Source organism: Pseudoalteromonas sp. MER144-MNA-CIBAN-0113, from assembly GCF_040308965.1.
Taxonomy (GTDB): domain Bacteria; phylum Pseudomonadota; class Gammaproteobacteria; order Enterobacterales; family Alteromonadaceae; genus Pseudoalteromonas; species Pseudoalteromonas tetraodonis.
This window is the reverse complement of sequence record NZ_JBEOOG010000003.1, coordinates 57,672-100,418: the sequence shown is the minus strand read 5'-3', so window position 1 is coordinate 100,418 and position 42,747 is coordinate 57,672. Positions and strand designations below refer to the sequence as shown.

The following is a 42,747-nucleotide window of genomic DNA, read 5'->3' as shown; positions in this document are numbered from 1 at the left end:
CTTACATGTTGATGGTTATCAAGCTTATGAAAAGACACAGGCCAGTCTTGTGGGGTGCTGGGCGCACGCACGTCGGAAATTCATTGAAGCGAAAAAGCTGCAAGGGAAAAATAAGACAGGCAAAGCCGATGTGGTGCTCAGCTTAATACAAAAGCTGTATGGGATAGAGTCACGGTTGAAAGATAAATCAGCGGATGAGAGTTACCAGACTCGACAAGCACAGAGTAAACCGATACTCGATAAACTCAGACAGTGGCTTGAAAAACATCAGCCAAACCTTGTTGGTAATAGTAAACTCATTGATGCCGCCAATTACATGGCAAACCAGTGGCCGAAACTCATTGAGTACATTAATGATGGGCGACTGAGTATCGACAACAACCGTGCAGAAAGAGCCATCAAACCGTTTGTGATAGGCCGGAAGAACTGGCTGTTTAGCCAAACAGCAACAGGTGCTAACGCAAGCGCGATACTTTACAGCATCATCGAAACAGCCAAAGCCAACGGCTTAGCGCCATACGATTACATCACCGCGTGTTTAGATGAGCTGTGCCAATCAACACCTGATATCGATAGTCTATTACCGTGGAATTTTAAAGGCTAGGCGGTGATCACCGGACGGATACGCCGAACTCAGTGGTTGCCGTTCTCGTACATCCTTTGCTCCACGGCATTCGTATTCCTAAACAGCTCGAAGGCGAGCCCCGCACAAGGCCGCCCCGACACAATGATAGTGTCGCATTTGCTATGTGACTTTCTACTGCTGTGGGCACCATGACATTACCAGGATCCAAATAAGAGAAACCCGTTACAGCGATGTGACGGGTTTTTTGCTGTCTGGGATTTAATAAATAGCCAAGAGCCCATGCCGAACTCAGTGGTGGTCTTTCTCTTACATCCTGTGCTCCACGGCATTCGTATTCCTATACATCAAACAAAACAGCTTGGATCTAAACAAAAAAGTGGGATGTTCTATTGTATTGTCGCTATAAATTAGCGCACTGGCTCCAAATAACAGAACCACGTTACAGCAAAATGCTGGTTTTTTATTGTTTTAAATTTGAAGATGAATTACGCAATATCTTAAAAAAAGAGACTGCCCGCTAATCTCATCATGTATATGCTTCCTATCAGATTACTAATAACTTATAGACTTAACATTCTCATGCAGTTATAGATCCTACGTGTTAAAATTTGATTTTAACTTTGCATATTATTGAGGTGTCTATTGCCAACCAGTGATTATCAACGAGTGCTAAATGAGATAACTCAAGAGGTTAAACCTTTATTGAGCCAAGGTAAGGTTGCTGATTATATCCCTGCTCTTGCTGAAGTTGATCTTGAGCAGTTTTCTATTGCCATTTACACCACTGAGGGGGAGATATTTTGCGCGGGTAATTGTGAACAGCGTTTTACTATTCAATCTGTTTCTAAAGTAATGACTCTGACATTAGCGCTGCAACGTTATGGCGATGAACTATGGAGTAGAGTGGGTAAAGAGCCCTCAGGAACAGCATTTAATTCACTGACCCAGCTTGAGTTTGAAAAAGGCATACCCCGTAACCCATTTATTAATGCGGGTGCCATAGTTACCTGTGATGCTTTATATAGTCGTTTATCAGCACCCATGCACTCTATGCTGGAAACATTTCGCGATTTATCTGCTAATCGAAGTATCGTAATAGATAAACAAGTGGCTAATTCAGAGTATGAGTTTAGGCATCGAAATGCGGCAATGGCACACTTAATGAAATCATTCGGTAACTTTGAAAATGAAGTGGATGATGTGCTGTGGTCATACTTTAATTTTTGTGCCATAGAACTTAATTGTATTGAACTTGCTAAGGCTTACAACTTTTTAGCTAATAAAGGGATAGACTACAGCTCTTCTAAACGAGTGCTTTCTAGCCGTCAAAATAAGCAACTAAACTCGTTGTTATTTACCAGTGGTTTATATGATGCGGCGGGTGATTTTGGTTATCGAGTGGGGATGCCTGGAAAATCAGGGGTTTCTGGGACTATATTGGCGGTATTACCGAATAGGTTTACTGTGGCAGTGTATTCCCCAGGATTAAACTCTTTTGGTAACTCGGTGGCAGGAATAGCAGCATTAGAGCTGCTATCTAAAAAGCTTGATATATCGATATTTTAAATACGCTGAGTGCATTGGGATTTTATTGATCCCAATACACTTGCTCTAAACAATCTTCGCGCTCTGGTAAGCCACGTGATAAGCGTGGAGAATGCTGAACCAGCACTTCGTAACTTGCACGGTTGGCGTATTTACTAATTTGAGCGAGCGAAGAGTAGGTAATCGCTTGTTGCTGATGTTTTGCTGAATTAGCAACGTTCAACTTATGATAAACATTCGCTGATAAGTCATGCAATACAGCGGCTAAAGCACAATCACCAGCGCCGTTGGTATTTTTAATCGAGTCAGGCCCGCCCATAAACGGAGCAGTATGACTATATGCCTTTATTGGGTTTTCACAGTCAACTTTACGCATTGCACGTGAAAACTCATAACGATTAAAGTCAGGGATAGCACCAGGCAAAAGTGGATACTCTGTTTCGCGTTTGAAACTGTCATCAACAAAACCGGCCATAAATAAGCCTTTTTCACCGGCAGTACAAATTACTAAATCAACCCAGTCTAATGCTTTGTCGGCAGCTAGTAATGGATCTTCAAATCCAGTAATTGCTTGGCCTTCTTCTTCGTTCATAGCAAGGATATCAACATGCTTTTCTACAAAGTTAGCCCACCATGTCGGATCCTGCTCGATAAGAAACTTAGTACCGAGTGTTAATACAACCGGTACATCTGCATCGTTAGCATACTTGATTGCTTGCATGGTCGCTTCGGTCATGGTTTCATCGCCTTGAGTACGCATTAAATAAGCGCTAATCACTAATGCCGATGAGCCTTCGATTAGCTCTTTATCAATTGACTCAGGCTTTAGATAATTCATCAGGCCAGCACTAATGGCAAAGGTGCGTTCACCCGTTTCATCAATCAATGTGAAACAGCGGCCTATAGGACCATCTACAGGCTGTAAGTAGTCTAAGTCGACGCGACTTGAGTTATTACATAAAAAGCGATAAGCATAACTGCCTATTTTTATGTTTTCACTCATTACACCTAATAGCACCGAACGGTCATCAGCAAGTACGGAATAGTTGTGCATCGTGTTGCCAACGGTTCCGCCTGCGAATTCGTAATCGACCATGTCGTTTAGTTTTAAGCGATCGTATAAAGCATTGGTGATGTCATTATCTATAACTTGCGACATCCCTCGGCGCAATTGAAATTCATCGAGAAAAGCTTGGTCAACCTTAGCTTCTATATCAACAACGATTTGATCGATCCCCGTAATATAGCTGCGGTGTAATCGCTCAGTGGCGTTAAGTTGATTGGTCAGTGGATCTTTGGCTTCCACTGGAAAATAATGTTTATGCCTGCGGCGTCCAGGAAATTTCATTTGCTACCCGTGTTGTGAGCTAAATAAAAAAAGCGTGAGATTATAGCGTAAATCCTGCCTTATGAGCCATGACAAACCACTTAAATTTGTTTTATTTTTGCAATAAAGTGATCAATGACGCATTTTATTGCGCTAAGTTGGTATAATTACGGCATAAAAAATAGTTAAGTAATAATAATGACAGAGCCATTTGACGACCAATATTGGATGGAACAAGCGCTTGTGTATGCAAAACAAGCGGAGCAGCTAGATGAGATCCCGGTAGGGGCTATAATTGTTAAAGATAATCAGCTTATTAGCGCAGGCTATAATCGTTCAATTACTGATAACGACCCGTCGGCTCATGCTGAGATGATAGCGGTACGTGAAGCAGGAAAAGTACTTAATAATTACCGCTTAATTGACTGTACTCTTTACGTCACGCTAGAGCCATGCTCTATGTGCGCAGGTTTATTAGTACATAGCCGAATTAAACGCTTAGTATTTGGTGCAGCCGATGCTAAAACGGGTTCTGCTGGTTCAATTATGAACCTTTTACAAGAACCTCGTTTAAACCATCAGGTAGAAATAACGGGTGGGGTATTAGAAACACAATGTGCAGAGACTATTTCTAGTTTTTTTAAGCGTCGCCGAGCACAAATAAAGGCGGCAAAGCAAGCCGCTCGTAATAGTAACAGCGATTAGTCAGCTGCTGCTATTAAGGCGTCTAATTCAGCCATTTGCTGCATAGCAAACATGCGGCGGCGCCAAATTATTTTTTTATGTAAATTTCTTAACATCACTCGACGACGAGTGGCGGTTGAGTGCTTTATACAACGTTTAAGTTGATGTGTACGTCTACGTTTAAGCATGACTTATCCTTATGTGCTTGGTAATGACACAAAATTTTATACAATTAAGCCAGATTATTGAATAATTGATTACAAGTAAACAACTATTTGATTTTCTGATGTTCAGTTAAATACTAAGCAGCGTATTTATTTTTTTTCCTCAGCGAAATTACTCGTACGTTGCTCTGAATCATCAGGTTTAACGATTTTCTCTTCTGTTTCATTTGTTGAGGTAATCGGCGCCATTGCATTATTTTCATCAAGCCAAACAAGCGCATCGTAATAGCGACGTATATTATCAACATAGGTCACTGCTACATCACCGCGAGCATAGCCATAACGGGTATTACGATAGTGACGTTTTTTTACTAACAATGGTAAGCGCTTTTTAACGTCAGCCCATTTATCAGGGCTAGCTCCCTGTTGCTCGGTAATAATACGGGCATCGTTAACGTGTCCCCAACCTACATTATAGGCGGCAAGTGCAAGCCAAGTACGATCCGGTTGAGGGATTCGATCCGGGACGCGTTTAATTAATTTTGCTAAGTATTGGGCACCACCGCGTATATTTTGCTCTGGTTCTAAGCGGTTTGTTACACCGACTTGTTTTGCTGTACGTCTTGTTAGCATCATAATACCACGCACACCGGTTGGTGACTTAGCTCGCGGGTTCCACATCGACTCTTGATAACTTAATGCTGCCAGTAAGCGCCAATCTAGGCTACCTGCATATTGCATAAACCAAGGTTGATATTTAGGCAGTGTTTCTTTAATTGCGTCTATATAGGCCAAGGTATTAACGTAATTAAATTGGCGGACATGACCGAAGTATTTTTCTTCGAGCACATAAAGTTGATTATTTTGTTTTGCTTCACCAAAAAAGGGAACTAATAATGCGTATAGGGAATCATCATTCGACTTTCTTAGTATCCATGCAATTGAATCATTTCGGGTAACTGAAAAGCCAATACTTAAATTAGGGTGATAGCGACGAAATAGCGCTAAAGTATGTGAATCCGCTAAGGTGTAATCTATTTCGCCGTCAATAACTGCTTGCAGTAATTCTTCTTCATCAAACTCTTCGGTTTCATTCCAGCTTAAGTTTGAGTTGGTTTGTTGAATTTCTTCTAATGTTAATGAATGGCTACTTTTAGCGATAACGGTGAAGTTTCCGGTTAAATCATCAAAATCACGAGGGCGTTCACGGCCTTGTTTAAAGACTAATTTTTGGCTAATTGTTCTGTATGTAGGGCCATAGCGATAGCGCTCAGCACGTACTTTATTGTAGGTAAGCCCTGAGGCAATTAAATCGAGGTCACCACTGTCCAAGCGCGCAAACATTTCGGATAAATTAAAAAAGGGTACAATTTCAAGCTCTACCCCTAAGTAGTCTGCAAACGCTTGAGAGAGCTCAAATTCAAATCCTTGCTCCCCTTGAACGGCTTGATAGTAATTACTTGCACTGGCAAGTGTACCAATACGAATTTTGTTTTCAGATTTGATTTGGGCAAGCTGTGTTGATTGCTCTTGTGTATTACATGCACACAAAAGTATGACTAACGTAATGATTGTTATTAGCTTTATCTTCAACATATTCGCCTCTTTAGCATCGTATCTCCTGTTATAACAAAACTTACTGATTACGTCACTTATCGTTTAATCGCAGTGAGTAAAAAATAGGTGTAAACAAAAAGAAAAAGTTAATTTAATGAAAAGCGCATTTTTGAGTTAAATCTGAGAGTAATTTGGACTATAATACGCGCCTAAAATATCGTTCAATCCCTAACCCCGGGTGAAATTACTTATGTTGATCCTTCGTGGTGCACCAGCACTTTCAGAGTTCAGAGTTAATAAAATTTTAGCGCGTTGCCAACAATCGCAACTTCCTGTCACCAATGTATATGCCGAATACGCTCACTTTGCCGATTTAACATCGCCATTAAACGCTGATGAGCACACCAAACTTGAAAAGTTATTAACCTACGGCCCAACAATTGCTGAGCATGCGCCAGCAGGTCAGTTGGTATTAGTAACGCCTCGTCCTGGTACAATTTCGCCATGGGCTTCAAAAGCGACTGATATCGCTCATAACTGTGGGCTTAAACAAGTTCATCGCGTAGAGCGCGGTATTGCTTACTATGTTGAAGGTGATTTAAGTGCAGAACAGTTAGCACAAGTTGCAGCACTTCTTCATGACCGCATGACTGAAGCTACTCACAGTAAATTAGAAGATGCCGCGCAGTTATTTCGCAGCGATGCTCCTCGTCCAATGTCATCAGTTGATATTTTAGGTGGCGGCCGTGAAGCATTAGCCACAGCAAATATAGAGCAAGGGTTTGCGCTTGCTGATGATGAAATTGATTATTTAGTTGAAAACTTTATTAAGTTAGGGCGTAACCCTAACGATATTGAACTGTTTATGTTTGCTCAAGCGAACTCAGAGCATTGTCGTCATAAAATATTTAATGCTGATTGGACTATTGATGGCATTGAACAACCAAAGTCGTTGTTCAAAATGATTAAAAACACCTTTGAGCATAATCCTGAAAATGTATTATCTGCTTATAAAGATAATGCAGCCGTAATGAAAGGCTCAAAGGCGGGTCGTTTCTTCCCGAATGCACAAGGTGAATATGCGTATCACCAAGAAGACATTGAAATATTAATGAAGGTTGAAACCCATAACCACCCAACGGCTATTGCTCCTTTCTCTGGTGCGGCAACAGGGTCGGGTGGTGAGATTCGCGATGAGGGCGCAACTGGTCGTGGTTCAAAACCAAAAGCGGGTTTAGTGGGCTTTACTGTATCTAATTTACGTATTCCTGGTTTTGAACAGCCTTGGGAAAGTGATTTTGGTAAGCCTGGCCGTATTGTTAATGCTCTAGATATTATGACTGAAGGCCCATTAGGTGGTGCTGCGTTTAATAACGAGTTTGGCCGTCCTAATTTATTAGGTTATTTCCGTACTTACGAAGAAAAAGTGACCAGTCACAATGGTGAAGAGGTGCGTGGTTACCACAAGCCAATTATGCTTGCCGGTGGTTTAGGTAATATCCGTGCTGATCATGTTCAAAAAGGCGATATTCCAGTTGGTGCAAAACTCATTGCACTAGGCGGCCCTGCAATGAACATTGGCTTAGGCGGTGGCGCTGCATCAAGTATGGCATCGGGTCAATCAAATGAAGATTTAGATTTTGCCTCTGTACAGCGTGAAAACCCAGAAATGGAACGTCGTTGCCAAGAAGTGATCGACAAATGTTGGCAGCTAGGTGATGCAAATCCAATTGCGTTTATTCATGATGTGGGTGCAGGTGGTTTATCTAACGCATTCCCTGAACTTGTTAGTGACGGTGGACGTGGCGGTAAATTTCAGCTTCGCAATATCCCAAATGATGAACCGGGCATGGCACCACACGAAATTTGGTGTAATGAATCGCAAGAGCGCTATGTACTCGCTGTCGCTGTTGAAGATTTTGATCGTTTTGAAGCTATTTGTAAGCGTGAAAGAGCGCAATATGCTGTTATTGGTGAAGCAACTGCAGAGCCTCATTTAACGGTTGCGGATAGTCACTTTGAAAATAACCCTGTTGATTTACCGCTCGATGTTTTATTAGGGAAAGCACCTAAAATGCATCGTGATGTAACATCACAACAAGTGTTAGGTAAAGCACTCGACGTTGAAAATATCAGTGCTGCTGATGCTGCAGAACGTTTATTACGTTTACCAACCATTGCTGAAAAAACCTTCCTCATTACTATTGGCGATCGCTCGGTAACAGGTTTAGTATCACGCGATCAAATGGTAGGCCCATGGCAAGTACCAGTAGCTAACTGTGCAGTAACCGCAGCAACGTATGACACTTACCATGGTGAAGCAATGTCACTGGGTGAACGTACGCCTGCAGCACTACTTAACTATGGCGCTTCAGCGCGTTTAGCAGTGGCAGAATCGTTAACGAATATTGCCTGTGCAAACATTGGCTCTCTTGAAAATATTAAGTTATCCGCAAACTGGATGGCCGCAGCGGGACACCCAGGAGAAGATGCCGGTTTATACGAAGCGGTAAAAGCGGTGGGTGAAGAGTTATGTCCGGCACTTGGGTTAACAATTCCTGTAGGTAAAGATTCTATGTCGATGAAAACGACATGGAAGAACGAAGATGATGCTACAGAGCAATCAGTGACATCACCGTTATCGCTTATTATTACTGCGTTTGGTCGTGTTGAAGACGTACGTAAAACAGTGACCCCACAGTTACGAACAGATAAAGGCGATACATCGCTTATTTTAGTTGACTTAGGCGCGGGCAAAAACCGACTGGGCGCATCAAGCCTTGCTCAGGTTTATAAGCAATTAGGTGATACAACACCTGATGTAGATAGCCCAGAGCTACTAAAAGGTTTTTACAACGCAATGCAAGCGCTAGTCGCTGATAGCAAGTTGCTTGCGTACCATGACCGTTCAGACGGTGGTTTATTTACCACTATCGCTGAAATGGCGTTTACCGGTCACACCGGTGTTACCGTTGATTTAGCGACTTTGATCGGCTCTGATATTGAAGCGCTTTATAACGAAGAGCTAGGTGCTGTAATTCAAGTAGCGAATAGCGATTTAGAGGCTGTAAATGCGGTATTTGAGCAGCATGGAGTTGCCGCAATTAGTCATGTGATTGGCTCGCTAAATAACGACGATAACATCGTGTTTAATCGTGGTGAGCAAACAGTACTTAATCATACTCGTACTGAACTTCGTACAATTTGGGCCGAAACAACGTATCAAATGCAAGCGCGTCGTGATAACCCAGAGTGTGCTAAGCAAGAGTTTGACGCTAAGTTTGACGCAAAAGATCCTGGCTTAAATGTAAAACTTAACTTTGATTTAAATGAAGATGTTGCAGCTCCATATATTGCAACCGGTGCTAAACCGCAAATGGCTATTTTACGTGAGCAAGGTGTAAACTCTCATTTAGAAATGGCAGCTGCATTTAACCGTGCGGGCTTTGCAGCGGTTGATGTGCACATGAGCGACATTTTAGAAGGGCGCTTAACACTTGAGCAATTTAAAGGCTTAGTGGCGTGTGGCGGTTTCTCTTACGGTGATGTGCTTGGTGCGGGTGAAGGTTGGGCTAAGTCAATACTGTTTAATGACATGGCACGCGATCAATTCCAAAGTTTCTTCCACCGTGAAGATACCTTTAGCTTAGGGGTATGTAACGGTTGTCAGATGCTATCAACATTAAAAGAGTTGATCCCAGGTACTGAGCATTGGCCACGCTTTGTAACGAACAAGTCAGAGCGTTTTGAAGCACGCTTTAGCTTAGTTGAAATACAAGAGAATCCATCGGTATTCTTTAATGGTATGGCGGGCTCGCGGATGCCAATTGCGGTATCTCATGGTGAAGGCCATGCAGAGTTTGCAAACGACGCAGCAACAAAAGCAGCGCTTGCAAGTGGTACTGTAGCGGTTAAATTTGTTGATAACTACGGCAACCCTACAACGCAATACCCAGCGAACCCGAACGGCTCGCCAGAAGGTATCACAGGTATTACATCAACAGATGGCCGTGCAACTGTAATGATGCCACATCCAGAGCGTGTATTTCGTACTGTTGCTAACTCTTGGCACCCAGATGAGTGGAAAGAGGATAGCCCATGGATGCGTATGTTCCGTAATGCGCGTAAAAATGTAGGTTAATATACACACTAGATTCATGATCTGGATGTAAAATAAAAAAGGCTGCCTTGTGCAGCCTTTTTTGATTATAGTGATTAAAAAACATGTAAGGATAATATGTTTAAGCGCATTGGTTTAATTGTTGGCACTCTTTTACTGAGTCTATTATTACTCGGGTATGTATTTCGCTTGCCTTTACTACAATGGGCCATTGCCCCTGAACTTAAAAAAGCAGGTGTCACATTAAGCTGCCTCGATTTTTCAATTACCTCAAAGTTAAATATACATGCCGATACTGTGTGTTTAAATTACCAAAACCAACAATTACAACTTTCTGATATTACAGCGAGTACAAAGCATGTCAGTGTTCAAAGTGCAATATTAACGCTCAATCCATTACCTAAAAGTGATAACGCTAATCAACCGGCTAAACAGCTTGAGATAGCGCTACCTTCAAATCGCCCACTCATTAATATTAAACAGCTTGTAGTAAACAGTAATCAGCTCAATAAACCATTAAAATTTAGTGTATTAGAACCTGCGCTAAATCAATTTAATGTAACGGGCGATATAAATGCGAGTGCGATTTTAACCACCAATAAAATAAGTGGTCAGCTAGCAGTTGATGACATTTTGTTAAAACAGGTAATAAACACTAAAAACACCTTACTCGATGCTGTTAACTTTAATACTCAACAAGTGTTTAGTTTTGACGGGATTGAGCTTAAGTTGAACGGGGGGATTAGCGCTCAATTTGCTCATACGTTTGATCAATGCCAATTTAATTTATTAACCACTGGCCAGATGGCTACTCGCTTTAATTTAAATAACCAAGCGTTAATCCTAGATACCGGTTCACTTAATAACAAAATTAATTTAAGCCCTCGCTGTACTGAGTTAATTCCACCAAGTAAGTACGCAGATTTTGTAAGCAAACAAGTTGCTTTAAATTGGCAGGTTAAGCTTTCTCAAGCTCTTCGCATAGAACAAGGGGAGCTGAGTATTCCAGTAATCAATTTGATGAGTGAAGGTAATAAACACTTTGATATTTTAATAACAGATACCGCCCTCACTATTAACGCTTTGCTTGATAATATTCAGGCAAAGGTGTCTGCTCAAATAAACACGCCAGATATAAACAGCATTAATATAAGCGCTCAGTTAAATGGTACTAAAGTTAAAGGTGATTACAACGTTGAGCTTGAAAGGCTACCCGCATTTATCCCTGTTACTGCTAATGCGCTTAATTTCAGTGGTTACTTTGAATTAAGTGAATTTATTGACTCAAAACCCATCGGGTACGCACAGAGTAAATTTTCCGTTGCTAGCTTTGAAGCTTTTGATGTAAAAGCAGTGCACTATCAAGGTAGTTTAACCGCGAAAATGGATAAACAATTAAATGCAGAAATTACATTAACTAATCAGTTAAAAAATGCGGCATATAAAGAATTTAAACTTACCAATATAAATAATAGTCTCACGGCAAAAGCAAACCTAGGTGTAGGTGAGTTATTTGCTCATTTAACTGCGAAAACGCAAATTAAGGCTCTTAATAGCGCTGATATAAGACTGCATAATATAAAAATAGACTCGAGTGGATTACAAAGCCGTGCACTTAAAGCGTCGCACCATGCGTTTATAGATGATATTGAGTTGGTGGTAAATCATCATATATCGTCACAGGCACATCCGTTTGAGGTGATTGTGCCAGCGCAAAGTGTGTTGCCATTAAACACCTTTATTAATCAGTTTTATCCACTTGCTAAGCTGACAAAAGGTACTTTTAACGGCAATATTAGTGGCGATGTCAATTTACAAAGGGCATCCATTGATATAGATACTCGCCAATTAAGTGGACTTTATAATGACTACCTTGCAAGTGATTTTAGTAGTGTATTTAGCGGGGAATTTAATTCAGGTAGGCTTAATGTAAAACCCACTACCTTTCATTTAAATGAGTTTAGAGCGGGCGCAGTTATTAAAGGCCTCAAAGGGCAATGGCTCGTCAATAACAATAATGTGCTTGTTAGTAATGTTGAAGGTAATGTGCTTGGCGGTACATTTTTATTAGATAACTATACGCTTGGACAAGAAACCCAAGTTAGCACTGTAACGTTTAATAATATTGATGCAAGTAAGCTGATCACCCTTGATGATAAGTCGGGTATTACTTTAACAGGGCGTTTGGCAGGTACACTGCCGGTGAGCGTTAATAAAAATGGTGTGCACATTAGCCAAGGCAGTCTGTTTAGTCAAGGCGAGGGCAATTTAAAAATTAGCAATAATGCTGCATTTGATTCTGTGATGCAGCAACAGCAAGAGTTGCAATCTGTACTGGCGTTATTGACTGATTTAGATATTCAAAAACTCAATAGCAGCGTTGTACTTAAAAATGATGGTTGGTTAAAGCTTGGAGTTAATTTACAAGGTTATAATCAGCAAGCGCAGCAGCAAGTTAACTTTAATTACAACCATGAAGAAAACATATTTACGCTTCTACGGGCACTGCGTTTAAGTGATGAAATTACACAAAAAGTTGAGCAACAATTTTCACAAAAAGGAAATGGGCAATGAGACAGTCGTTATCGATAAAAGTGCTGCTCGCGTTAGCAGCAATATCAGCGCTAAGTGCGTGTACGCATCGTGTTGAGGTGTCGGCTAAAGAGCCAATCACTATTAATTTAAATGTTAAGGTTGATCATGAAATTCGTGTCAAAGTAGATAAAGAGCTCGATAATTTATTTAGCGATGACAGTGAGTTATTTTAAGGAGCTAGAATATGAATATTAAAAATAAATTAAATATAGTAACCCTAATCAGTGCCGTTTGTATGTCATTTTCAGTTTGGGCTATGAGTTTAGATGAAGCTAAAAGCCAAGGCTTAGTTGGTGAAAACAGCTCAGGCTACCTTGGATTAGTTGTACAAAATACAGAAGCAAAAGCGGTTGTTGATGACGTTAACGAAAAACGTAAGGCACAGTACTTAAAATTAGCTAAAAAGAATAACTTGTCACTTGCACAAGTTGAGGCATTGGCAGCAGCAAAAACAATCGAAAAAACGCAAAGCGGCCATTATATTGAAGTAAATGGTAGCTGGGTCAAAAAATAAAGTTAATGGGTCAACTAAAGGTATTAAAAGCCGAGCTTATACGCTCGGTTTTTTACAGTTCTCTAATAATTGTTGCCAAAAATCAATGCCTTTTCGGCGTGCTAAGTTTATATTATGCTCAGGAATAGACTCAGGTTCGTCATAATTTTCAAGTGCTTCACTCATACTTGCTTCACGAATTAGGTGCAAGGTAGGAAACGGTGCTCTATTTGTGTAGTTGGCCGGATCGGTTTCATTGCTATCGGCAAATACATAATCAGGATGAAAGTTAGCAATTTGATATTTACCTTCAAAGCCTTGTGCAACCAATAGCGCATTTGCTAAATCGACTAAATCTAAAAAGTCTTCAAAGTCACTAAAACCGTTATCGAACATGATTAGCGTGGTTTCTCGTTCGCTCTCGCGGTCAAGCTCGATACATTGCTCAAGCATATCCATTACAGCATCATCGATAGTCTTAGCGTTACTTACAATGTAATTAATACAGTTGTTTTCGACTTCTTTACGGGCAAACGGGCAAAAGTTATATTTTACAATAACGGATGAAACCCATTCTCGGGTTTGGCTAATAGCTATGTTAGTCACTGTTTTGGCTCTAAGTATTGATTAATAATAGTGAGTGTTTTTTTTATGGCGCCTTGGTTTTTAGCAACACATTGCGCCGCTTTTGTGCCGAGCGTTTGGCATGCCTTTTTATTTTGGCTAAAGGTAATGAGTTGTTGTGCCAGTTCATCTGCATTTTCTACCACGCATGCCCCTTTAAACTTTGTTAACTCAGGATAGACATGATCAAAGTTATAGGTATGAGGGCCTGTTATTACACCGACCGAAAATGCGGCTGACTCAAGCGGGTTATGACCACCACGACGAATCAAACTACCGCCAATATAACTAACACTAGCCGCGCCGTATAAACACTGTAATTCACCTAGCGTATCGGCAAGTAAAACGTGTTCGTTTTGGTAATTATTTTGGCTACGACAACTAAAGCTTAAAGTACTTTGTGTGAGTAGTTCAGCCACTTTATCAAATTGCTCGGGGTGTCGCGGGGCAATAATCAATAAAGCATCAGGCTGCTTTTTTAACAACTGCTGGTGGGCATCGAGTATTAATTCATGCTCTATAGGGTGAGTAGAACCTGCCACCCATATAAAACGTTCTTGGCTATTATAGTACTGTTTGAGCACGCTCACCTTTGTAAGTTGCTCTTGATTGGGGCTTATATCAAACTTGATTGAACCTGTAACATGGCTTTTTGAAGGCTCAAGCCCAAGTGTAATAAAACGCTCTGCATCTGTTTTATTATGACTGGCTAACGCAGTAATAGATTGCATAATACGGTGAGTTAACTGCGCAACCTTTTGATAACCCTGCTGCGACTTTTCAGAAAGTCTCGCATTAACAACCAATACCGGGATTTTTTTGTTATGCGCATTAGCCATAATATTTGGCCACAATTCAGTTTCTAAAATACATAGTAACTGCGGTTTTACGCGTTTTAAAAATCGAGCAGTGGCAAAAGGAAAATCGATAGGTAAATAACTAATAGCGACGGTATCTTTAAATTGTGCTGTTATTTGTGCGCGGCCAGTCGGGGTATTACAAGTGATCAAAATATTGAGCTGCGGGTGCTCATTTTGCAACGCTTTAATTAATGGCGTAGCTGCTAATACCTCACCTACAGAAGCACAATGAATAACAACAGGTTTAGTTTTATTAGAAAATAAACAGCGACGTACAAATCCAAAACGTTCTTTAAAATGCGCGCGATAACCCGAATTTTTTTTACCACGTAATACATATAAATAAAATATGATCAAAGGGCTAATAATGATTAGTGCAAGTGAATAAAAAGTGCGTGCCATACTGAGCTTTGTTTAAGGTAATTGTAGCTAGTTTATCGTGAAACGGCTTATTTCTAAACATACAAAGTATAAAAGTTGGTTTGAGTTCATTTACTAGGGTATAAACTAAATCAATGTCATTCAAATCACGCTATTGCATCAGTTTCATGATTTTAGGAAATGCTTATGGTTACTTTTATAACAAAAACGATTTCCATGCAGTAAGCCTTTGATTTTAGTTTCTGTGAAACATCTAATTTAGTTATATAGAGGTGATTTGGCTATAAAATTATGGAATAATGAAATTAATTTTTCCTGCCATTTCAGTTCCAAGAGGAATATCTCATGTCAATTATAGATTCAGTGGCAACCAGCTACCTAGAAAGTTTAAACCGTCATCAAGTATTGTTTGAAACAATGGAGGCGTATCATCAAGAGGTAATGCAGTTGCTAGAAGCATGTCATAGTGCTTTACAAGCTGGTGGTAAGGTTGTTTGGTTTGGTAATGGCGGCAGTGCTGCCGATGCTCAGCATTTAGCTGCAGAGTTTGTGGTGCGTTATAAATTAGAGCGAGGCCCATTAGCGTCTATTGCTTTGACCACAGACACGTCTATTTTAACAGCGCACAGCAACGATTATCATTTTGATACTGTGTTTGAGCGCCAAGTACAGGCGCTATGTAAGCCTGAGGATATTGTGATTGGTTTAACTACATCAGGTACCAGTAAAAATATTAATTTAGCATTAGAAGCTGCTAACAAAATAGGGGCATTCACGGTTGCACTTACTGGCCGTGACGGCGGGCAAGTAAAAGATATTGCAAAGTTACCTATTATTATCAAAAACGACGAGACCGCGCGTATTCAAGAAGCACACATGTTTATTGGCCATTGGTTATGTGAAGCCATGGATATGGTTGTTGTGGAGCAGCAGTAATGGATTTATCTTTACTAAAGAACTTATCAGCAGCACGTATTTTAGTGGTGGGCGACGTGATGCTCGATCGTTATTGGTATGGTGATTCAGGGCGTATCTCACCAGAAGCGCCAGTACCCGTTGTTAAAGTCAGTAAATTTGAAGACAAGGCTGGCGGTGCGGCTAACGTGGCTAAAAATATAGCCCGTTTAGATGGTAAAGTGGGGTTGTTAGGCCTTATTGGCGAGGATGAAAGTGGGCAAATTTTAGAAAATATTTTAGAAGGTGAAAAAATAAATTCACAGCTAGTGAGTGTATGCGATTTACCGACTATTTCTAAAATGCGTGTAATTAGCCGTCATCAGCAAGTGGTACGTTTAGATTTAGAAGAAACTTTTAACGAATCACATAGCCAGCTTTTATTAAATCGATTAGAGCTTGTGCTAAATGATTACGACTTTATAGTGTTTTCTGATTACAACAAAGGCTCGCTATCGCTGATCAAAGAGATGATAAGTGTGGCCAAAAAAGCAGGTAAAACGGTACTTGTTGATCCTAAATCATCAGATTTACAGTTATATCGCGGTGCTGATTATATAACCCCTAATTTAAATGAATTTAAATTAGCAGGCGGGCAAGTGGGCTCAGAAGAGACACTTGCAAGTAGTGCACGAAACCTCATTAGTGATGCGGGTATAACGGCGATGTTACTTACCCGTTCAGAGCAAGGTATGTCGCTTATAAATGCCACTGAAAAATATGATTTTGCAGCTCAAGAGCTTGAGGTCAGTGACGTAACTGGCGCTGGGGATACTGTTATTGCAACCCTTGCCGTTATGTTAGGTGCGGGCATGATGCCTAAAGATGCGGTAGAAATTGCTAATTTAGCTGCAGGTATTGCGGTGAGTAAATTGGGCGCGGCTACGGTTTCTCCAGAAGAGTTAAGTCGAAAACTGGGGCAATACTTACAAGCAACTGGCGAGCATTATCAAACCCCGTTTGATGACGTATTGCAGCATATTGAATTTGCTAAGCAAAATGGTGAAACGATTGTATTTACTAATGGTTGCTTTGATATTTTGCATGCAGGGCATGTGCGGTATTTAGCGCAAGCTAAAGCCCGTGGGGACAGATTAGTGGTTGGTTTAAACAATGATGAATCTATTGCTCGTTTGAAAGGCCCAGAACGCCCAATAAACCCATTAGATGAGCGCGCCATGGTCCTCAGTGCACTTGCCTCCGTTGATTGGGTTATCCCGTTTGGAAGTGCTGATGAAAATGACACGCCGGCAAAACTTATCGAGCAAATAAGCCCTGATATTCTTGTCAAAGGCGGCGACTATACGGTAGAACAAATAGCCGGTGCGGAGCATGTGCTGCGCCATGGCGGAAAAGTCGAAGTGCTTGAGTTTTTAGATGGCTGTTCAACATCAAAAGTGATTAGCAAAATAAAAAGCTAGTTAGTGAAATCAAAAAAAGGGGATAAACTGCAGTTTATCCCCTTTTTTAATGTTATTAATGAAACTAAAAGTTGTATTCGAACTTAGCAAATGCAGACGTATCGTTTTCTGCTCCATCGTTATTAGAGGCAAGTCCGCCAAGGGTTAAGCGCCCTCCCATTGCAAGCATTCTATAACGTACTTCAAGCTGCTTAGAACTAAATGCGGTTTTTGTGATTGAGTTACCTAAATCTGGATTATTAGGGTAACGATCGCGGTTGTCGCTATTGAAGTCAATATCACGCAGTTTTACTTGCCAATCAGTTCCGTTAGAAAGTTGCCCAAGTACAGTAAGTACTAGTGACTGCGTATCATTATCATAAGTAGAGCCGATAGGACGGCCATGATAGCGATAGCCTGATTGATAATCTGTGTGCTCATAATAGCAGTTTTCGGTCGTTGACCCCGCAGAGCAAGAGACACCTGTATCAATATATTCTAAGTTGACTAGTAAATTCTGCTCGTAAACGCGATGTGTTGTTTGTAAGCCAAATAAATACGCTCTATCTGCTGGTTTAAATTGTGAGCTCGCATCTTCACCAATGGTACTTGCATAAATAGCATAAGGTTGATTGAACAACGTATCAGACCAGCGAATATCAATACCGGCTAATTGATTACCAATTTTTGACTGTAACTGGCTATCACAATTACTGGTGCCATCAACGCATTCTGTATCACCGGCAATCATATCGATAAAGTCACTAGCCGAGCTTGGTTGTCCTTTCCCTGCCCATTGTGCTGTCCAGCTTAATGCTATTTCTAATTGTTGAACGGGGCGAAAGTTAACACGAGTGCTCCATAATAACGCATCTGGTACAACTCGTGTTGACTCTAGCTTTGCCATTTGTGCAGTAAAGCTCCACTGACCAATCCAACTCAGCCAAGGTGTTTCAAATGCACTGCTTTGTTCTCTGCTGATACTTATTGCAGGAAGTGGTTTGGCGTTACCAGACATAATTAGACTGTTATCAACGCCTGGTCCCCAAAACTGTTCAACCGCACCGGCTCTAAATATCCAATTACCCAAACGATACGCTAAATAGCTATCATCAAGTGAGGTATCATTGCAGTCAGTCAGTGCTTGCTCATTGTTAACTATATTGTCTGTTGTTTTACCGTTGATTAAACACTTTTTACCATCACTGCGGTGATTAAGCGCAATTTTGGCTGCAAAGTTATGTCCTAGGTAAGCATAGGCTGCTGTTAATTCTGACTCTTGGGTATTCGTTGCACCAAAGCTGGTGGTCGCTAATGGATCTGAGCTAGCAAATGCAGAAAGTTGAACACTATGTGAACCACTGTTTTCTGACTTATAACGATGTTTTACACGCAATAACGCATCTTGTAAGCGAGGTGATAATTGCTCTAGTCCGGCATTATCGATATCAGCAATAAAGCTTTTCCACATTAACGGGTAAGTCGTTACCGGGGCTAAAATAACACCTGCATCGGCGAGTTGCTGGATATCCGCTCTTAACCCAAAATCATCAGGTTTAACCCAGGGTTCAGCATAAACAGGGGTACTCATTGCACAAAAAAGCGAAGAAAGTATAAAAATTTTGTTTCGCAAAGCTCAGATCCTTGTGATTGAAATTGCCGGTAAGTTTAGCAATCTAAGCATCTTATTGCAGTAATTAAATCTAAATTGGTATGTTAAATCATATAGAAAAATGCTTACCATCTATCGCTAAAAAGTTGCCATTGGTATACTGCAGGTCAAATAAGCCAGTGAGATTGTAATGAGCAAAAAACGACTTTTATTTATTCCTGTGTCATCACCAGAAGGTATTGGTGAATATATGCGCTCATTACAGCTGGCTCAAACTTTAAAGGCTGAGTATGGCAAGCAGTTAGATATTCATTTTATCTTAAATAAGCATACGGCTTATGCTAAAAGCTGCCCGTTTTCTAGCTTACTCTTAAACCAATCGGCAACAAAAGAAAATACGCACGTATGTCAGTTTATTGATCAATACAAACCAGATGCGGTGCTTTTTGATTGCGCAGGACGCGCTGAGCAAATGAAAGCGGCAAAAAAAGTGGGTGCTAAAGTTGTTTTTATTTCGCAGCATGCAAAAAAGCGGGCAAAAGGTTTAAAGCTTAATAGGACTGGTCTTATTGATACTCATTGGGTGGTACAACCGGATTACTGTATTGAACCTCTTTCGTGGTATGAAAAGCTAAAATTGAGCATGTTGCCTTTGGCCTATCCTGCTAATGTTGGGCCATTTACAGTATTTGCATCAGCGCAACAAAAATGCGATGCACTAAACCGTTATCACTTGAAAGAAAAAGAATTCTTTATTGTTAACGCGGGCTCTGGTGGTCATACAGTTAATGGCGTAAGTTGCGCAGATATATATTTTCAAGCAGGGCTTGTTATTGCTAAACAAACAGGCTTGAAAGGCGTGGTGGTATTTGGCCCTAATTACACTAAGTCGCTACCTAAAACCAATGAGTTAATTTGTTTGCCAAGCCAAGAGGGAACTGAATTTTTAGCCTTACTCAGTCAGGCTAAAATTGCATTACTGAGCGCGGGTGATACTTTACTACAAGCTATTGCTTTGCAAACCCCAACCATTGCTTGTGCTATTTCAAAAGATCAGAGTGATCGAGTCGCACGTTGTGCAGCCACTGGCGTTGTTAAACAAGCTGAGCTTGATATTTTAGACATCACTCAAAAAGTGCAAGAGCTACTTACTGAGCCAAATTATAACAATACACTCAGCCAATATATGTTGTTAGAAAATGTACATAGCTTTGATGTTATAACGAATGGTGTAAAAGTACTGTTGCAGGGGAATAAGCTATGAATATTGTCATTGTAATTGACTCTCTTGTTGGTGGTGGCGCTGAAAAGGTAATGCTTACATTAGCGCAAGAGATGGTATTAAAAGACCACAATGTGACTATCTTGTCATTGGCGCAAAATATTGAATATGACATTCCAACCACTTTGAACGTTGAAAGTTTATTTTCAGGTCGAGCAACAAAAGTAGATCGATTTTGGCAGATAAAAAAGAATATCAGAGTGTTAGAGGCATGGTTTGAGCAAAAGTTACGGCAACTTGGGTCTATTGATATAGTACTTTCTAATTTAGATCGTAGTAATAACTTATTAGCGCAGAGTAAAATAAAAAATACCCATTTTGTTGTTCATAACTCAGTTAATGCAGAGCTCGCTAGGCAAAAAAAACTAGGCCCGCTTTCATACTTATATCTTAAAAAGAGTAAACAAAATCTTAATGGTAAATCACTGATCTGCGTGTCCAAAGGGGTTGAAGAAGAAATACAACAAGGCAGCTTAATAACCCCAAGTGCTATTACCACTATTTATAATCCATTCAATTTTAAAACAATCAATGATAAAGCTAATGAGGTGAATACAAATATACCCGATTCTCCATATCTTATTCATGTGGGACGTTTAGCTAAACAAAAACGCCATGATATTTTATTTTCTGCATTTGCCAAGTTAGATAAAAAATACAAATTAGTGCTGTTATGTAACAAAAAAGAAAAGGCATTAAAGTTAGCCAAAGAATATGGTATTGAAAATCAGCTTATTGTTCCGGGATTTGTACAAAACCCATATAACTGGATAAAGCAGGCAAAAGCTTTATTGTTAAGTTCAGACTTTGAAGGGTTTGGTAATGTGCTAGTCGAGGCTTTAGCAGTAGGTACGCCTGCTGTCAGTACTGAGTGCCCTCATGGTCCAAGTGAAATACTTACGGGTGAACTAAGTAAATACCTAGTACCTATTGGCCAAGGTGAGCTCCTAGCGCTCGCAGTTAAGCAAGTGCTCGCAGATAACCCAAATGTAACCAACGCAGCTATTTTAGAAAAGGTGTGTGCCGATAGAGTAACAGAGCAATACTTAGCGTTAGCAAACTAGTTTTTATTAGGTTAACCCATTATGGTAGTGTTTATTTAAACTTTGCCAATCGTTTTCTTGCCAATGAAAGCTGCTATTGCGGCTTTGCTCTTTTAAAAATGAGCGCTGTAGTCGAGACATGTTGCTTTGTTGCCATTTTTTATCGGGTGTTTTTATTTCGCCGCGGTCAAAATCGATAATAAAAACGTTGCCACTGTCATCAAATAAAATATTATTAATATTTAAATCAGCGTGATACACCCCTTCATTATGAAATAACGCAATTGTGCTGGCTATTTTTTTTATTTCAATATCATTCAATGCGCGTTCAATCAGTATATCTAATACGCTTTTAGCGCCGCTAACCGCTTCAGTAATAATATCACCTCGGTAAATAAAACCATGGCGGCTCACTTTAGCGGCAATAGGTTTTGGTACATTTAAACCTAGCTCTATTAATTGTGCCATCAAGCTAAACTCTTTATAAACACGGGTATGCTCAAGCCCCCAGTACAAATACTGATCACTGAGTAGCTTTCCTATCAGGCCGCCACGCCAATAATGGCGCAACACAGCCGTTAAATCTGCGTGTTTAAAAAACCATGCGGTTGCACGTCCCTTTTTAGCGCCAACAATTTTTTGCTGTTGCTGCCAAAAGTCGGGGCTAAACCAATCTAACTCTATCTGGCTGCTATATTGAGGATGGCTCAAAATGACATGGTTATTTTTGACGTGTTGATTAAACATAGCTCATAGGGTTCGCGTTAATATGTGCACATATTAACGTGTTTTAACGCTAAGGATAAGTACTTGCAATGACGCGATTATAATTTAAGATCAGGTTTTATTATTTTACCTCCAAGGAAACGTGTGACTTCAGCGCCTACTTACACTTCAATTTGTATTTTACGTCTTTCTGCTATTGGTGATGTATGCCATGCAGTAAGTGCGGTACAAGCTATTCAAAAAGCACACCCAAATGCCAAAATTACATGGGTTATAGGTAAGGTCGAGGCGATGCTGTTAGCTGACTTACCAGGCGTTGAGCTTGTTGTATTTGATAAAAAACAAGGTAAACCGGCACTGAAACAGTTAAAGCAAACCTTTAAAGGGCAGTGTTTTGACGTACTGCTTAATATGCAAGTGGCTTTAAGAGCAGGTTTTGTTGCTCGCTGTATTCCTGCCAAAGTTAAAATTGGTTTTGACTGGGCTCGTTCAAAAGAGCTACATAGTTTATTTATTAATAAACGCATTAAAGCCCAATCTCAGGCGCATGTTTTAGAGGGATTTAAAGGCTTTGCCCAAGCGATTGGTGTTGATGATTATGTCCCTGTATGGAATATGCCCTTTACCAACAAAGATCAAGCTAAAGCTGATGAGCTTCTAGGTGACGATTATTTATCAAATAAGCTATTTGTTATTTCGCCAGCAGCAAGTAAAGCACAGCGTAACTGGTTAGCCGAACGCTATGCTGCGCTTGCGGATTATGCACATACACAGGGGTTTAAAATAGTATTAACTGGTGGACCGACTGAACTGGAAATTAATTTAGCAAATAACATCATTAAACACTCTGATTCACCCATTCTGAACTTGGTGGGTAAAACAAAACTCAAAGAATTATTGTGCGTACTTAAGCGTGCAGACTTAGTACTGGCACCTGACACAGGCCCAGCTCATATGGCGGTGACTGTGGGCACACCGGTTATTGGCTTATATGCGCATTCAAACCCAGCGCGAACGGGGCCTTATTTATACCAAGACTACGTGGTTGAGGTTTACCATCAAAACTTAGTAAAGCAAACAGGTAAAATCGCCGAGCAATTGCCTTGGGGTACTCGTGTTAAAGGCGATGATTTAATGAGTCAAATAACCACCGATGCAGTAAAACAAATGTTTGATCATGTTGTTAAAAAAGAGTCACTGTTATGAATCAAGAAAACACTAACAAGGCGCTTTTTTTAGATCGAGATGGCGTAGTAAATGTTGACCATGGTTATGTGTTTAAAAGTGAAGAGTTTGAATTTATAGACGGTGTGTTTTCAACATGCAAAGCGTTTTATGATGCGGGCTATAAAATAATTATAGTGACTAATCAGTCAGGCATTGGCCGTGGTTATTATTCTGAGAGCGAATTTTTAGCGCTTAGCGAGTGGATGAAAGCGCAGTTTAGCGCTCATCAAATTGAAATTACGGACGTTTATTTTTGTCCTCATCATCCTAAAAACGCATTACCAGATTATTTAAAAGAGTGCGATTGCAGAAAACCAGCGCCTGGCATGTTACTTCAAGGAATAGAAGATCATCATATCAACCCTGCACTTAGTGTGATGGTGGGTGACAAATTAGGTGACATGCACGCTGCCATTAGCGCTAATGTACGTACCAAAGTACTGGTACGTTCAGGGCAAAAATTTGATGACAAAGCTGTAAATTTTGCTGACTATGTTTGTGACTCAATCAACGACCTTCCGGCTTTATTTGCTGATCTAACGTAGTACACACCTCAAGCCTGTAAACTGGCAGCTTTTCCTGCCAGTTAGGCAATTTGCGACGAATGACAAACAGTGCAATTTGGCGCTTAAACTTTTACAATACCCTCATTATAAATAGCAGCAACACGTCTGCTGTTTAACCCGTTCAACCAAATGGAGATCACAGATGAGAGCATCTGCTTTTTTTAGCCAATTACAACAGCAAATCGAAGACGTTAAAGCGGAAGGTTTGTACAAGAATGAACGTGTTATCACTTCGCAGCAGCAAGCTCAAATTGAAGTGGCATCAGGCGAAAAAGTTATTAATTTTTGTGCTAACAACTACTTAGGTTTAGCTAACAGCCCAGAGCTTATTAAAGCAGCGCAACAAGGCTTAGATGACCATGGGTTTGGTGTGGCGTCTGTGCGTTTCATTTGTGGTACACAAGATATTCATAAAACGCTCGAGAAAAAAATCAGTCAATTTTTAGAAACTGAAGACACCATTTTGTACTCATCATGTTTTGATGCCAATACGGGGTTGTTTGAAACCATATTAGGTGCAGACGATGCGATTATTTCTGATTCATTAAACCATGCTTCTATTATTGATGGCGTACGTTTATGTAAAGCAAAACGTTTCCGTTATGCAAATAACGATATGGCTGATTTAGAAAAGCAATTAATCGCAGCCGATGAAGCCGGTGCTAAAACTAAATTAATTGCAACCGATGGCGTATTCTCAATGGATGGCGTTATTTGTAACTTAGAAGCCGTATGCGACTTAGCTGATAAATACGATGCACTTGTTATGGTTGATGACTCACATGCAGTTGGTTTTGTTGGCGAAAACGGTAAAGGTACACCTGAATACTGCAACGTGCTTGATCGTGTTGATATTATTACTGGTACCTTAGGTAAAGCGCTTGGTGGAGCCTCTGGTGGTTATACCTCAGGTAAAAAAGAAATTGTTGAGTGGCTTCGTCAACGTTCACGTCCATACTTATTCTCAAATTCATTAGCGCCTTCAATTGTAACGGCGTCAATTAAAGTGTTAGAAATGCTTGAAAATGGCGGTGAGCTTCGCGCTAAGCTATGGTCAAATGCTAAATACTTCCGTGAGCAAATGGAAGCGGCTGGTTTTACCTGTGCAGGTAAAGATCATGCGATTATACCTGTGATGCTAGGAGACGCCAAAGTAGCGTCACTTATGGCTGATAAGTTATTGGCTGAAGGGATTTATGTAACCGGCTTTTCATTCCCTGTTGTACCAAAAGGGCAGGCGCGTATTCGTACCCAAATCTCTGCAGCGCACAGCAAAGAACAGCTTGATACAGCCATTGCAGCATTTACCCGTATTGGTAAAGAGATTGGTGTTATTTAATTTTCTTGTTAAATCGCGGCTGAAGTCGCGATTTTTTAATTGAGTGTGAATTATGAAAGCATTATCAAAGTTAAAAGCAGAGCCAGGCATTTGGATGACAGATGCACCAAAGCCTGAAGTGGGTCATAACGATCTGTTAATTAAGATTCGTAAAACGGCTATTTGTGGCACCGATGTGCATATTTATAAGTGGGATGAATGGGCACAAAACACCATACCGACGCCTATGGTGGTTGGCCACGAATACGTGGGTGAAGTAATTGACATGGGACAAGAAGTTCGCGGTTTCGAAGTTGGCGACCGCGTATCAGGTGAAGGTCATATAACCTGTGGCCATTGTCGTAACTGTCGTGCTGGGCGCGTTCACTTATGTCGTAATACAACAGGGGTCGGTGTAAACCGCGAAGGCGCATTTGCAGAGTATTTAGTGATACCTGCATTTAATGCGTTTAAAATCCCAGATAATATTAGCGATGAACTTGCCTCTATTTTTGACCCATTTGGCAATGCAGTACACACGGCTTTATCGTTCGATTTAGTCGGTGAAGATGTCTTGATCACCGGTGCTGGCCCAATTGGTATTATGGCTGCAGCTGTGGCTAAGCATGTGGGTGCACGCCATGTGGTTATTACTGATGTAAATGAATACCGCCTAGACTTAGCACGTAAAATGGGCGCAACGCGTGCTGTAAACGTCGCGAATGAAAAGCTTGAAGATGTTGCTAAAGAGCTGGGCATGACTGAAGGCTTTGATATTGGCCTAGAGATGTCAGGTGTACCAAGTGCATTTAATGCCATGCTAAATAACATGAATCATGGCGGCAAAATTGCCATGTTGGGAATTCCACCTTCAGATATGGCGGTCGATTGGAATCAAGTTATTTTTAAAGGCTTAGTGATCAAAGGTATTTACGGTCGTGAGATGTTTGAAACTTGGTACAAAATGGCCAGTTTGATTCAATCAGGGCTTGATTTAAAACCAATTATTACTCATCAGTATTCAATAGATGACTTCCAAGCTGGCTTTGATATGATGATTTCAGGCCAATCGGGTAAAGTAATTCTTAACTGGGATTAATTACCCCTTGTTAAGAGAATTAAAGGCGGCATTTGTCGCCTTTTTTGTAATTATAAGAGAGTACTATGGCATTTAAACATATATCAATCGCACAAACCCTTGAACTACTCGATAAAGAAGATGTAGTGATTGCTGATATTCGCGATCCTAATTCGTATCAAGCGGGTCATATTCCGGGTTCAGAGGCATTATCTAATGCGAATATTGCCCAATTTATGATGGAAAAGGAGTTTGACCAGCCGATTATTATTGTCTGTTATCACGGCATGAGTTCACAAGGTGCTGCCAGCTACTTAGTAGAGCAAGGCTTTGAAGATGTTTACAGCATGGATGGCGGTTTTACTGCGTGGGAAGCCGCTTACAAGGATAAAGTAGCACGATGATAGAGCTTGGTAGCCTAACTAATCCCCGCGCTGCACAGGGCTTTATAGATTACCTAAAAAGCCAAGGGCTTACAGGGCAAATTCGTACTGAGGATGGCCATACGCTTGTTATTAGTGTGGCACCTGAAGACTTTCATGCAGTGCAGCCTTTATGGAACGAATTTGCTAAAAACCCTAATCATGAGCGTTACCAACAAGCATCATGGCAAGTAGGTACTACGCAGTCACCGTTAAAGTATCAAGGGCAGTCACTTAATTTAGTCGCTCGTTTTAAAGCCTTAAGCTGGCTTAATCAAGGTGTTAGTATTCTCAGCATTATTGTTTATGTTGCCTTTTTATTTGGTGCGTTTGAGCCTATTTATATGGCGTTGCAGTTCAATCCTGCGTCACCACTTACCTGGTTAACACCTGCTATTGTGCATTTTAGCGCTATGCATATTGTGTTTAACTTAATCTGGTGGGTATCGCTGGGTGATAACATTGAAAAGCAATGCGGTAAGTCGAGTTTAATCGGGCTGTTTTTAGTTACCGCTTTAATAAGTAATTGGGCACAGTACTTAATGGTCGGTCCTAACTTTGGTGGGCTTAGCGGTGTTGTATATGGGTTGTTAGGCTTTTGTTGGATTTACAGCGCGCTTAACCCTAAACAGCCTGCACTGGTTACAACCGCAATTGTTGGTTTTATGCTGGTATGGTTAGTACTTGGTTTTGCAGATGTATTATTTGTTGGAATGGCTAATTGGGCACACTTAGGTGGGCTTGTTAGCGGTATGGCTTTTGCCTATACCGCTCAGCTTTTTAAAACAAAAAGCGCCTAATGATATAAATATTTAGTAAATAACAGGTCTCGGATTATTTCTTGGCCTGTCTCTTCCTTAAGTAAGCTTTTTAGTTTTTCTGCGCTTTTAAGGCGAATTTGCTCACGCCCTGTTAAAGACTTTATTTTATTTTCAGGCTCTTTTGATAATATCTCTACTAGCGCATCACGTAACAGAGGGGTGTGGTGTTCTACAATGGCAATATCGGATGTTTTGTTTAGCATTAAATCTACCGTGACGCGAACGTAACCCATTTTTTTACTTGATGGACCAATGTAATTGGTAATAATGTCTGGCTCAAACCCAAAATAACCCACAGTAGACTCAGCACGTGCTGATAAGCTAGTTAGGCTGACTAAAAGAATAAAAAGGCCTGTAAATACTGTTTTTTTCATTTCAAAAGCGTTTCCGTAAACTGGTTACAAATAGTTTATACTTATTAGTAAATAAGATACAGCAAGATGCTGTTATTTGTTGAGTTATGTAAAGGCACTCTGTACTCAAGTTTGGGATAGGCAATAGCGAGAGTCAAATGTTGATTAGCTTTTTATAATAACAGGGTGTGCTTGGTAGTGAGTAAATCGCGCTTTTTCAAATCTCTTAGCAATGTTATGATCTTGCTGATTTTTATCAAGTAGAGCTATTGTGATTACGTTTCCTCTTTCTTTATCTGCTGATTGGCAGAGTACTTCTCAAGTCTGTGGCTTATCTAGCGCTGAGCAAGAGTGGCTATTTGAACCGCGTTCTTTAACGGCTAAATTAAAAAGCCAGTCGCAGCGTTTTGCAGTAAAGGTGCTGAGCGAGCAAAAAGTTAACCTCTCGCAACCTCAGCAAGCTTTATTAAGTAATGAGGTGAACACCGTACTTAACCGTGAGGTTTTATTGTTGTGTGATGACAAACCGGTTGTATATGCTCAAAGCTGGTTGCCAATATCAAACAACAATACAAATAATCAGCTGCATAATATGGGTGAACGTCCGTTGGGTGATGTCATATTTCAAGACCCTGCGTTAAAGCGCGCTGATATTGAAATTGCTCGCTTTGATGATAACCACTCATTGCAATCACTGGTGAGCGAACTTAATTTACCCATACACATATTATTAGGGCGACGAAGCGTGTTCTCTTTGCATGACTACAAATTTTTAGTTTGTGAAGTTTTTTTACCAGGAGCCTATTTATACTCATGAAACTAGCCCCTTTATCGGTAAACCATGTACCGTATTACGTTCAGTTAATGCGAATAGATAAGCCCATAGGCACCTTATTATTACTTTGGCCAACTTATTGGGCGCTTTGGATAGCAAATGAAGGGATACCAAGCCTAACAAACTTCATTGTGTTTACCCTTGGGGTAATAGTTATGCGAAGCGCAGGATGCGTTATCAATGATTTTGCTGACAGAAAAATAGATGGCTCAGTAAAACGAACCTGTCAGCGCCCTTTAGCAACTGGGGCTGTGAGTAGTGGGGAAGCAGTTAGTTTGTTTTTGCTGCTGGTTAGTATCGCTTTTATTTTAGTAATAATGCTAAATACCAATACTATCTTGTTATCGTTTGGGGCGCTTGGGCTCGCGTTTTGTTATCCCTTTATGAAACGTTACACACAACTTCCACAGGTTGTATTAGGGGCTGCTTTTGGTTGGGCAATTCCTATGGCATTTATGGCATCAATAAACTCATTGCCTGTGCAAGCTTGGCTATTATTTGTCGCTAATATTTGCTGGACGGTGGCTTATGACACTATGTATGCCATGGTTGATAGAGATGATGATTTAAAAATAGGAGTAAAATCAACCGCTATTTTATTCGCCAGTTATGATCGCCACATTATAGCGCTACTTAACTTTAGCTTTTTTGCGCTGATGGTTTTAATTGGATTGATGAATCAAATAGGATTTAGTTTTTGGTTGGGATTATTTGTTGCAGCAATTTTACTGGTGTATCAACAGCGTTTGATTCATTTACGCCAGCGAGATAATTGTTTTAAAGCATTTTTAAATAATCATTACGTAGGACTGGCTATTTTTATTGGCTTATTATTTTCTTACCCCGTTTTTTCTTAACGGGGTGGGTCGATAATACCACTAATTGACGCATTTTTTCTGAACCAACCAGCAATCGAATAGCGGTTATCAAAAGCCGGAAGTACTTCATGCACAAAGCGTTCGCTTTCAAATAATACCAAAGTGCCTGCAGTGGGTTTTATAACCACTTCTATGTCTTTACTTTTTGGCTTGTAAATAACCAGCTCCCCGCCTTTCTTAGGAGAGTTTAAATACAATACGGTGGTAAAAACTCGATTTGAACGACCTTTGAACGCATCTACATGTTTTTTGTAAAAATCACCCTGCGTATACTTTGCATAGTGACATTCATAATCAAACAAGCCCATGAAAAAGTTACGATTAAGGGTAGTGCGAACAGCTTCCATTATTTGTTGATAGCTAAGCTGTGCATTTGAGCTGCCATCAAACCAGTAGGTTTTATCTTTACGAACGGAATCATCAATTTGTAAATTGTTTAATCGTCCAATACCGGCAAGGCTAAAGTGAGGATTTATTCTATAGCAATCAGCCATCAACTCGGATATTAAGTCACTATCAATGGCGTTTTCAATAATGGCATAGCCATGCGTTTCAATGTGCTCTAGGTAAATTTCAGCAGCTGTAAAGTTGTTCATTAACGCTAGTCATAATATAAGGGAGCGTTAGTGTAGTGAAAAAAAACTTTAATGCCACTAATTTATAGTTGTTATAAAACGCATGGAGTCATTTTTTATGCTCTTGAAACTTTCTTAATTAGCGAGAGTAGGTGGTCAACATGCTCACCTGCCTCTATCTGCTGGCTTGTTTGCACCACAAGTTGTTCATGGCTAATATCGTTATTCGTTTTAAGCTGGATTAAGTTATGGTTTTCTGCCACAGAGCTGGTGTGTTCAATACCTGCAATAGCAAAATGATCTGACTTTTCAAGTCCAGCCATTACCTGCTCAATACTACCTACTTTAATAGTTGAAACTTTATTTAACGAGTCTATTACTTCATTAAGCATTGATTGCACTTGTTTTGACTGCGAAAAACAACTGAACATTGGATAGCTTTCGAGCTCTTTTTTACTAATATCGCTTTTATTTGCTAAAGGGTGTTGTTTTGAACAAAATAAAATAAGTTGATCAGGTAATTGTATATCGCTACCAATGCTATTGACTATTTGCGAGCATACACTAATGTCAATTTCCCCTTGAAGCAGTTTTCTATGAAGCTCAGTTTTATTTTGCAGCTGCATTTCAATTTTAATATGCGGGTACTGACTCAAAAATTCGCCGCAGGTGATTGGTACTATGCTGCTGGTTGTTGTGGTGTAGCCAATCACTAATTTTTTTTCTTCTGTGCCATTAATTGATTGAAAAGCGCGATGCTTTATTTGTTCTAGCTCATTGAGCGTATTTTTAGCAAAGTCGAGGAAAAGTTCGCCTGCTTGAGTTAACTTAACCGAGCGAGTAGAGCGGGTAACTAGTTCGTAGCCAAGCTCCGTTTCAAGAGTTTGAATGCTACGGGTTAATGCAGATGTGCTAATTTGGGTTTGTTCAGCAGCTTGCCTAAAATGACGAAGTAGGCCAAGTGCTACAAACTGTTCTAATTGTTCAAATCTCACTATATAGTCCTTTTTTATAGGTAAGCTAGGGGAATTACAGATTTAATACTGACTTTATATCCCTACAGATCAGTTGAAATAAGGTTTTTAACCACTTATTAAGATTAACTTTCTTTTAATCGTATTTAAAGAGAATAGTTGCAAAATGTTGTTATACCTTTGGGTAATGTTAAGTAACTGTTGGGTTTTATCATTAGCCTAATTTGTGCAATTTTATAACAACATTACTAAAGTCTCGTTTGGTTAATTGCTGTTTTTACTTTTGGGATTAGGCTCAATAAAGTTTTTACTAACTCGGTTACTTAAAGGCTTATTTTCAATGTTTTGTAATTCAATTTCTATGGCATCACAAGAAATATGAATTTCAAATAATGAAGTAAGCAAAGATAAGCTCAAGCAGCTTAAACTAACACCAAATAAAATAATGCCCGTGGTATTAAATTCTATAAATAATGCAAACATAGATAACGTACATAATAAAAAAGAGGCCACTCCGTATACTTGCATGGTCCTTATTAGTTTTATTCGCTTTCTAAGATTAGTTATTTGCGCCACTACAACAGGACGAATAGACTCACCTTCACGGGCATTCAATTCTCGTATTAGTTGCGCAAGCACTAAAAATCGGTTTGTATAGGCAAGTAATAACAATGAGATGGCTGGAAAAAGTAAACCTGGGGTAGTTAGCGTCATAATGTGTCCTTAAATCATATTATTTGCTTTAGGTTACGCGGGCTTATCGTACACATAAAGTAAATGAGGTGGATATTGCAAAATACTAATAATAGCCAATCAAATGTAACATCATTTGATTGGGTGACGCTTTATAATGCAGAAAATAGTTTAGAGGCCAATATAATAAAAGGACTGATTCTTAATGCGGGAATTGAGTGCCAAATAAAAGGTGAAATACTGCAAGGCGCAATGGGCGAGATCCCATTTGAACAAACACAAGTAAGTGTGCAGGTTTATGCGATAAAAGAGCGCCATGCACGTGAAATATTGGTAAACTATCAGCAAGTAAAACAATCCGCTCCAGATTGGGTGTGCCCTAATTGTAATGAGCATAATGGATCAACATTTGATTTTTGTTGGTCATGTGGGACCTTAAAGAATGACAAAAGCGAATAATTTTCAGCGTATTAGAGAGTTAAATTATTTACAAAAAGCGGTATTGGCCAGTGCGTTAATAGAGCGTATGTTGCCTAATTATGGACTATTTAGTGAGGCTACCGGCTTTGGCGATGAGGTTATTTTACGCAATGCTTTAAATGTATGTTGGGAAAAAATACTCCTTCCTAAAAGTAAAATTGATTTAGAAAAGCAAGTTGAAAAAATAGAACCTAATGTTCCTGAACTTGCCGATTTTGATATGTTTGGTACCTATCCTGCAATCGATGCTGCCACCTCATTACTGAGTTTAATGCATGGCCTTTTAGCACAAGATGAGCAAGAGTTTGTTAATGTGAGTAAAATATCACAGGCCACCGTAGCTCGCTTTATTGAGTACCAAATGACGGTTGAAGGTGATGTTGCCGATAACAAAGCGGTGCGTGAACACCCACTGATGCAATACGAAATAGAGGTATTAGGTGAACTAATTGATTTTGTAGAAGCAATGGGGCGTATCACTGCTGAAAATGTGAAAGCATTGAAAAAGCATGTCCTTGCTGATGGCCAAACTAACATTGGTTTAGCACTTTAAGTTATTTGTTTTAAACACCTTGTTAGGTGGCAGGAGAATTAACAATGCGAATTTTAGGCATTGAATCATCATGCGATGAAACTGGTATTGCTATTTATGATGATGAAAAAGGGCTACTGGCTCATCAATTATATAGCCAAGTAAAAGTACATGCTGATTACGGTGGTGTGGTACCTGAGCTTGCATCTCGCGATCATGTACGTAAAACATTGCCGCTTATCGATGCGGCATTTGCACAAGCTGGCTGTGGACCTGAAGATTTAGACGGTATTGCTTATACGGCAGGGCCAGGTTTAGTAGGGGCTTTGTTAGTAGGTACCTCAATTGGTCGCTCTTTAGCGTATGGTTGGGATATTCCTGCGGTGGCAGTGCATCACATGGAAGGGCATTTATTAGCGCCAATGCTTGAGGAAAACGTTCCCGAATTTCCATTTATTGCTTTACTCGTATCTGGCGGTCATACCATGATGGTAAAGGTTGCGGGCATTGGCCAATACGAAGTATTGGGTGAGTCGGTAGATGACGCTGCAGGTGAAGCATTTGATAAAACGGCTAAATTACTTGGGCTTGATTACCCTGGCGGTCCTCGTTTAGCTAAAATGGCTGAGCAAGGCGTTGCCAAACGATTTGTTTTTCCGCGCCCGATGACAGATAAGCCTGGTCTTGATTTTAGCTTTAGTGGCCTAAAAACCGCCGCTTCGATTGCTATTCGTGAAAATGATAGTGACGAGCAAACTAAAGCAGATATTGCCCATGCATTTCAAACAGCCGTTATAGATACTTTAGTGATTAAGTGTAAGCGAGCACTAAAACAAACGGGTATTAAACGTTTAGTAATAGCCGGTGGTGTAAGTGCTAATACGCAACTACGTTTGCAACTAGAGCGTGTGATGCAAGGTATGAAGGGCGAAGTGTATTACCCACGCACTGAGTTTTGTACCGACAATGGCGCAATGATAGCGTATGCCGGTATGCAGCGTTTAAAAGCGGGGCAGTTTGCTACGCTTGATATGAAAACTAAACCGCGCTGGCCAATCGATAGCCTAGAAGCAATATAGTTAACCAGAACCTAGGTTAGTTATTACTTCTTATCATTTGTAGGGGCTTGTTTAGTCCCTACTTTTGGTTCTTCACCCTTAAATAAACGCACAATATTAGTGCGATGCCTAATAATGATCAGTAGCGTAATAAAGGTCACGGGTAAGGTATATAACGGCTTTATCCACCATGTATATAAAGGTGCTAGCGTTACAGCTACTAACGCTGCAAGGGATGAGTAGCGGGTAATCGCGACAATAATCAGCCAAGTACCAATCAATAACCCACCTAAAGAGAGTCCTATCGGCAGTAACGAGCCAAATGCTGTTGCGACCGCTTTACCCCCTTTAAAACTAAAAAATAATGGGTACATGTGCCCTAAACATGCTGCAACCGCAATTAAACCAAGCTCTAGCGGCTCAAGTTTTAAAAAGTAAGCGCCCCAAACAGGGATAGTGCCCTTTAAAATATCAAATATTAAAACTAAGCATGCGGGGAGAGCGCCGCCTAAACGGTAGACATTGGTTGCTCCTGGGTTATTGGAGCCATTTGTGCGTGGATCGGGAAGTTTGAATAGCCGCGACACTAAAATGGCCGATGAAATCGAGCCGAGCAAATAGGCTAATACAAACATTAAAATGACTAACACGCGCTTCCTTATTTTTTAATCATTACTTTTAAGCTATTATTGGCGTCAAAATTTACGGGCTTCTTAAATTACTCGCAATTTTGTAACTATTCTATTGTAGAAGTAATTTTAGTATATTTAAACACTGATTAAAGTATATACAGTATTAATTTGATTGATACAATATGTAATTAACTCAGTGACTTGTTACAGTCATTTGGAGTATCAATGGACAAGGTATTTATATCACAATTGCATGTCGAAACGATTATCGGGGTGTATGATTTTGAAAAGAAAAGTAAACAAAGCCTGTACTTTGATATTGAGATGCTAAGCGACATTGAGCCCGCAGCACAAAACGACGATATTAACTTGGCACTGGATTACGCTAAGGTGAGTGAGCGTGTTATCGAGCACAGCACTGCTAAACCAGTCGAGCTTTTAGAAACGCTGGTAGAGCAATTAGCGCAAATTATCTTAACCGAATTTAATACTCCTCAAGTAACAATAAAAGTTAGCAAGCCTGCTGCAGTTCCACAAGCGCAAACAGTGGGTGTAGAGATTACGCGCATTAAGGCTACGGCTTAAATGGCGCAGATATTTATTAGCCTAGGGTCAAACATTAATAAAGCTGAGCATATTCGGCGTGCTCTAGTGGCGTTAAATCAGCACTTTGAAAACACACATCACTCATCAGTATTTGAAAGTGAAGCTGTGGGTTTTGCCGGTAATAACTTTTATAACTCAGTGCTTGCCGCCACCACTAACATGGCGCTGGTTGATGTGTGCGCGTTATTAAAACAAATTGAACGCGACAATGGCCGCCAAGCAAATGATAAAAAATTTAGCCCACGTACTTTGGATCTCGACTTACTCTTTTATGATGATGTGATTTGCGAGAGCCCAGCACAATTACCGCGTGACGAAATTACTAAAAACGCCTTTGTTTTACAGCCTTTAGCTGAGGTGGCCCCTGATTTTTATCATCCGGTAGCAAAACAAACGATTGCCCAAATATGGAATGCATATAACAACCCTCAACAAAAACTATGGAAGGTGGAGTTTTCTAACCCATGAGTATTATAGAAATAATTGTTTTAGCCCTAATTCAGGGATTTACTGAGTTTTTACCTATATCGAGTTCTGCACACTTAATTTTACCGTCGCAAATTTTAGGCTGGGAAGATCAAGGCTTGGCATTTGATGTTGCCGTTCATGTAGGAACGTTAATAGCTGTTGTTATTTATTTTCGTAAAGAAGTGGCCGATATACTCGGTGCTTGGTTTAAATCGTTTGGTGCACAAGGTACAACAGATGACAGCAAACTAGGCTGGTGGATAATTTTAGGTACTGTGCCTGCCGCTATTTTAGGGCTATTGCTAAAAGATTTTGTTGAACTGTATTTGCGCAGTGCATGGGTGATTGCAACCACAACAATCGTATTTGGCTTGTTGTTGTGGTTCGCCGATGCTAAAGGTAAGCAAATAAAAACAATTTATCAGCTAAACTGGAAAACGGCCCTCATTATTGGCTTTGCACAGGCCGTTGCAATGATCCCTGGCACTTCACGTTCAGGTATTACCATGACAGCGGGTTTAATGTTAGGTATGAACAAGCAAAGTGCAGCGCGCTTTTCGTTTTTATTAGCTATTCCAATCATTTCAATGATGGGTCTTTATTATACTGCAGAGCTTGCCCTTGGCGATCATATCGTAGATTGGACGGCATTATTGTTAGGTGTAGTGCTGTCGTTTTTATCAGCTTATGCTTGTATTTTTATGTTTTTAAAAGTGATTGAGCGAATGGGAATGCTACCATTTGTTATTTATCGTTTATTATTAGGTGTCGGTTTAATATTCTTTTTAATGCTATAAGCCATTAATCTTCAGGAAAGCCTCCCACTTTGGGAGGCTTTTTTATTTGCGCCAAGGGTTAATGGTAACTTAAGCTAAATTTTGGCATTATAGCGCCATTAAATTTTGCCCTAGAGCAAACTCCGCGCAGGATGAAAGGATAGTAAATGCATATACATATTTTGGGTATTTGTGGCACATTTATGGGTGGTATTGCCGCTATAGCAAAATCATTGGGTCACCACGTTACTGGGTCAGATCAAAACGTTTACCCACCAATGAGTACTCAGCTACAAGAACTGGGTATTGAACTAACACAGGGCTATGACGTATCTCAACTAGAGCCAGCTCCAGATATCGTTGTTATTGGTAATGCTATGAGCCGTGGTAACCCGTGTGTTGAATATGTACTCGATAAGAGCCTGCCTTATACTTCAGGACCTGAGTGGCTAAAACATAACTTACTACAAGATTCGTGGGTGCTGGCTGTGGCAGGAACTCATGGTAAAACAACCACCGCCAGTATGTTGGCGTGGATACTTGAATATGCGGGTTTAAAGCCTGGCTTTTTAATTGGCGGAATTGTACAAAATTTTGGTCTTTCTGCGCGAGTTGGGCAAACGCCATTTTTTGTTATAGAAGCCGATGAGTACGACACGGCCTTTTTTGATAAACGCAGTAAATTTGTTCATTATTTACCTCGAACACTTATTTTAAATAATCTTGAATTTGATCATGCTGATATTTTTGAAGATTTAAACGCAATTAAAAAACAATTTCACCATTTGATTCGTACACTACCGCAAAGCGGCAAAGTATTGTGGCCAAAAGATGATGAGGCTCTGAGCGATGTTATAGCAAAAGGGCTGTGGAGCGAGAGCGAAACATTAGGCAATGATTGGGATTATCAGCTACTTAAAGCGGATGGTTCTCAATTTAATGTGTTATTAAACACGCAGCTGCAAGGTGTAGTTAACTGGCAGGCAATTGGTGAGCATAACGTTAAAAATGCCATGATGGCCATTGCAGCAGCGCGCCATGTAGGAATTGCTATTGAGCACAGTATTGCGGCTTTAGGCGAATTTATCAGCCCAAAAAGGCGTATGGAGCTTAAAGCGGATATAAATAACATTAAAGTGTATGATGATTTTGCCCATCATCCTACCGCGATACAAACAACGCTTGCGGGGCTGCGCGCCAAAGTGGGCAATGACAAAATTATTGCGGTTTTAGAGCCGCGTTCTAACACCATGAAAATGGGAGTTCATCAATTTACATTGCTAGATTCATTACGCGATGCGGATGAGGTGCTACTGTTTGAACCAGAAAACTTAAGCTGGTCGCTCAAGGAGCAAGCAGAAAAAGCCGGTATGCAGTGTTTTGATTCTACAATAGCCATTATCGAAACAGTGCTTGAAAGTATTGAGCCAAATCAACATGTTTTAATTATGAGTAATGGTGGTTTTAATGGCCTTCATCAACAACTTGTTGATGGCTTGGCCAATAAATACAGCGGAGAATAATGTGCAATTTAAAGATAAAATCACCTTAGCATTTAGTGGTGCATCAGGCGCGCCTTACGGACTAAGGTTATTAGAGGTGTTGCTTGAGCAGCAGTTTCAAGTGTATGTGCTTATTTCAAGTGCCGCGCGGGTAGTCTTTGATACCGAGTCCAATATAAAGTTATCAGCAAATGAAGACAAGGCCACAGAGCAATTAAGCCTGTTATATAACGCAAAACCTGGGCAGTTAAAGGTATTTGGTAAAGATAATTGGTTTAGTCCGGTAGCTTCGGGCTCTGCAGCGCCGAAAAAAATGGTAGTATGTCCATGTAGCGCAGGCTCTGTGTCTGCCATTGCAGTCGGCGCATCAGATAATTTATTAGAGCGCGCCGCCGATGTGGTAATAAAGGAGCGAGGCCAGCTTATTTTAGTGCCACGCGAAACGCCATTTAGCGAAATTCATTTAGAAAACATGCTTAAATTATCGCGTTTAGGTGTAACAATTATGCCTGCAGCACCTGGGTTTTATCATCAACCGCAAAGCATAGAAGACTTGGTTGACTTTATGGTGGCGCGAATTTTAGATCATTTAAATATTGAACATAATCTCACAAAGCGTTGGGGTTATGGTGAGGGTAAGAAATGAATAAGCAAAATATTGCTTTAAATATTGAAGGCCTTACCAAGGTTTACAAAAATGGGGTAGAGGCAGTAAAAGGGGTTGATTTACAAGTTCACGAAGGTGACTTTTTTGCATTACTGGGCCCGAATGGGGCGGGTAAATCAACCACTATTGGGGTAATTTCTTCACTGGTTAATAAGACCAAAGGCAAAGTTGAAGTATTTGGTCACGATATTGATACCGACCTTGAAGCGGCTAAAGCGAATTTAGGCCTAGTACCACAAGAGTTTAACTTTAGTCAGTTTGAAACGCTGAGCCAAATACTCGTTAATCAAGCAGGTTACTACGGTGTACCGCGCGGCGAAGCACATAAACGTGCAGATAAATACTTAGCGCAGCTTGGATTAATCGAGAAAAAAGATAAGCAAGCGCGTACCTTATCTGGTGGTATGAAACGCCGTTTAATGATTGCACGTGCCTTAATGCATGAGCCCAAATTACTTATTTTAGATGAGCCGACAGCGGGGGTTGATATAGAGCTTCGCCGTTCAATGTGGGACTTTTTAAGGCAAATTAACGAACAAGGTGTGACCATTATTTTAACAACCCACTACCTTGAAGAAGCTGAACTGCTTTGTAAAAACATCGCCATTATTGATACCGGGCGAATTGTTGAAAACACCACGATTAAAGCCCTGCTTGCTAAATTAGACAAAGAAACCTTTGTATTGGATTTAAAACAACCGTCTAAACCCGTAACGCTAGATGGATACAAATTTACTATGGGGGATGACCACACCATTGAAGTTGAAGTGGCTAAATCTCAAGGATTAAACGCGGTGTTTACAGCATTGACTGAACAAGGTAATACCGTGCTGAGTATGCGAAACAAAGCGAATCGATTAGAAGAATTATTTGTAGGTTTATTAGAGCAAGGGCGGGGCGAATAAATGTTTAAATATGGCGTAGCCTTAAAAAGTATTTGGATTAAAGAGTGCATTCGCTTTTTGCGTATTTGGGTGCAAACCTTAGTACCGCCAGCGATCACGATGAGTTTATATTTTGTTATTTTTGGTAACCTAATTGGCTCGCGTATTGGTGACATGGGCGGTTTTAGCTATATGGAGTTTATTGTCCCTGGCCTTATTATGATGTCAGTTATAACTAACTCTTATTCAAATGTTGCTTCTAGCTTTTACTCAACTAAGTTTCAAAAAAGTATTGAAGAGTTATTAGTTGCACCTGTGCCTAATTACATCATTGTACTGGGTTATATGGGCGGAGGTATGACCCGTGGCATTATGGTTGGTTTTATCGTAACGTGCGTTTCTTTATTTTTTGTAGATATACAAATACATAATATTTTTGTGATTATAGCCACTGTTATTCTCACCTCGGCGGTGTTTGCCTTGGGTGGATTAATTAACGCTATTTATGCAAACAGCTTTGATGACATAAGTATTATTCCGACCTTTATTTTAACGCCGTTGACCTATTTAGGCGGGGTGTTTTATTCAATCACTTTACTGCCTGATTTTTGGCAAATGGTGTCGCAAATAAACCCAATTATTTATATGGTTAACGCATTTAGATATGGGTTTTTAGGTGTTTCGGATGTAGATTTATCGGTCGCAATGGGTGTGTTGTTGGTGTTTATCAGCGTCCTATTTACTTTAGCACTGACGCTAATTAAAAAAGGTGTGGGGCTAAGACACTAATGAGCGATGCAAATTCACGTAGTATTGTATCTAATCAAGCGGGACTTCATGAAAAGCTTGATGAAATAGTTAATAAACACTTACAGGCTGAGTTTAAAAAGCCAATTGCAACGCATACGCAAACCGCATTTGATGAAGTTAATGCTAAAGTGCAAGCCTTTAATGGGCCGCTTATTTTAGACTCCTGTTGTGGGGTCGGAGAGAGCACCGCTAATTTAGCAAAACGTCATCCTGAAGCGTTAGTCATAGGTATTGATAAGTCATCTCATCGACTTGATAAGCATGATGTTGAGTATAAACAAACTGAGAGTGGTCAATACATTTTGGTGCAAGCTGACTTAAATGATTTTTGGCGTTTAGCTGTCGCTGCTAATTGGCGGCCTACTCATCATTATTTGCTATATCCAAACCCGTGGCCTAAGTCTAAGCACATTCAGCGGCGCTGGCATGGGGCTGCTATCTTCCCCTTTATTGTTAAATTAGGTGGTTTGCTTGAAGTGCGCAGTAACTGGGATATCTATGTTAAAGAGTTTGCCAGAGCGCTCGAGTTAGCTGGGTATCCTTGTCAAACCGCGTTGTTTGAATCAGACGAAGCAATTACTCCTTTTGAGCGTAAGTACTGGGCCAGTGGTCAGCAAAGCCACCGACTAGCCATTAATATTAATAACTAATTCATTGCTTTTTTAAACTCAGTAACATGTGGCGTTGGTTTGCCAAGGAAACTACCTTGCATCAGCGTCACATTTAGTTGGCTGAGTAACTCTGCAACCGTATTACTTTCTACCGCTTCAACAACCAATTCAAGTTCAAGCTGCTGGGCTATATCAGTGATGTAGGATATAAATAGCGACGTATTTGCATCATTTAATAGCTGCTTTGTGATTGCTCCATCGAGTTTTATACCATCAACCTCCACTTTTAAAGTATTAAGAGTATTGATAAACTCATTACCCCAGCAGTGCATCACCACCTTTGCCCCCTTACTTTTTACCATTGCGATAAATGACTTTATTTCATAGTAATGTGAAATAACCTGCGACTCTAAAATTGAAATAGTAATGTTTTCAGGATTAGGGTAGCGATGAAGCTCATACGCAATATGATCATAAATAGTGGGATCTGCAATGTTTTCAGCGCACAGAGTTAACTCCCAACAAATTGCTGATTTACGAAAACGTGAAACACATTGAGTAAACAGGGCATGGGTTAACATGCCATTCATACGCAGTCTATTTAGTGCATTTGCAAAGGTATCAGGGGTTAAAATCTCCCCTTGTGAAGTGACTATTCTCGGTGAACAATCATACCTAATAACTTCATCGGTATGAGTATTTATAACCGGCTGAAAGTAAGGAACAACACGATGAGCATCAAATGCTTCACGAATTTCTTTTGCTATTTCAACATTATATAAATATAGAGATTTAGCGTCGTTAATTGCCTCACAGTAGTTAACTATACTCTGATCGCCCTGCTTAGATTGCAGTAACGCAATATGAGCATTCTTAAGCAGTAATGACTTATTGCCTCTAGCTACACCAGCGTTAAGTGTAATATAAATAAAAGGCTGATTTAAAAACGGTATATTTTTATTATGCGATTGTATGATGCTATATAGCTCATCAAAGGGAGTTTCTTTATCAGTCAAAATAGCGAGTTTATTAGTTGCAATACGATAAATACGTGCGTGCAAACGGGCTTGCTGCTTAAAGTGAGTGAGCAGCTTTTTCATCACTTCATCGGCTGTTTTTGTGCCAAAAAAACGGCTGATATTATCAATTTCGTTCACTAAAATAATCGCAATTTGTAAATGATGTTCATTGCTTTTTTTTAGCCGTTTTTCTAAGGCAATATGATTTTCGAATCCGCTTGCATGGTCGCTCATTAATGAACGACGTACTCCATAGTAATAAAGAGTATAAACTATTAATAAAATAATAATTACGCAGCAAAAATGAAACATAGATTGATATAAGTCTGTTTTTAACGCATTGCTAATTTTATCAACGCTAATATCTGCAGCTGTAATATAGGTTCTGCCATTTTTTGCCAGATGAGGAATATATACTGTTTTAGAATGGCCGCGATGCGCTGTTGAGGTTTCAAAAATAGGGGCCGTTGATAAAAATGCAGCCATAGTTATTGGCGTGGCTTCGGGATAAAGATCTAAAAACTGAGTAACTTTACCGTTATTTTGATCATCTTGAGTGTAGCTAGAGGCAGTAAAATAAACATTTTCATCAATCAGTACCATTGAATATAAATAATCTATATTTAAATCATTGGCCAATGCCGAAAGCTGGTCGGCTTTATTTTGATAGCTTGAAAAGCTAATTTCTTGCGCTACTTTATCGTGATAATCACTACCTAAAATGTACTTTACGCTGGTGGCTGCATTTAATAAACGATTATCAATGCTGCGTATCACATCATTATTGATGGCAGTGTAGGTGTAGTAACTGTAGATTATTAAGCTGACTAAAAAAAAGACGGTACCGAGCGCCAACCGAGTTAATTTTAGATTTCCTTTTAGCATGTAACATCCTTATTTTTTGTTAGATTTATTATACTTAAAAATTATAAATGCCCAATATTTTAATTACCCTTTGTACTAAATATAAAAAATAGTGAAATGTTATCTATTTTGTATTGTCTTTTAT

Annotated in this window: 43 protein-coding genes; 30 read left to right on the top strand and 13 right to left on the bottom strand. The window is 40.0% G+C overall.

Annotated elements, in window-relative coordinates; translation table 11 throughout:
- Together tnpC and glsB are read left to right on the top strand one after the other, a co-directional pair.
- The coding region (tnpC, locus tag AAEY57_RS01785) for an IS66 family transposase (RefSeq protein ID WP_350605923.1) at nt 1-604 on the top strand (604 nt) is incomplete at its 5' end.
- 624 nt (nt 605-1,228) lie between these two features.
- The gene (gene glsB, locus AAEY57_RS01780; RefSeq protein ID WP_350605921.1) at nt 1,229-2,152 is read left to right on the top strand and encodes a glutaminase B; all 924 of its coding nucleotides are present in this window, start codon (nt 1,229-1,231) and stop codon (nt 2,150-2,152) included.
- A 22-nt stretch (nt 2,153-2,174) separates the two neighbouring features.
- Here glsB and AAEY57_RS01775 read toward each other — a convergent pair whose 3' ends face one another.
- On the bottom strand, nt 2,175-3,479 hold the full coding sequence (locus AAEY57_RS01775; protein ID WP_013464270.1) for an inosine/guanosine kinase: 1,305 nt from the start codon (nt 3,477-3,479) through the stop codon (nt 2,175-2,177).
- 177 nt (nt 3,480-3,656) lie between these two features.
- On the opposite strand from AAEY57_RS01775, the gene tadA reads away from it, so the two are divergent.
- Nucleotides 3,657-4,163 carry a tRNA adenosine(34) deaminase TadA gene (gene tadA / locus AAEY57_RS01770; RefSeq protein WP_013464271.1) on the top strand — a complete coding sequence of 169 codons (507 nt, stop codon included), beginning with the start codon at nt 3,657-3,659 and terminating at the stop codon, nt 4,161-4,163.
- On the opposite strand, the gene AAEY57_RS01765 is transcribed toward tadA, so the two are convergent.
- Both AAEY57_RS01765 and mltF read right to left on the bottom strand, forming a co-directional pair.
- Nucleotides 4,160-4,330: a hypothetical protein gene (locus AAEY57_RS01765; protein ID WP_008468235.1), complete on the bottom strand. Its 171-nt coding sequence runs from the start codon at nt 4,328-4,330 to the stop codon at nt 4,160-4,162. The two genes, tadA and AAEY57_RS01765, sit on opposite strands and share 4 nt — an antisense overlap.
- A gap of 126 nt (nt 4,331-4,456) precedes the next feature.
- Nucleotides 4,457-5,902 carry a membrane-bound lytic murein transglycosylase MltF gene (mltF, locus tag AAEY57_RS01760; RefSeq protein ID WP_350605919.1) on the bottom strand — a complete coding sequence of 482 codons (1,446 nt, stop codon included), beginning with the start codon at nt 5,900-5,902 and terminating at the stop codon, nt 4,457-4,459.
- 211 nt (nt 5,903-6,113) lie between these two features.
- Here mltF and purL point away from each other — a divergent pair, with 211 nt between their 5' ends.
- From purL to AAEY57_RS01740, 4 genes are all read left to right on the top strand, one after another.
- Complete coding sequence (purL, locus tag AAEY57_RS01755; protein ID WP_350605918.1) at nt 6,114-10,004, top strand: phosphoribosylformylglycinamidine synthase; 3,891 nt, start codon at nt 6,114-6,116, stop codon at nt 10,002-10,004.
- Between the two features lie 96 nt (nt 10,005-10,100).
- Nucleotides 10,101-12,557 carry an intermembrane phospholipid transport YdbH family protein gene (locus AAEY57_RS01750; protein WP_350605917.1) on the top strand — a complete coding sequence of 819 codons (2,457 nt, stop codon included), beginning with the start codon at nt 10,101-10,103 and terminating at the stop codon, nt 12,555-12,557.
- Nucleotides 12,554-12,751, top strand: a complete 198-nt coding sequence (locus AAEY57_RS01745) for a YnbE family lipoprotein (RefSeq protein WP_028835526.1) — start codon at nt 12,554-12,556, stop codon at nt 12,749-12,751. Before AAEY57_RS01750 ends, AAEY57_RS01745 begins: the two co-directional genes overlap by 4 nt.
- A gap of 11 nt (nt 12,752-12,762) precedes the next feature.
- Entirely contained in the window at nt 12,763-13,092 is a 330-nt protein-coding gene (locus tag AAEY57_RS01740) for a YdbL family probable chaperone protein (RefSeq protein WP_008468219.1), read from the top strand.
- A gap of 36 nt (nt 13,093-13,128) precedes the next feature.
- On the opposite strand, the gene AAEY57_RS01735 is transcribed toward AAEY57_RS01740, so the two are convergent.
- Together AAEY57_RS01735 and waaA are read right to left on the bottom strand one after the other, a co-directional pair.
- Nucleotides 13,129-13,677 (bottom strand): DUF1415 domain-containing protein, encoded by a 549-nt coding sequence (locus AAEY57_RS01735; protein WP_350605914.1) that lies wholly within the window; start codon nt 13,675-13,677, stop codon nt 13,129-13,131.
- Entirely contained in the window at nt 13,674-14,957 is a 1,284-nt protein-coding gene (waaA, locus tag AAEY57_RS01730; protein WP_350605912.1) for a lipid IV(A) 3-deoxy-D-manno-octulosonic acid transferase, read from the bottom strand. The genes AAEY57_RS01735 and waaA overlap by 4 nt, the downstream gene beginning before the upstream one ends.
- Before the next feature lie 324 nt (nt 14,958-15,281).
- Here waaA and AAEY57_RS01725 point away from each other — a divergent pair, with 324 nt between their 5' ends.
- Together AAEY57_RS01725 and hldE are read left to right on the top strand one after the other, a co-directional pair.
- Nucleotides 15,282-15,872, top strand: coding sequence for a D-sedoheptulose-7-phosphate isomerase (locus AAEY57_RS01725; RefSeq protein WP_013464278.1), 591 nt, complete (start codon nt 15,282-15,284; stop codon nt 15,870-15,872).
- Nucleotides 15,872-17,311 carry a bifunctional D-glycero-beta-D-manno-heptose-7-phosphate kinase/D-glycero-beta-D-manno-heptose 1-phosphate adenylyltransferase HldE gene (hldE, locus tag AAEY57_RS01720; protein ID WP_024601843.1) on the top strand — a complete coding sequence of 480 codons (1,440 nt, stop codon included), beginning with the start codon at nt 15,872-15,874 and terminating at the stop codon, nt 17,309-17,311. The genes AAEY57_RS01725 and hldE overlap by 1 nt, the downstream gene beginning before the upstream one ends.
- 64 nt (nt 17,312-17,375) lie before the next feature.
- On the opposite strand, the gene AAEY57_RS01715 is transcribed toward hldE, so the two are convergent.
- Entirely contained in the window at nt 17,376-18,923 is a 1,548-nt protein-coding gene (locus AAEY57_RS01715) for a capsule assembly Wzi family protein (protein WP_024601844.1), read from the bottom strand.
- Nucleotides 18,924-19,092: 169 nt separating this feature from the next.
- On the opposite strand from AAEY57_RS01715, the gene AAEY57_RS01710 reads away from it, so the two are divergent.
- On the top strand, nt 19,093-20,166 hold the full coding sequence (locus tag AAEY57_RS01710) for a hypothetical protein (protein ID WP_024601845.1): 1,074 nt from the start codon (nt 19,093-19,095) through the stop codon (nt 20,164-20,166).
- Entirely contained in the window at nt 20,163-21,248 is a 1,086-nt protein-coding gene (locus tag AAEY57_RS01705; RefSeq protein ID WP_024601846.1) for a glycosyltransferase, read from the top strand. Before AAEY57_RS01710 ends, AAEY57_RS01705 begins: the two co-directional genes overlap by 4 nt.
- Nucleotides 21,249-21,254: 6 nt before the next feature.
- Here the strand turns inward: AAEY57_RS01705 and AAEY57_RS01700 are convergent, their stop codons facing one another.
- Entirely contained in the window at nt 21,255-21,974 is a 720-nt protein-coding gene (locus tag AAEY57_RS01700; protein WP_024601847.1) for a 3-deoxy-D-manno-octulosonic acid kinase, read from the bottom strand.
- Nucleotides 21,975-22,097: 123 nt separating this feature from the next.
- Between AAEY57_RS01700 and AAEY57_RS01695 the strand changes: the two genes are divergently transcribed.
- From AAEY57_RS01695 to glpG, 6 genes are all read left to right on the top strand, one after another.
- Nucleotides 22,098-23,159, top strand: coding sequence for a glycosyltransferase family 9 protein (locus AAEY57_RS01695; RefSeq protein ID WP_024601848.1), 1,062 nt, complete (start codon nt 22,098-22,100; stop codon nt 23,157-23,159).
- Complete coding sequence (gene gmhB / locus AAEY57_RS01690; protein WP_024601849.1) at nt 23,156-23,725, top strand: D-glycero-beta-D-manno-heptose 1,7-bisphosphate 7-phosphatase; 570 nt, start codon at nt 23,156-23,158, stop codon at nt 23,723-23,725. The genes AAEY57_RS01695 and gmhB overlap by 4 nt, the downstream gene beginning before the upstream one ends.
- Nucleotides 23,726-23,888: 163 nt before the next feature.
- Entirely contained in the window at nt 23,889-25,085 is a 1,197-nt protein-coding gene (locus AAEY57_RS01685; protein WP_008468203.1) for a glycine C-acetyltransferase, read from the top strand.
- A gap of 52 nt (nt 25,086-25,137) precedes the next feature.
- On the top strand, nt 25,138-26,163 hold the full coding sequence (gene tdh, locus AAEY57_RS01680) for an L-threonine 3-dehydrogenase (RefSeq protein WP_010390995.1): 1,026 nt from the start codon (nt 25,138-25,140) through the stop codon (nt 26,161-26,163).
- 65 nt (nt 26,164-26,228) lie between these two features.
- The gene (gene glpE / locus AAEY57_RS01675; protein ID WP_033104018.1) at nt 26,229-26,546 is read left to right on the top strand and encodes a thiosulfate sulfurtransferase GlpE; all 318 of its coding nucleotides are present in this window, start codon (nt 26,229-26,231) and stop codon (nt 26,544-26,546) included.
- Nucleotides 26,543-27,364: a rhomboid family intramembrane serine protease GlpG gene (gene glpG / locus AAEY57_RS01670; protein WP_350605904.1), complete on the top strand. Its 822-nt coding sequence runs from the start codon at nt 26,543-26,545 to the stop codon at nt 27,362-27,364. Before glpE ends, glpG begins: the two co-directional genes overlap by 4 nt.
- Here the strand turns inward: glpG and AAEY57_RS01665 are convergent.
- Nucleotides 27,361-27,759, bottom strand: coding sequence for a flagellar basal body-associated protein FliL (locus tag AAEY57_RS01665; RefSeq protein ID WP_008115596.1), 399 nt, complete (start codon nt 27,757-27,759; stop codon nt 27,361-27,363). The two genes, glpG and AAEY57_RS01665, sit on opposite strands and share 4 nt — an antisense overlap.
- 250 nt (nt 27,760-28,009) lie before the next feature.
- On the opposite strand from AAEY57_RS01665, the gene AAEY57_RS01660 reads away from it, so the two are divergent.
- Together AAEY57_RS01660 and ubiA are read left to right on the top strand one after the other, a co-directional pair.
- Entirely contained in the window at nt 28,010-28,555 is a 546-nt protein-coding gene (locus AAEY57_RS01660) for a chorismate--pyruvate lyase family protein (RefSeq protein ID WP_033104020.1), read from the top strand.
- A complete protein-coding gene (gene ubiA, locus AAEY57_RS01655; RefSeq protein ID WP_036956746.1) occupies nt 28,552-29,430 on the top strand; it encodes a 4-hydroxybenzoate octaprenyltransferase in 879 nt (292 codons plus the stop codon). The genes AAEY57_RS01660 and ubiA overlap by 4 nt, the downstream gene beginning before the upstream one ends.
- On the opposite strand, the gene AAEY57_RS01650 is transcribed toward ubiA, so the two are convergent.
- From AAEY57_RS01650 to AAEY57_RS01640, 3 genes are all read right to left on the bottom strand, one after another.
- A complete protein-coding gene (locus AAEY57_RS01650) occupies nt 29,427-30,047 on the bottom strand; it encodes a 2OG-Fe(II) oxygenase (RefSeq protein ID WP_008468193.1) in 621 nt (206 codons plus the stop codon). The two genes, ubiA and AAEY57_RS01650, sit on opposite strands and share 4 nt — an antisense overlap.
- A 95-nt stretch (nt 30,048-30,142) precedes the next feature.
- The gene (locus AAEY57_RS01645) at nt 30,143-31,021 is read right to left on the bottom strand and encodes a LysR family transcriptional regulator (RefSeq protein ID WP_008468191.1); all 879 of its coding nucleotides are present in this window, start codon (nt 31,019-31,021) and stop codon (nt 30,143-30,145) included.
- 243 nt (nt 31,022-31,264) lie between these two features.
- On the bottom strand, nt 31,265-31,714 hold the full coding sequence (locus AAEY57_RS01640; RefSeq protein ID WP_008466063.1) for a DUF2721 domain-containing protein: 450 nt from the start codon (nt 31,712-31,714) through the stop codon (nt 31,265-31,267).
- A gap of 75 nt (nt 31,715-31,789) precedes the next feature.
- On the opposite strand from AAEY57_RS01640, the gene AAEY57_RS01635 reads away from it, so the two are divergent.
- Genes AAEY57_RS01635 through tsaD form a run of 3 tightly spaced genes read left to right on the top strand, consistent with a single transcriptional unit; the run spans nt 31,790 to nt 33,784 of the window.
- Nucleotides 31,790-32,152, top strand: coding sequence for a putative signal transducing protein (locus AAEY57_RS01635; RefSeq protein WP_008466062.1), 363 nt, complete (start codon nt 31,790-31,792; stop codon nt 32,150-32,152).
- On the top strand, nt 32,136-32,726 hold the full coding sequence (locus AAEY57_RS01630) for a YjaG family protein (protein ID WP_008115608.1): 591 nt from the start codon (nt 32,136-32,138) through the stop codon (nt 32,724-32,726). The genes AAEY57_RS01635 and AAEY57_RS01630 overlap by 17 nt, the downstream gene beginning before the upstream one ends.
- A gap of 44 nt (nt 32,727-32,770) precedes the next feature.
- Nucleotides 32,771-33,784 (top strand): tRNA (adenosine(37)-N6)-threonylcarbamoyltransferase complex transferase subunit TsaD, encoded by a 1,014-nt coding sequence (tsaD, locus tag AAEY57_RS01625; protein ID WP_008115610.1) that lies wholly within the window; start codon nt 32,771-32,773, stop codon nt 33,782-33,784.
- A gap of 23 nt (nt 33,785-33,807) precedes the next feature.
- Here tsaD and plsY read toward each other — a convergent pair whose 3' ends face one another.
- Nucleotides 33,808-34,413 (bottom strand): glycerol-3-phosphate 1-O-acyltransferase PlsY, encoded by a 606-nt coding sequence (gene plsY / locus AAEY57_RS01620; RefSeq protein WP_010391012.1) that lies wholly within the window; start codon nt 34,411-34,413, stop codon nt 33,808-33,810.
- Nucleotides 34,414-34,620: 207 nt separating this feature from the next.
- Here plsY and folB point away from each other — a divergent pair, with 207 nt between their 5' ends.
- The 8 genes from folB to trmB all read left to right on the top strand — a co-directional run bounded on the left by folB (nt 34,621) and on the right by trmB (nt 40,758).
- The gene (folB, locus tag AAEY57_RS01615) at nt 34,621-34,980 is read left to right on the top strand and encodes a dihydroneopterin aldolase (RefSeq protein WP_109875644.1); all 360 of its coding nucleotides are present in this window, start codon (nt 34,621-34,623) and stop codon (nt 34,978-34,980) included.
- The gene (gene folK, locus AAEY57_RS01610) at nt 34,981-35,469 is read left to right on the top strand and encodes a 2-amino-4-hydroxy-6-hydroxymethyldihydropteridine diphosphokinase (RefSeq protein ID WP_075170695.1); all 489 of its coding nucleotides are present in this window, start codon (nt 34,981-34,983) and stop codon (nt 35,467-35,469) included.
- Nucleotides 35,466-36,266, top strand: a complete 801-nt coding sequence (locus AAEY57_RS01605) for an undecaprenyl-diphosphate phosphatase (RefSeq protein ID WP_033104023.1) — start codon at nt 35,466-35,468, stop codon at nt 36,264-36,266. Before folK ends, AAEY57_RS01605 begins: the two co-directional genes overlap by 4 nt.
- A 146-nt stretch (nt 36,267-36,412) precedes the next feature.
- Nucleotides 36,413-37,768 carry a UDP-N-acetylmuramate:L-alanyl-gamma-D-glutamyl-meso-diaminopimelate ligase gene (gene mpl, locus AAEY57_RS01600; protein ID WP_033104024.1) on the top strand — a complete coding sequence of 452 codons (1,356 nt, stop codon included), beginning with the start codon at nt 36,413-36,415 and terminating at the stop codon, nt 37,766-37,768.
- A gap of 1 nt (nt 37,769) precedes the next feature.
- Nucleotides 37,770-38,393 carry a flavin prenyltransferase UbiX gene (locus AAEY57_RS01595; protein ID WP_350605895.1) on the top strand — a complete coding sequence of 208 codons (624 nt, stop codon included), beginning with the start codon at nt 37,770-37,772 and terminating at the stop codon, nt 38,391-38,393.
- On the top strand, nt 38,390-39,319 hold the full coding sequence (locus AAEY57_RS01590) for an ABC transporter ATP-binding protein (RefSeq protein ID WP_013464297.1): 930 nt from the start codon (nt 38,390-38,392) through the stop codon (nt 39,317-39,319). The genes AAEY57_RS01595 and AAEY57_RS01590 overlap by 4 nt, the downstream gene beginning before the upstream one ends.
- On the top strand, nt 39,320-40,087 hold the full coding sequence (locus AAEY57_RS01585; protein ID WP_008466038.1) for an ABC transporter permease: 768 nt from the start codon (nt 39,320-39,322) through the stop codon (nt 40,085-40,087).
- Complete coding sequence (gene trmB, locus AAEY57_RS01580) at nt 40,087-40,758, top strand: tRNA (guanine(46)-N(7))-methyltransferase TrmB (protein WP_350605892.1); 672 nt, start codon at nt 40,087-40,089, stop codon at nt 40,756-40,758. Before AAEY57_RS01585 ends, trmB begins: the two co-directional genes overlap by 1 nt.
- Here the strand turns inward: trmB and AAEY57_RS01575 are convergent.
- On the bottom strand, nt 40,755-42,623 hold the full coding sequence (locus AAEY57_RS01575; RefSeq protein WP_138626537.1) for a GGDEF domain-containing protein: 1,869 nt from the start codon (nt 42,621-42,623) through the stop codon (nt 40,755-40,757). The two genes, trmB and AAEY57_RS01575, sit on opposite strands and share 4 nt — an antisense overlap.
- Nucleotides 42,624-42,747: the final 124 nt, after the last annotated feature.

What these genes read in the sequence shown, in the direction of transcription:
- AAEY57_RS01750 (WP_350605917.1), top strand. Translation starts at nt 10,101, where the DNA reads ATGTTTAAGCGCATTGGTTTAATTGTTGGCACTCTTTTACTGAGTCTA.
- purL (WP_350605918.1), top strand. Translation starts at nt 6,114, where the DNA reads ATGTTGATCCTTCGTGGTGCACCAGCACTTTCAGAGTTCAGAGTTAAT.
- AAEY57_RS01640 (WP_008466063.1), bottom strand. Translation starts at nt 31,714, where the DNA reads ATGACGCTAACTACCCCAGGTTTACTTTTTCCAGCCATCTCATTGTTA.
- gmhB (WP_024601849.1), top strand. Translation starts at nt 23,156, where the DNA reads ATGAATCAAGAAAACACTAACAAGGCGCTTTTTTTAGATCGAGATGGC.
- AAEY57_RS01590 (WP_013464297.1), top strand. Translation starts at nt 38,390, where the DNA reads ATGAATAAGCAAAATATTGCTTTAAATATTGAAGGCCTTACCAAGGTT.
- AAEY57_RS01685 (WP_008468203.1), top strand. Translation starts at nt 23,889, where the DNA reads ATGAGAGCATCTGCTTTTTTTAGCCAATTACAACAGCAAATCGAAGAC.
- ubiA (WP_036956746.1), top strand. Translation starts at nt 28,552, where the DNA reads ATGAAACTAGCCCCTTTATCGGTAAACCATGTACCGTATTACGTTCAG.
- glpG (WP_350605904.1), top strand. Translation starts at nt 26,543, where the DNA reads ATGATAGAGCTTGGTAGCCTAACTAATCCCCGCGCTGCACAGGGCTTT.
- AAEY57_RS01665 (WP_008115596.1), bottom strand. Translation starts at nt 27,759, where the DNA reads ATGAAAAAAACAGTATTTACAGGCCTTTTTATTCTTTTAGTCAGCCTA.
- AAEY57_RS01725 (WP_013464278.1), top strand. Translation starts at nt 15,282, where the DNA reads ATGTCAATTATAGATTCAGTGGCAACCAGCTACCTAGAAAGTTTAAAC.
- AAEY57_RS01585 (WP_008466038.1), top strand. Translation starts at nt 39,320, where the DNA reads ATGTTTAAATATGGCGTAGCCTTAAAAAGTATTTGGATTAAAGAGTGC.
- AAEY57_RS01650 (WP_008468193.1), bottom strand. Translation starts at nt 30,047, where the DNA reads ATGAACAACTTTACAGCTGCTGAAATTTACCTAGAGCACATTGAAACG.
- tsaD (WP_008115610.1), top strand. Translation starts at nt 32,771, where the DNA reads ATGCGAATTTTAGGCATTGAATCATCATGCGATGAAACTGGTATTGCT.
- hldE (WP_024601843.1), top strand. Translation starts at nt 15,872, where the DNA reads ATGGATTTATCTTTACTAAAGAACTTATCAGCAGCACGTATTTTAGTG.
- waaA (WP_350605912.1), bottom strand. Translation starts at nt 14,957, where the DNA reads ATGGCACGCACTTTTTATTCACTTGCACTAATCATTATTAGCCCTTTG.
- glpE (WP_033104018.1), top strand. Translation starts at nt 26,229, where the DNA reads ATGGCATTTAAACATATATCAATCGCACAAACCCTTGAACTACTCGAT.
- folK (WP_075170695.1), top strand. Translation starts at nt 34,981, where the DNA reads ATGGCGCAGATATTTATTAGCCTAGGGTCAAACATTAATAAAGCTGAG.
- mpl (WP_033104024.1), top strand. Translation starts at nt 36,413, where the DNA reads ATGCATATACATATTTTGGGTATTTGTGGCACATTTATGGGTGGTATT.
- mltF (WP_350605919.1), bottom strand. Translation starts at nt 5,902, where the DNA reads ATGTTGAAGATAAAGCTAATAACAATCATTACGTTAGTCATACTTTTG.
- AAEY57_RS01605 (WP_033104023.1), top strand. Translation starts at nt 35,466, where the DNA reads ATGAGTATTATAGAAATAATTGTTTTAGCCCTAATTCAGGGATTTACT.
- AAEY57_RS01630 (WP_008115608.1), top strand. Translation starts at nt 32,136, where the DNA reads ATGACAAAAGCGAATAATTTTCAGCGTATTAGAGAGTTAAATTATTTA.
- AAEY57_RS01765 (WP_008468235.1), bottom strand. Translation starts at nt 4,330, where the DNA reads ATGCTTAAACGTAGACGTACACATCAACTTAAACGTTGTATAAAGCAC.
- AAEY57_RS01710 (WP_024601845.1), top strand. Translation starts at nt 19,093, where the DNA reads ATGAGCAAAAAACGACTTTTATTTATTCCTGTGTCATCACCAGAAGGT.
- tdh (WP_010390995.1), top strand. Translation starts at nt 25,138, where the DNA reads ATGAAAGCATTATCAAAGTTAAAAGCAGAGCCAGGCATTTGGATGACA.
- AAEY57_RS01575 (WP_138626537.1), bottom strand. Translation starts at nt 42,623, where the DNA reads ATGCTAAAAGGAAATCTAAAATTAACTCGGTTGGCGCTCGGTACCGTC.
- AAEY57_RS01740 (WP_008468219.1), top strand. Translation starts at nt 12,763, where the DNA reads ATGAATATTAAAAATAAATTAAATATAGTAACCCTAATCAGTGCCGTT.
- folB (WP_109875644.1), top strand. Translation starts at nt 34,621, where the DNA reads ATGGACAAGGTATTTATATCACAATTGCATGTCGAAACGATTATCGGG.
- AAEY57_RS01745 (WP_028835526.1), top strand. Translation starts at nt 12,554, where the DNA reads ATGAGACAGTCGTTATCGATAAAAGTGCTGCTCGCGTTAGCAGCAATA.
- trmB (WP_350605892.1), top strand. Translation starts at nt 40,087, where the DNA reads ATGAGCGATGCAAATTCACGTAGTATTGTATCTAATCAAGCGGGACTT.
- AAEY57_RS01705 (WP_024601846.1), top strand. Translation starts at nt 20,163, where the DNA reads ATGAATATTGTCATTGTAATTGACTCTCTTGTTGGTGGTGGCGCTGAA.
- AAEY57_RS01700 (WP_024601847.1), bottom strand. Translation starts at nt 21,974, where the DNA reads ATGTTTAATCAACACGTCAAAAATAACCATGTCATTTTGAGCCATCCT.
- tadA (WP_013464271.1), top strand. Translation starts at nt 3,657, where the DNA reads ATGACAGAGCCATTTGACGACCAATATTGGATGGAACAAGCGCTTGTG.
- AAEY57_RS01775 (WP_013464270.1), bottom strand. Translation starts at nt 3,479, where the DNA reads ATGAAATTTCCTGGACGCCGCAGGCATAAACATTATTTTCCAGTGGAA.